Raw genomic sequence first — 56,315 nt, 5'->3', positions numbered from 1 at the left:
CCCGTCCATCGTGGCGGCGGAGGTGCCGCACGCCTTGAACGCGCCCAGCACGACCTGGAAGCACGCCTCGGCGATGTCGCCCTTGGCGATCCGCCACTGGCGGTACACCTCGGGCTTGGGCCGCAGCGGCGGCTCGGAGGTCTCCAGCTCCAGCTGGCGGCGGATCCACAGGTGGGCCGTCTCCAGCCGCTCGGTCATGTCACCGATGATCACCTGGTGCATCGGCGAGGACGCGATGGGCCGTCCGGAGTCGGCGAACGTCCTGCGGGTGAGCCGCTCGACGGCGAAGTCGTAGACGTTCTGCGCCGCGCCCAGATAGCAGGCCGAGATCGCGAGCTGGTTGCCGACGAAGCTGCCGCGGCTCATCCGCAGCATCCGCACGAACGCGCCGGGCACCGTCAGCGCCTCCTCCGCGGGGACGAACACGTCGGTGAGGGTCACGCCGTGGTTGTTGGACGCCCGCATCCCGAGCCCGTTCCACGGCTGCCGGGAGGCGACGCCCGGGGCCTCGCGCGGCACCAGGAACAGCGCCAGCCCGTCGGCGTCGGAGGTGCCGTCGAGCCGGGCGGTCACCAGGTAGGTGTCGGCGACGCCGGTCGCGCAGCCGAACGACTTCACGCCGGTGAGCCGCCAGCCGCCCTCGGTCGGGGACGCGGTGGTGGCGATCGCGATGTTCGCGCCGGAGGACTTGACCTCCTCGCTGGCGAAGTTCGCCATCCACGTTCCGGCGGCCATCCTGCTCAGCACCTTCTCGGCGAACGCCCGCACGGGCTTCACCTCGTCGTCCCCGGTGAACAGACCGGCCTCGACCGCCTCCAGCGGCAGCAGGCCGCGCGAGGCGCTGGTGTTGTGGAAGAAGTACGACAGCGCCGTGGACGGGCAGGCGGTGCCCATGGCGTAGGTGGCGGCGGCCAGGTCGCGCAGTCCGCCCCCGAGGCCCCCGTACTCGGCGGGCACCACCAGGCCGAGCAGCCCGGCCTCGCGCAGCAGCGCGACGTGCCCGTCCGGGAACTCGGCGTCGGCGTCGGCCGCCGCGGCGGCCTCGCGCAGCCGCGGCAGCACCGCCTCCACGCGCCCGGCCCGCTCCCGCTCGGCATCGGTCATCGTCTCGACGAGCCGTTCGCCGGTCAGCGTCGTCGGCTGGGTCATCGGCTGGATCCCTTCAGGCTGGTCAGGAGGCGGTCCGGTAGGTACGGCCGGGAAGAGCCGAACCCCAGACGGCCTCCAGGTCCGCTGCGGCGGCCACCAGGGCGGCCCGGTCGGTCGGGGTGGCGACGTCGAGCCGGGCGGCGAGGAAGAGCACATCCTCCGCGCACAGGCCGCCGTCGATGCCGCCGAGCGTCGCGTCGAAGCTGCGCACGCCGCTCTTCATCGCGGTCAGCGCGTTCGCCAGGCCCAGCCCGCAGGCCTCGCGCAGCCGCACCCGCACGGGCACCGGCCGGGCCCGCGCCACGGCCTCCTGCAGCACGTTGCGGACGACCAGCGGGGAGGCCGCCGCGGGGCCCTCGTCGAGCGCGATCTCGGTGCAGCCGGCGGTGAGCAGCCGGTCGACGGCGGCGAGCACGGCGGCCTGCCGCGCGGGATCGAAGACGTCACCCACCCGGCCCACCACGGGCAGCCCCCGCGCCCGGGCCGCGGCGATGAGGCGCGGCGCGTCCGGCCCGTCCACGATCTCGGCCGTCACCGGGGAGCCGGGCGGTACCCGCGCCAGGCACGCCGCGTCCTCGACCAGCGCCGACCACGGCGTCCCCGGCGGGCCGCCGGGGCCCGGCACGGGCGGGAGCGGCAACCGGACCCGGACGCCCGCCGCGCTGACCGCGTCCAGCAGCCGGGCGGCGCCGGCCCGGGTGACGCGGGCGGGCGCGGTGCCCGATGCGGTGAGCCTGCGGTGCAGGGCGGCGGCGAGCCCGGTGTCGGCGATCGTCACCTCGTCGGGCAGCGGGTCGGCGAGCTGGCCCCAGGCACGGGAGTGGAACAGCAGCGGCGCGGTGCGGCGGGGCGTCTCGGCCGTCAGGACCTCGCCCACGAAGATGGTGTGGTCGCCGCCCGGGTAGGCGTGCGCGACCCGGCAGTCGAGCCAGGCCAGCGACTCCTCCAGCACCGGCGCCCCGGAGGGCGCGGCGGTCCAGGTGCCGCGCGCGAACCGGTCGCCCGGCTCGCGCCCGGCGAACCGGTGCCCGATGGCCGCGTGGTCCTTGCCGAGGAAGCTCACCGCGAACACGCCGCTGCGCTCGATCAGCCCGTGCGTGTGGATGCCGCGGGCCAGGCAGACCAGGACGAGGGGCGGATCGAGGCTGACGCTGCAGAACGAGCCCGCGGTCATACCGTGCCAGCCGCCCCCGGCGGTCGTGGTGACCACCGCGACGCCCGTCGGCCACTGGCCCAGCACCGCGCGGAAGGTCTGTCCGTCGACCGTCACGGCATCGCGCCCTTCGTTTCGCTTCAGGAAACACTGTAACGCTCACGGTAACGAGCCTCCGGAGCGGGTGTCAACGCCCCGAATCGGTGACGAGCGTTTCCGTAAGGGAAACGCGATGGCCTAGACTTCGGTTGAGCCCGGTCCGTCGGAAGGAACCGCCGTGTCGCGTAGTGCGACCTCCCAGAACGCCCCCGCGTCCCCCGCCGAGGAGGGCGAGGGGCAGAGCCGGTCGATCGCCGCCGTGGAGCGCGCGATGGACGTCCTGCTGCTGTTCGGCCGCAGCGGCCGGCCCGACCTCGGGGTGACCGAGATCGCCACGGAGCTGGGGCTGACCAAGGCCGCCGTGCACCGCGTCCTGACCGCGCTGCGCAGCCGGGACCTGATCACCGTCGACGCGGTGACCCGCAGGTACGCCCTGGGGCACGCCGCGATCGCGCTCGGCCGGGCCTACCTCGCCCGGATGGACCTGCGCGCGCTGGCAGCCCCCGAGCTCCGCCGCCTCGCCCAGCAACTGGGCGAGACCGCCACGCTGTCGATCCGCCGCGGCGACACCCGGCTGTACGTCGACCAGGTCGTCCCGCCGCACGAGCTGCGGGTGGAGGTCAGCCTCGGCATCCCGTACCCGCTGCACGCCGGCAGCTCGTCCAAGGCGATCCTGGCCTTCCTCGACGAGGCCGAGGTCGACGGGCTGGTCGGCCGGCACGGGCTGGAGGCGCTGACCGACCGGACGATCGTGGACGAGGCGCGGCTGCGCAAGGAGCTGGCGGCGATCCGCAAGCGCGGCTACGCCGCCTCCCAGGGGGAGCGGCAGGAGGGGACGGCCTCGATCGCCGCGCCGGTCTTCGACCATGACGGCCGGGTGATCGCGGCGCTGAGCGTGGCCGGCCCGCTGTCCCGGTTCAAGCCGCGCACGGCCGAGTGCGCGCCCACGCTGGTGGAGTCCGCGGCGCGCCTGTCCGGTGCGCTCGGCCACAGCGGGTGACCCGGCCGCGGCGGGTGCCGCCGGATCCACGGGTCACAGGTCGGCGCCGGGCTTGAACACCCCCAGCGCGGCGGCGCCCAGGACCGCCGCCCAGATGCCGAACACGTACGGCAGGCAGCCGTCCACCGAACGCCTGAGCGTGCGCTCGACCTCCGGTGTGGAGCCGCCGCCCGTCAGCGCGCCGAACGCCGGCCCGAAGGGGCGCAGCGTGAGCCGGATGCCGAGCCCGCAGGCGATGGCCGCGGTGTAGAGCGCGACCTTGCCGCCCAGCCAGCGCGGCTCGGTGGTGACGCCGAACGGCCGGTCGGCGAGCAGGGTGTAGGCGGCCACGGCCGCGAGCGCGGCGATCAGCGCGATCCGGATCGTCCAGTCGGCGCGCCGCACCCACGGGAAGCGGCCGTGCGTGCGGTGGTCGGCGATGGTGGCGGCGAGCCAGGCGAGCGCGAACGCCCACACGAGCGCGACCCGCCACCGGTCGAGGGCCGGTGCGCCGAACAGTTCCGCGCCGTGCGGGTCAAGCGCCATGAGCGTCACCCCGCTCGGCAGGAACAGCACCAGGCAGATCTTCGGGCCGAGGTCGAGCCCGCTCATCACGTTGAGCGCGGTGGCGCGCGCTGCCGGGGTCAGGTCCGGCTTGAGGACGTACCGGCTGGAGTAGAAGACCCCGAGGTCGCCGCCCAGCCAGAAGACGAAGAGCACCAGGTGCAGCAGGATCCACCAGCCGTGCGCGTGCGCTCCCACGACCGCCTCCTCATTTGGAAACCCTGTTCCGGTGGGGGAGACGGTAACACGCGACTCAGGTTCCCGCGGCGCGCGGCCGCCGCCCCGCCAGCTCAGCGAACACGACCAGCCGGTAGGCGGCGGAGAACTTCGGATGGCAGGTGGTGAGCGTGAGCATCGCCTTGCGGGGCCGGGCCCCGGGATGCCCCGGCACGGGTGCTGCCACGTCCGTGCGGTCCGGCCGCACAACGGTGCGGCTCGTCACGCTGTAGACGAACGTCGTGGTGGCGGTGTCGATGAGGATCTCGTCGCCCCGCGCCAGTTCGTCGTTGCGCCGGAACGGGGCGCCGTAGGTGGTGCGGTGGCCGGCGACCGCCACGTTGCCGACCTCGCCTGGGTCCGCCGTGTCCGGGTAGTGCCCCGGGCCCTTGCGCAGGTCTGCCGTGCCGGTGCCCTGCACCACCGTGTACTCGTAGGACGACCCGAACTTCGGGATGCGCAGCAGCGCGTACGCCTGCCCGTCGGCGGGCACGGGAGCGGGCGCTGGAGCGGTGGTGCTCTTCTCCCGGCGCGGCCCGGTCACCGCGACCCTGTGCGCCCGCGCCGCGTTCCAGCGCCGTTCCAGTTCGTCGTGCATATCGCCCTGCTGTCGATGGGTGTACTCGCCGGTTCCCCAGTACAGGTAGGCGACGAAGAGGCCGAGGACGAGGCCGGCCGTCATCGACAGCTCGGCCAGGCTTCGCAGCACCGTGCGCATGGTGGGGAACGTAACCCTTCGGTAGGGAAACGGCGATCCCCTGAGTGAAACGATTCTGCCGTCACTCGCGCCCGCCTCTTGACAGCGCCGCTCCGAAGCGGTTTCGCTATGTCCACGTTGCGAAACTTCGTTTCTCTGTGGGAAACGAACCTCGCGCAGCGGTCGGCGGAAGGAGCAGCGACGCACGATGAGACGCACACGCACGACCCTGCGCGGAGCGGCCGCGGTCATCACCGCGGCGGGCGCCGTCACGGTGCCGGCGGCGGCCGCGGGCACCGCCCACGCCGCCACGGGACAGGTCCCCTACCAGTGCACGATCTTCAGCACGGTGTTCGACTACGACGCGACCGTGACCGTCACCGCCCCGGCCTCGGCGAGTGCCGGTGACACGGTCACCGTCCGGGCCGACTTCTCCGACCTGCCCGGGGTCGCGCCACTGCCGATCGAGTCGTGGACCACCTCCGGCACGCTCACCGTCTCCGGGGCGCAGTCCGGGTCGGTGCCGGTCAGTGCGCCGAAGCGGACCGGGCCGATCCCCGCGCACGGCGCGGTCCCGATCGGCGAGGTCACCGGGAAGCTCACCCTGAGCGGCGGCGGCGAGGTGAGACTCGCCCCCGGCGGCCTCACGATCGTCGCCGACGCCGGCGCGCAGGCCACCATCTCCTGCACCCCCAAGCAGACTCCCGCGAGCCTCGCCACGATCAGTGTCGGCGAGGGCGGGCCGGCGGCGTCCGTCAGCCCGTCCAGCGTCGTCCAGGGCGGAGCCGTCAGCGTCACCGGCTCGGGCTGGCGGCCGGGCGCCGCCGACATCGCCCTGTGCGACGCGAACGGTGCCGCGTGCAAGGCCGACGACCTGGCCGGCGTGACCGCCTCGGTGAACGCCGCGGGCGAGCTCACCGCGTCGGCGACCATCGCCGAGTCCGCCTCCGTCGGCGCCCGCGCCATCGTGGTCGGCCAGGGCACGGTGCGCAGGGCCGTGCCCCTGACCGTGACCGCGAAGTCGCAGCCGCCCACCGGCCAGTGCGCCGGCAGGGCCGCGGACGAGTGCGGCGAACAGAAGATCAACCTGACCGTCGACGGCGGGCCGCTGACCATGTCCCGGGAACCGGGGGAGGTGGACCTCACGCCCGTCACACTCGACGGAACCGAGCAGACCGCCACCGGCTCGCTCAGGAGGGTCGAGGTCATCGACGCGCGTGGCGGCACCGCCGGATGGTCCCTCACCGGCACGCTGACCGACTTCACCTCCTCCGGCGGGACGAGGATCCCCGCCGGGAACCTCACCTGGACGCCCGCCTGCACGGCCGCGCCCGGCTCCAGCGCCGTCACCCCTGGCAGCGCCGGCCCGCTCGACACCACCACCGCCGCGACGCTGTGCAACGCGCCCGACGGCTCCGGGCGGATCGTCGGCGGCACGTTCGGCGCCGACGCGGGCGTCAGCCTGAAGGTCCCGGCGACGACGGGCGCCGGCCGCTACACCGCCGTCCTCACCCTCACGCTGTCCTGACCGTCCCGAACCCCGCGGCCGGGCGGCCGGTCCCGCCGCCCGGCCGGCCCCCGAGGTGATCGATGAGCCCCCGACACCGGATCGCCGCCGCGGCCGCCGCGGTGGGCCTGGCCGCGGCCGTGCCCGGACCCGCCGGCGCGGCGGACGCCGGACCCGCGGCGGCGCCCGGCCGCGCGACCGGGAACGGGGCCTGGTCGGTGGAGCCCGCGAACCGCAGCGGCGCCCCGGCCGCCCGCCCCTCCTTCGCGTTCGACGCGCCGCCCGGCACGACCGTCCGCGACGCCGTCCGCATCACCAACCTGACCGGCGCACCCATCGCCTTCCGCGTCTACGGGGCCGACGCCTACAACACCCCCCGCGACGCCGGGTTCGCCCTGCGCCCGCCCGAGGAGAAGCCGCAGGACGTCGGCGCCTGGATCGCCCTGGAGTCCTCGTCCCAGAAGATCCCCGCGCACGGCGCGAAGGAGATCCCTTTCACGCTGAAGGTCCCCGGCGACGCGACGCCCGGCGAGCACATCGGCGGGATCGTCGCGCTGAACACCGCCGTCGAGAACGTGCAGCGCAGCGGCGGCGCCCGCGTCGGGATCCGGCGGGCCGTCGGCGCCCGCGTCTACCTGCGCGTCGCCGGGCCGCTGACGCCCGGCCTGCGCGCCGACGGCCTCGGCGTCGCCCGCACCGAGCCCCTCGTCCCGTTCGTCCGGCACGGGCGGGGGACGATCCGCTACACCGTCGTCAACACCGGTAACCAGCGGATCTCGCCGACCGCCCGCGTCCGCGCGACGGGCGTGTTCGGCCACGAGATCAGGCAGTGGCCCGACCGGCGCCTCCCGGAGATCCTGCCGGGCGGGCGCACCGAGATCACGCTGCCCTGGGACGACCCGCCGGAGCTGGACGCCGTCACCGTGCGGGTGGAGCTGGTCGCCGCCGGCGGCATCGACGTCCGCGCGCAGACCCACTTCACGGCGGTGCCCTGGCCGGCGCTGCTCACCCTCGCCGGCATCGTCTTCGTGCTGTGGTCCGTGCTGCCCCGGCTGATCCGGCGCTGGCGGGAGCGGGCGGGCCTGGCCCCACGCGAGACGGGGGTCTTCCTGTGAGACTCCGGTCGATCGCCGTGCTCCTCGCCGCGGCGGCCCTGTGCGCCCAGCCGCTTCCGGCGGTCGCGGCCCCGCCCGCGCGGACGGCGAGACCCGGTGTGAGCGTCCAGCCCGGCAAGGCCGCCGCGGGCACGACCGCATGGGCGCGCGGCAGCGCATGGACGCCGGGCACGACCGTCCAGGTCCAGATCTGCGGCGCCGGCGCGGTGCACGGCTCGGCGGACTGCGACACCGGACACGGCATCACCGCGATGGTCGCCCCCGCCGGGACGTTCGAGGCCGGCCTCACCGTGGGGGAGCCGCCCTCCCCGTGCCCGTGCGTCGTCCGCGCCGGCACCCTCCCGGGCACGACCGGCGCGCCGGTCACCGTCACCGCGCCGTTCACCGTCGCAGGGCACCCGACCGCGCGGATCGACCGCGGCGTCGCACCCGTCCGCGCGGACGTGGTCGGCCTGGAGATCGTGGGGAGCCCGGACCGCGGCGAGCTGTTCGGCGGCCGGCCGCGGCGGACGCTGGTGCTGCGGATCCGCAACTCCGGCGCCGACCCCATCCGGGACGCCCCGCTGGTGATCGGCTGGGGAGCCGGCAGCACCCCGGACAGCCCGCTGGACGCGCCGAAGACCGGCACGCTGGGGCCCGGCCAGACCGCCACGTACCGGATCCCGGTGGTGCTGCCCCCGGCCGCATTCGGCCACTTCGTGGTCGGCGGCAGGTACGCGGGGTCGGTCCCGTTCAAGACCGGCCTCAACGCCTATCCCTGGGGGCTTCTCGGGGTGAACGCGATGGCCGCGCTGCTGCTGCTGATCGGCATCCGGCTGACGCTCGGCCGCTGGGCCAGGGCGCGGCGCCGCCGCCGGAACCGTGCGGCCGGCCTCCCCGCGCACGCCACCGCGGACGCGGCTCACCCGCAGGTCGTCCCGCGCACCACGCCGACGGTGGAACTCGCCGACGTCATCGGCTACCTGGACTCGGTGGCGCCCGCGCCGTCCGGGGCGTACGTGGTCGATCGTGACGAGTTGATCGGCTACCTGGAGCGCCGGAGCGGCGAGACCCTGCAGCCCGTCGACGTCGAGGCGCTGGACCGGTTCCTCGCCCTGCCCGGGGGAGAGGCTCGATGACCGCTTTCCTCCCGCGCGAACCCCGCCGCTCCGCCGCCGGCACGGCGGGCCGGTTCGCGATGGCCGCGGCCGGGCCGCTGGCGGGCGGCACCGTGCTGTTCTCGTCGGACGCCCTCGGCGGCGTCGTGCGGGTTCCCGGCGATGTCGTGACCTACATGGCGCTCACCGGGCTGGTCCTCGCCTGCGCGGCACTGGTGCCGGCACTGTGGCTGGCCGGACGGCTGCGCCCGCACCGCTCCGCCGCCCTCGGCGGTGCCCTTGCCGGGACCGGCGTCGCGCTGGCCGGGCTGGTCCCGGCCGTCCCCGTCTTCGCCTCCGCCCTGATGGCCGCCGGAATCCTGGCGGCCCCCCTGCTCGCCGCGCCGAGGGCGAGTGCGCTCCGGACGGCCGGCAGTCCGGCCGGCGGCCAGGCCGCCGCGCTCGCCGGCCTGGCCGCCGCGGCCTGGATCGCGACGCTCTGGTCCGCCCATCCGGGGAAGGCGCTGCTCGTCGCGGGGGCCACGGCCGCGGTTCTGGCCGTGGTCGCCGCCGGTCCGCACGGCCCGCCCGCCGAGCCGGGCCGTCCCGTCGCCCGGGTGCGGGACGTGCTCGCCGTCCGCGACGTCCGGGCGGCCCTCCCCGCCTACCTGCTCGCCGGATGGGCCGCGGGCGCCCCGCTCATGGGCGGTCTGCACCTGCTCACGTTCCGGTGGAACCTGATAGGCGCGGAACCCGTTCGGTACCTGGCCTGGGCGCTGCTTCCGGCGGTCGCGCTGGTCGTCGCCGGGCGCCGGGCGACCGGCGCCGCGCGGACCGGCCCGTGGCTGCTGCTCGCGGGCGCGGCGGCGCCGATGCTGATGGCGAGCGCCCCGGGACCGGTCCTGCTCGCGGCCGGTTTCACGATCGCCCTGGCCGCGGCCTGCCTCACCGCCGCCGCCCTCGACACCGCCGTTCTCCGGCCGCTGCCAGATTCGCGCCGTCTGGCGGCGGCCGGTCTCACGGGCGTCGCCGCCGCGGCCGGCGGGCTGGCCGGTCTCGGATGCGCCGCGGTGCTGCGCGGGATCCTCGCCGAGGGATCCGCGCTGACGCTGACCGCGCTGCCGCCGATCCTCGGCGCGCTGCTGGCGCTGCGCGTGCACGGTCCACAGGCCGAGAGGCCACCGGCCTTCCTTGCTGTCCGGGCGCTGTCGGTCCCGCGCGGCGCGGTCCGGCTGCACCGGGTCGCCATGCGGGTGGAGGCGGGGGAGACCGTCGTGCTGTCCGGCAGCGGCGCGAGCGTGCTGCTGGCCGCACTGGCCGGCCGGACGCCGTGCAGGGGCGGTATCTCGCTCGGCGGCGCCGACCTGACCGCGCTCGACGCCGCGCAGCGGACGAGCCTCGGCCTGTGCCATCTCGCCGGCCCCGAACCCCGCGCGCCCGGCGGACGGCCGGTCGCGGCCGGGCTGGGGGCGCACGCCCGCGCGCTGGGGCACGCCGACCCCGAGGCCGCCGTGCGCTCTGTCCTGGACGTCTTCCCCCAGCTGCGCGGGCTTGCCGGCGCGCCCGCCGGAACGCTGACCGCCGCGCAACGCGGCCTGCTCTCGCTGGCCGAGGCACTGCTCACCCGGCCCAGGCTCCTGCTGGTGGACGGCCTCGCGGGCGGCCCGTGCGCCGCGGCCGTCCCACCGGTGCTGCGCCGGCTCGCCGCCACCGGCACCGCCGTGGTGATCGCCGGACCGGCCGCGCCGGAGACGCTCGCGCTCGCGCGCCGTGCCTACACCGTCGAACCCGGCGGCGTCACCGAAGTCCCCGTCCCGGCGTCCGGCGGGGCCCACCGGCCGCCGGCGGTCCGCAGCACCGGAGGTCCCGCCCTGTGATCGCGATCGCGCTCGCCGCGCTGGCGCTGTCCCCGCTCGCCCCGCCCGCGACGGCGGCGGCCATGGCGCAGCTCCAGGTCAGCCGCTCCACCGACCTCGCCGATGGCGAGACGATCATCGTGACCGGGAGCGGGTTCAGCCCCGGGCTGAAGTCGGTCGCGGTCGGGATGTGCCGGGAGGGCTACACCAACGGGCTCAAGGACTGCGACCTCGGCGGCGGCGCCACCTTCGTCAACATCGACTCCAAGGGCGCACTCCCCGAGGTCAGGCTGAAGGCCCGCCCCGGGTTCAAGGGCATCGACTGCACGGCCCGGCAGTGCGTCATCGGCGCGGGCCCGCTGCCGGGCACCGTTCCGCCCGCCGTGGTCGCCGCCAACAGCGCGATCGTCCGTGTCGGCTTCCAGGGCTCGCCGTTCAAGGGCGGCGCCGCCGTCCGGACGTCCGCGGCGCCCGCCGCCGGCGCGGGTCCCCGCACGGGCGGCCCCTCGACGCCCCTCTGGGCCGCCACCGCCGGCCTGCTCGTGCTCGCCGGGGCCGCCGTCACCGTCGTCCAACGCCGCAGCAGATGACCGAAGGAGCAACGCCCGTGTCCCGAATGAGAAGACGCGCAGGCGCCGTCGCCGCACTCGCCGGCGCCTGCGTGCTCGCGCTGGCACCGCCCGCCCTCGCCGCACCGAAGATCACTGCGAGCAGGACCACCGGGGTGAAGGCCGGCGACACGATCACCGTCCAGGTGACCGGCCTGACCCCCAACGAGACCTTCGTGACGCTCGGCGAGTGCAAGCCCGGCCCGAAGCTCCCCACCGACTGCGCCGCGCAGGACACCGGCGGGGCGATCGTCGGGGCGTCCGACGCGCAGGGCAACTTCGTGACGAAGGCGAAGTCCAGGAACGCCGAGATCAAGCTCGTGGCGAAGGCCGGCGGCGCCACCTGTACGGCCAAGGCGGGCGCCTGTGTCATCGCCGTCACCGCACCGGGCAACCAGGGACCGAACTCCGCCGAGATCCCCCTCACCTTCGCCGGAGGCGGGGGCTCCGGCGGCGGCGGTGGCTCGGGCGGCAATCCGGGCGGCGGGAAACCCGGCGGCGACGGGGACCTGCCGTACACCGGCAGCCCCGACGGCCTGCCCACCTACGCGCTCGTCGCCTCGGCGCTGGTCATGGCCGGTGGCGCCGCACTGCTGATCCTTCCGCGCCGCCGCAAGGGCCGCCCGTGAGGCCGATCCGCGCCACGACGGCCGCGGCCGCCGCATTCGCACTGGTCACTTCCGTCCTGCCCACCTCCTGGGCGGCGGCCGACGAGGACTCGCCCGTCGCTTTCGCGACCACCGTGAACGGCGACCCGGCGGACGTGTACGCGCCCGCCGCCTCCGACGTCAGCGCCGCCCTCCCGGTGGCGCTACTGCTGCAGGGCGCCAATGTGGGCAGATCCGCCTACTCCGCCTACGCTCGCGCCGTCGCCGGGTACGGGTTCGTGGTCGTCGTGCCCGACCACCGGCGCACCATCTACGGGCAGAGCGGCCTGTTCCCCGAAGAGGCCCAGGCGTCGTGGACCCTCTCCTGGGCACGCGACGAGGACACGCGCGCCGCCTCACCGCTCAAGGGCAGGATCGACACCGGCTCCCTGGTCCTGCTCGGCCACTCCTTCGGCGGCGCGGCAGGGCTCGCCCTCACCACGGGCGCCTGCGCTCCGCCGTTCTGCGCCACGCCCGCCGTCAAACCTGCCGAACTGAAGGGCGCGGCGTTCTTCGGCACCAACAACAGCCCGCCCGGCGGTTCCGGCAACCCGCCCGTCCCCAACACCGTCCCGGTCGCCCTCGTGCAGGGGACCGCGGACGGCATCGCGGCGCCCGCCGCGGCCCAAGGGACCTACGAGGCGATCCAGGCGCCACCGAAGATGCTGGTGTCCGTCACAGGCGCCAACCACTACGGGATCACCGACACCCAGGCCCCGGCCGGGGCCGCTCCCGACCCGTCCGCTCAGACGGTGCCCCAGGAGACCGGCATCAGGGCGTCCGCGCGGTGGAGCGCCATGTTCCTGCGCACCGTCCTCGGCGACGTGTGGTCAGGTGTCTGGCTCTGGGGCGTCGGCGATGCCGTCGACCCGGCCGTGACGGTCCGGTACGTCCGCTAGGAAGGGAGCGGGGAGCCTCCGCCGGCCGGGGCTCCCCGCGAGCCTGCCTGCGGGCCCTCGACGGCGCCCACTCAGTGCATGAACGTGAAGCCGGCCGCCCGCAGCCTGGCGGACGTCACCGGCACCGCCGGGGTCCTGATCTCTGCGCGGTAGGTCAGCTCGGGCAGGCCCTCGGCCTTGCAGATCTCCCCGAACACCGCCGCGTTCGTCGGCGGTACCTCCGCGTCCGGGAAGGCGTTGTAGACGCCGGTCAGCCCCTCGCTCACGACGAAGTCGAGGGCCGCGGCCGCGTCCCGGTAGTCGATCCGGTAGAGCAGCGCGTCGGCCGCGAACGGGACGCTCCCGCCGAGGTGGTCGTGGGCGAACCTCACCCGCGCCGGATAGTCGATGTCGCGGGGGTGCCCGTACACGTCCGGGATGCGCACCACGGCGCCGCGCGGCGACGCCAGCACGGCCCGCTCCGCCGCGATGAAGTTGCGCGGCGAGGCGTCCTGGTCCGAGGTCGTCGGGCCGGTCTCGTCGATCACCGTGCCGCCGCCCGCCCCGTAGACCGAGGCCGAGCTGGTGAACACGGTGCGCGGATGGGCGGCGGCGGCGGCCCGGGCGCTGCCGGCGAGCGTGTCGGCGTACTCGGCGACCCGCCGGCCGGCATCGAAGGAACGCGACAGCCGCGGGCTCACGGTCAGCACCACCGCGTCGGCTCCGCGCACCGCCTCGACCAGGGCGGCCTCGTCCGAGCCGCGGAGGACGGCGACGTCCGAGCAGATCTCCGCCAGCTCGCCGACCCGTCCGGGGGACGTGGTCGTCCCGGTGACCGCGTGCCCGCGGGCCGTCCACCGGCGCGCCAGCTCCATCCCGACGTTCCCGCACCCGACGATCACGTAGCGCACGGCGACCTCCAAAAAGGAAACAGCGTTTCCCTAACATGCCACAGGGGGAGCGAGAAGGGGAGAGGTCGGCGCCAGGCCGCTCGGGGACGCGACGGCCGATGCGCTCAGCCGGTCCACCGGGCCAGGACCTCGGCGGTGTCGTGCACGTCGGCGTACTTGGCGCCGAGGTCGAACAGCGCGGCCTCGTGCGGCCGCGGGTCGCGGTCGGCGACCGCGTCGGCGACGACGGTCGGCCGCAGCCCGTGGCACAGCGCGTCCACGGCGGACGCCCGGACGCAGCCGCTGGTGCTCACCCCGGTGATCACGACCGAGTCGGTCCCCAGCGCGACGAGGGTGCTCGCGAGCGAGGTGCCGAAGAAGGCGCTCGGATACTGCTTGCGCACCGTCAGGTCGCCCGGCTCGGGGACGAGCTCGTCCGGGGGCAGGCCCCAGGGCGAGCCCTCGTCGAACAGCCGCAGGGCGGGCACCTTGCGGTAGAACAGGCCGCCGTCCGCTCCGCCGGGCGCGAACACGACATAGGTGAACACCACGGGATGGCCGTGCTCGCGGGCGCTGCGGGCGAGCCGCGCGACGCGCCCGACGATGTCCGGCGCCGGCGCCGCGTACAGGGGGCTCTCCGGGGAGAGATAGGCGCGCACGAGGTCGACGACGAGCAGCGCGGGCCTCCTGCCGGGTCCCAGGCGCCCGCCGAAGCCGGCCGAGCGGTAGTCCTCGGCGAGGTCCACCGCCGGGGGCTCGGGCATCGGACCGGACCGGCGTTCGGATCGAGGGTCGAAGCGTCGAGGCATGGTGACGTCCCTTCGGGTTCGGGCGCCGGCCGGTCTCGGGGGTCAGCCGCCATCCGCGGCGTGCGGGTCTCCGGTTTCTCCCTGAGCGGCCAGCCGGCGGCCGAGGAGGCGGCCGAAGGTGAGGGCCGGGGTGACGAGCATGCCGCCGCAGAAGCTGTTCCCGCAGGTCGCGGCGGCACCGATCAGTTCCCCGATGGCGTAGACCCCCTCCGCCGCGGTCCCGTCTGTGCGGCGCACGCGCAGCCCCCCGTCCACGTCCACGCCCGCGAAGGTGATCAGCGTGATGCCGTGGTTCTCCATCGCGAAGAACGGGGGCTCGGCGATGGGGGCGGGCAGGTGGGTACGGCCGAACTCGGCGTCGTACCCGGCCGCGGCCGCCGCGTTGTAGCGCTCGACGGTGGCCGCCAGGCCGTCCGGGGCGATGCCGGCGAGCGCGGCGAGTTCGGCGAGCGTGCCGGCCTTGTGCACGCCGGCCCGGAGCCCGGCCTTCGCCAGCACGTCCTCGGGGCTCCAGCCGATGACCATCGGAACGGACTCGAGCCGCGCCCGGTCGTCGAAGACCGTCCAGAAGGCGCCGTCGGTGGACGCGGCGAGGGCGCGCTCCTTGCGGTCGATGCTCGGCTCGTCCTCGGCGACGAAGCGGCGCCCGGCGCGGTCGACGTAGATCTCCCAGGGGAGCCGCTCGGCGGCGATCAGCAGCGGCCGCTCGCCGTGGTAGGCCTTGCCCGGCGTCGTGGGATGGGGGAGCCCGCCGAAGGTCGGCAGGTACCGGCCGCGGCCGGCGATGCGCGCGCCCGCCTCGCGCGCGATGACCAGGCCGTCTCCGGTGGACGTGGGGTGCGCGGCGCTGACCAGGGCCGCCCCCTCGATCTCTTCGAACAGCGCCTTGTCGGAGGCGAAGCCGCCGGTGGCGAGAACGACCGCGGGGGCGGTCACCTCGATGTCGTGGACACCGTCGCGCAGGACCGTGACGCCCGGGGGCCCGCCGGGCGGCGCGGTGAGGCCGATGGCGGTGCTGCCGAGCCACAGCTCGACCCGTCCGGCGGCGAGCTGCTCGTCCAGGAGGCGCTGGAGCACGGCCAGGATGGACAGGCCGGCGTCCCTGCCGTAATGGGTGCGGGGTGCGCCGTACGGTTCGTGGCCGTAGACGATCCGGGGCGACTCGGGCGCGAACTCGAAGCCCTGGTCGTCCAGCCAGTCGATGGTCTCGGGCGCGTGCCGCGCGGCGAGCTCGACCAGGTCGGAGCGTGCGGTGCCGCCGCTGATCCGTTCGATGTCGGCCAGATGCGCCTGCACGGAGTCCTCGATGCCGCGCTCGCGCTGGCGGCGGGTCCCGGCGGCGGACATGTGCCCGCCGGTGGTGTGCAGGGTGCCGCCGATCCGCGCGTCCTTCTCGACCAGCAGGACCCGGGCGCCGCCCGCCGCGGCCTCGACGGCGCAGGGGATGCCGCCGGTGCCGGCTCCGACGATGACGAGGTCGTACTGGTGGTCCGCGGGCACGTTCGTCCTCCGTTCCGCTTTCCGGAATGCCGTTTCAAGTTGTGTCTTCATGGTGCCCGGATCGCCGGGTCAGCGCAAGATCTCGCATCGACGATCCCGGTGGCCTCGACCCATGTTGCGGGCAAATTGAAACGCGATTCCGTTGAAGAGTCCTTCATGTCACTCGGCGTCCGGCGGTACCGCCCGCGACGCGAGCATGGTGCGGGGCCCGGCCGGCATCGGGATCGAACTTCGCCGTGCCCCGGCCCGACCCTCACGCGAACCACCAGGGCGCCCTGTCCTCGGGGGAGCGGATCAGGAAGGAGCGCTGCCGCAGGAAGCGGCGGATGGAGGCGGGGCCCATCCGCGAGCCCCCGAGGCCCGAGAACTTGAACGCGTTCTTCTCGCCGTCCTGCACGAACGCGGTCAGCGAGGCGTCGTTGATGCTGATGCCGCCCGCCTCCAGCCGGGCGCCGACCGCGAGGGCCGTCTCGGTGGTGGCCGCGAACACGGCGGCGGACAGCCCGAACTCGCTGTCGTTGGCCAGCGCGACCGCCTCGTCGGCGTCCGCGAACGGCATGACCGGCAGCACCGGCCCGAACGTCTCCTCCCGCATGACCTTCATCGTGTGGTCGACGCCGGTGAGGACGGTGGGCTCCAGGTAGGCGCCGCCGCCGAGTTCGCGGATCTCGCCGCCGCAGCGGACGGACGCGCCGCGCTCCACCGCGTCCGCGAGCTGGTCCCGGATGATCCCGACCTGCGCGGCGGAGATCACCGGGCCGAGTTCGCCGTCGGTCGCCTCCGGGTAGGCCAGGCCGACCTTGCGGGCGCGCTCGACCAGCAGCCCGGTGAACTCCTCGAACACGGGCTCGGCGACGTAGACCCGCTCGATCGACATGCACGAGTGGCCGGTGTTGACCGTCCCGCCGTACAGGACCGCCTGCGCGGCGCGGTCCAGGTCGGCGTCCGCGCAGACGATGGCCGGGTCCTTGCCGCCCAGTTCGAGGAACGCGGGGATGAAACGCGCCGCCGCGGCGGCGCCGACCGCGCGGCCGGTCCGCACGCTGCCGGTGAAGCAGACCAGGTCGGCGGCTTCGACGACGGCCGCGCCGGTGACGCCGTCGCCGTCGATGACGGTCAGCACATCGTGCAGTTCGGGGACGTCGGCGACGCACTCGCGCAGCACGGCGGCGAAGCGCGGGGTGACCTCGCTGGGCTTGAGCAGCACGGCGGAGCCGGCGAGCAGCGCCGGAACGGCGTCGATCATCGCGAGCAGCAGCGGGAAGTTCCACGGGCTGATCACGCCGGTCACCGGGTAGGGCAGCGGGTCCTGGCGCAGGGCGATCCCCGGCATCGAGGTCGGGAGGGTGCCGGGATCGGCGAGCAGGCCCGGCGCCCGGTCGCACCAGCGGTCCAGGGACGCCAGGACGCCGTCGACCTCCAGGCGCGAGACCGGCAGCCGGCCGGTGTCGCGGACGAGCGCCGCGACCATCGCGTCCGCGCGCCCGGCGAGGGCGGCGCGCAGCCCGCGCAGGACGGCCGCCCGGCCGGGTGCGCCGAGGGCGAGCCATCCCCGCTGCGCGGCGCGCGACCGCACGACCGCCGAGCCGACCGCCTCCGGGTCGGCGCAGGTGAGGGTGCCGTCCGCGCGCCCGGTGCGGGGATCGCGCACGCCGATCCGTCGTGCCATCGGAACCTCCCGAGAAGTTGTTCCGATGACTGTAACGGTGTTCCGCTCAGCTTCGAAGGGTGGTACGAATAACAGTCTGACGTTTACCCCCGGAGGACCCGTGACCGGCACCCACGGCTGGACCCTGCACAGCTGGGCGATCCTGCTGCACATCGTCCTGTTCGCCTACTGGCTCGGCGGCGACCTCGGCGTCTTCTACTCCAGCCGGTTCATCCTGAAACCCGAGCTGTCCGCGGAGGCCCGCGGCGTCGCGGTGAAGATCATGCACGTCGTCGACATGTCGCCGCGGATCTGCCTGGTCCTGTTCCTGCCGAGCGGCATCACGCTGATGGCGTCCGACGACCTCGGCCGCGACGTCTTCGGCGGCTGGAGGCTCGCGGCGGTCTGGGCGCTCGCGCTGGTCTGGCTCTGGCTCGTCATCGCCGACTACCGGCGCGGCCCCGGCCGGTTCGGCGACCTCGTGCACCGGGCCGACCTCGCCGTGCGCGGCGCCCTCATCGTCGTCCTGCTCGGCGCCGCCGCCTACACCTTCGCGGCCGACGAGCCGTTCGGCGCCACGTCCAACCCGGCATGGCTGGCCGGAAAGGCCGCCGCCTACGCGCTGTGCATCGCCGCCGGCCTCATGATCAGGGTGAGGCTCAAGCCGTTCGGCGCCGCGTGGGGAACGCTGCTCGCCACGGGCGGCGACCCCCGGGTCGAACGCGACATCCGCGGTTCCGTGCAGGGCAGCATCCCCTACGTCCTCGCCATCTGGACGCTCGTCGTCGTCGCGGCGCTGCTGGGCGTGGTCAAGCCCGGCAGCACGGCGTGGTGAGGTCAGGCGGGACGGTGGCCGAACCGCTCGGACAGCCGGCGCACCGTCTGCAGCAGCGCCGCGACGCAGGAGTCGGCCTCCTCGGTGAACCGCTCGACCGGGCCGCTGACGCTGATCACCGCGATCGGCCGGTCGTGCTGGTCGAGGATCGGCGCGGCGGCCGACGCCGCTCCCGACTGCCGCTCCGCCGTCGAGCGGGCGTACCCGCGGGCGCGGATCTCCTCGATCTCGCGGCGCAGCCGGGGAGCGCTGGTGACCGTCGCCGGGGTGAGCTGCTCCAGCGCCGGCTGCGCGAGGTAGTGGTCGATCTCGTCGTCGGACAGGAAGGCCAGGAACGCCTTGGACGACGCGCCCGCGTGCAGCGGGTACGGGACGCCGAGCGTCACCGACATGATCAGCTCTCGGCGCGGCGTCACCTGGTCGATGTAGGAGCGCGTCCAGCCGGACCGCACCGACAGCGTCACGGTCTCCGTCGTCCGCTCCGACAGCGCGACGAGTTCGGGGCGCGCGACCGTCCGCGCGTCGAGCCGCTCCAGGTAGGCCATGCCCAGCTTCATCGCGCCGAGCCCGAGCGCGTAGCGCCGCGTCGCCTCGTCCAGCTCGATCAGCCCGTGCCCGCGCAGCGAGGTGAGGATGCGGTGCACCGCCGCCTTGGACAGCCCGAGCGCGGTCGCCACCTCCGTGACGCCGAGGGTCGCCGACCGCTGCTCGGCGAAGTACATCAGGACGTCGGCGGCCCGTTCCACCGTGGCGATGGTCTGGCCGGTGCCGCCGCGCTCCTCGGTGCGCGGGGCGGGCTCGCTGGGGCGAGCGGTGCTGCTCATGGACGTGGTTCCTTCCCGAACCTGTGGCCGGACTCCGGACGGAGATGGAGGTGAGCCGTTTCGACCAGTGTAAAGCCGTTCCGCTACGCGGATGTCCTGGCAACTCCCGGGAACCCTAGCCCACTCCGTGAGAAGTCACACGAACGAAAAGGAATCAGCAGTGACGGACACTCCGCTCGGCGCCGCCGAGACCATGCTGCGCGCGGTCGTCGACCGTGACCTGGACGCCGTCCTCGACGCCTTCTCCAGTGAGCCCGACGCCTACGTCTTCCCCGAGGGGCCGCGGTGGACCACGCGCGGCGGCGATCGCATCGAGCAGGGCTGGCGGGCGTACTTCGCCGCCCCGATCAGGATCGACGCCTACCACTGGGTCGAGGGCCCGCACCTGTTCGAGTCCGGCTCCCTCGGACAGGTCACCGGCGTCCTCGACTACGACGTCCACGCGGACGGGCGCGAGGGCCGGCTCCGGATGCGGATGACGTGGCTGCTGCGCGACGAGGGCGACCGCTGGCGCATCGTCCACGAGCACGGGTCCCATCCCCTCGCCGACCCGTACGGCACGGGCGACTGGTGGCCCGACGGCGCCCGCCCACTCGGCACCCACGACTGACCGCCCTGTCGGCTCCGCACCTGAGCGTCAGCGTCGGCCGGTCCAGCATTCGAGGTGCACGCCGTCGGGAGAGATGGCGGTGAAGGCACGGCCGCCGCGCAGCGCGCTTTCGGTGATGGCGCCGGTGATGGCGCCGGCGCCGGTGAGCAGGGCGTGGGCGGCGTCCAGGTCGGGGACGGGGAACACGCCCCCGCGCATGCCGGAGGCGAACGCGGCGTCGCCCGCCGGCAGGTCGAGGGCGGGGAAGCTGATCAGCTCGACGCGGGCGCCCCGGCCGTCCCAGAACAGGTCCAGGACGATCTCGGCGTCCGGGTCGCCGATGCCGATCAGCGCGGCCACCGCCGGGTTCACCAGCCGCTGCGAGTAGAGCGGTTCGAGGCCGACCTCGGACCAGAAGCCCGCGTCGCCGCCGTAGGCGAGGTGGACCGCGGCCTGCAGTTCGGAATGCCGCCGCGCTTCGTCGCCGTCGAGGAGGCTGGCGCGGCGGGACCTGCTCTCGACCAGGACGACCCTGATGCCGCCGGGGCCGATGACCCCGCATTCGGCGAACGGCCGCCCGTCGAGCTCCCAGCGGGCGAGCGGGGACGCGGTGCCGCCGGCGGCGACCAGGGCGGCGACGCTCGCCTCGACGTCGCGGGTGTAGAAGTCGACGCCGTAGCCGCCGGAGGCGATCGCGGTGCCGCCCTCCGGCGCCGCGACCAGGAGGAGGCCGCCCGCTTCGGCGCCCTCAGGCAGGTACAGAACCTCTTCGGCCGGGCCGGCGAGGCCGTAGAGGGCCTCGGCGGCACCGGCTTCCAGGGTGCCGCGGTGTCGTTCGGTGAGGCCGAGCACCCGCAGGAACGCGGCCGCCGCGGGGAGGTCGTGGCATCCGAGGACGGCGTACCGGGGGCTGCTGAGCATGGGGGCTCTCCGGAGATCGGTGGCCGGGGGTGGATGCGGCGCATGCTAGCTGAAACGATGTTCCAAATAAAGAAACACTCATCGGGATGTGCCTCGTGACCGTGTATCTCGCCGACGTCGCACCGCTCCGGCCGGACCTGCCGTGGAAGCCGTTGACGATCCCCGGGTCCGGCCCGCCCGTGGAGCTGGTCCGGCTGGAGATCGACCCGGCGGACGGGTCCTCGACGTCGCTCGTACGCTTCCCGCCCGGATGGCGCCGGCCCGGCGCGGGGCACTACCTCTGCGGTGAGGAGTTCGTCGTCCTGGAGGGCCGGCTCACCGTCTCCGGGGTGGCCTACGGGCCGGGCGAGCGCGGCTGGATCCGGTCCGCCGTCACCCGCCGTGATTCCCGCTCGGAGGCCGGTGCACTGGCTCTGGCCTGGTTCTCCGGGGTTCCGGCGTGGGTCGACGGCGACACGGGCACGCCGCCGGAGCCGTCCGGCGGACGGACGCGGTTGCTCACCGTCCCCGTGCCCGACGCAGGACTGCTCCTGCGGTCGGGGAGCGCGGGGGAGACCCGGCTGTACGAGCAGGCGCCCGCATCGTTCGCGGCGGCGGCCCGCGTCCTGTGGCCGGCCGGTCCGGGCGGGCCGCGCTGGACGGCCCTGCGGCCGGGCGAACCGGTCCCCTCCGGGCGGACCGGCCGCGCCTTCGTTCGGATCGGGCATTCCCATGAGCGGGAAGCTGTTGCAGGATGTCCTCCGGAACCCATCACGTGACGTTGTTTCGTCCAGCGGAACACTTGGAGGACATCGCATGATCTACCTCGTCTACCGGATGAAGCTGAGCGAGCGCTCCCGGCGCAACCAGAAGCAGTTCTGGGCCTGGCTGGAGGACCGCGAGCGCTGGTTCTACCGGGACCTGCCGATGGTGAAGGAGGTCCGCTGGTACTACAGCGTGATCGGCGACGTCTACACCCTCGAGAACTGGGCGGCCTTCGAGGACGAGGCCGCGTGGGGCGCCTACCGGGCCGCGCTCGGCGGCCTGAAGGGCGACGCGGAATGGGAGGGCGAGCGCGTCACCCAGGACGACTGGTGGGAGTTCCTCGACACCCGGATCGTCACCGAGCCGCCCGTGCCCGTCGGTCTGCGGCGGGACTGAGAAGGAGCCCCTCGCCTCCTCGCGCAGTCGCCGCCTGTCCAGGTCGGTCGCGCTAGCCGCTGCTCCTCGTGACGGGTCGGCTTTCCGCTCTCATGGGTCATGTCACCGAAACGGGCCCGACGGCGCGCCGACGCCTCCGCCGTGCCTGTCCCGGCGGGCGCGGCCCGATCCTGACATTCTCCCAGTTCAGCCCCTGACAAAAACGTCAGACCTTGAAAAAGTCAGACCTATTGACACTGTGAGCGGGCCCTCTATACCGTCCATCACTACGAAACCGCGTTCCGATAACAGGAACACTCTGCCGGAGGTGCAGATGCGCAGATCAGTTGTCACGGCCACCGCGGGACTCGCGGCGCTCGCCGTGGCCGCGAGCGGATGCTCGGGCAAGAGCGCGGGCGGCAAGCCGGAGATCCAGATCGGCCTCATCTCCCCGATGAGCGGCCCCTTCGCGGTTCTCGGCATCTCCCAGCAGAACTCGATGAACGTCGAGATCGAGCGGATCAACGCCTCCGGCGGGCTGGACGGGTCCAAGCTGAAGCTCGTCGTCCGCGACTCCGGCCTCGACCCGGGCAAAGCCGTCCAGGCCGCCAACGAGCTCGCCGGGAACGACGCGGTCAAACTGGTCGTCGGCCCCTCGCTGACCGCCTTCTACGACGCGGCCAAGGGCACCTACGAGAAGAACGAGAAGCTCAACTGCCAGCCCGCCGTCTCCACCGGCAGCTTCGCCGGTCTCAACTACGGCTTCCGCTCGCAGGACCCCTTCGACCTCGACGGCAAGACCGTCGTCGACTGGCTGAAGCAGGAGGGCGTGAAGTCGCTCGGCCTCGTCTACGAGGGCGACGACACCGGCAAGAACACCGACGCCCTCATGAAGAGGCTGCTGCCGCAGGCCGGTATCGAGTACCTCGGCTGGCAGACGAGCCGGGCCGACGACCAGAGCCACCGCGCCTACGTCGAGAAGTTCAGGAACGGCGGCGCGATCATGGTGTCCAGCAGCTCCAGCGGGGCGAAGACCATGGCCGCCGCCGCGGAGATCGGCTACAAGGGCAAGCTCGTCGGCGCGGGCTCCGGCATGCAGAACATCTCCTTCGTCGAGGCGGCCGGCGACGCCGCCAGGGGCGCGGTCTTCCCCGCGGCGCTCTACCAGTACCCCCAGCGCATCGACCGGTCGCAGTGGCTGCCGGGTTACCGCAAGCACATCGAGGCGATCGAGTCCAAGTACGGCAAGAACGTCGGCCCGAAGACCGGCGCCACCTCGCCGAAGGGCACGGCCATCGCCGCCGACTGCGTCTACGTCTTCGAGCAGGCGGTGAAGTCCACCAAGAGCACCGACGCGACCAAGCTCGCCAAAGCCGTCGAGAACCTGAATCTGACGGCCGAGCAGACGCCGTCCGGCGACGCGATCCAGCCGGGACCGAGCCACGAGTTCTACCACCGGGTGCACCTCTACCAGTGGGAGAAGGACGGCAAGGGCTGGTACACCAGGGAGATCACCCCGTCGTGAGCGCGCAGGTCTGGATCGACGGGCTGTTCGCCGGGTCGGTGTACGCGCTGGTCGCGCTGGCGCTGGCGATCGTCTTCCAGCCGACCCGCGTCATGAACTTCGCCCAGGGCGAGCCGGTCGTGCTCGGCGCGGCGATCAGCTACCAGGTCGTCGCGCTGTGGCACTGGGGATGGCCCGCGGCGCTCGCGGCCACGCTCGTCCTCGGCGCGGTGATGGGCCTGCTGAGCGAACGGATGATCATGCTGCCGGTGCGGTTGTCCGGTTCCCGGTACGCCTGGATCATCGCGACCCTCGCCGCGGCGATGATCTTCCAGGCGCTGTTCATCCTCCGCTACTTCGACGTCGACTCGCTGCGGCCCACCGCGCTCGCCCCCGGCCACCTGGAGGTGCTCGGGCAGCGGCTCGCCTGGCAGCAGCTGCTCACCATCGCCGTCGCGCTCGCCGTGATGGCGGGATACGACCTGTTCCTGCGCCGCACCGCCTACGGGCGCGCGATCCGGGCGGCCTCGCACGACGCCGACGCCGCCGTCGTCATGGGCATCCCCGTCCGCCGGATCGTCCTGCTCAGCTTCGTGATCGCCGCGGTGATCTGCGCCTTCGCGGGCGTGCTGGCCGCGCCCATCCTGTTCATCGGGCCGGCGTCCGGGCTGATGTTCACCATCAAGGGGTTCACCGCCGCGGTGATCGGCGGCGTCGGCTCGCCGCGCGGCGCGCTCGCCGGCGGGCTGATCGTCGGCCTGCTGGACGCCGTCGTCCGCAACCTGGCCGGCGCGACCACCGGCGACTTCGTCGCCTTCGGGCTGCTCGCGCTGATCCTGGTGGCCTTCCCCTCCGGCCTGTTCGGCAAGCCGATGGAGGCGCACTGATGAAAGCACTCGCGAAGGCGCCCGCCGGGGCGTCGCTGCCGGACGTCCTGCTGCGGCGGCTGCCGGCCGCGCTGACCGTGGTGGCCTTGGCCGTGCTGCTGGCCTGGCCCGCGATCACCGGCTTCTACAGCTACAACGCCTCCTACTACGACGGGATCGTCGCGTCCGCCGCGATCAGCGCGACCCTGACGATCTCGCTGAACCTGTCGATGGGGTACGGCGGGCTGCTGTCGATGATGCACACCGGCATGCAGCTGCTCGGCGGCTACGCCGTCGCCTACACCACCGTCACGGCCGGACTGCCGTGGTTCGCCGGGGTCGCCCTGGCGATGGTGCTCGGCGCCGTCTTCTCCGGCCTGGTGCTCGTCATCAGCCTGCGCGCCACCTACCTGTACTTCGGGATGATCACCCTCGCCGCCAACCTCATCGTCGTCGAGGGCGGCACCGCCTGGGACGCGGTCACCGGCGGCGTCAACGGCATCGTCGGGGTCGCCCCCGGCGGCCTCACCAAGATCCAGTTCTACTACGTCACCCTCGCCGCACTCGTGCTGGTCTACATCGTCCAGCGCAACCTGATCCGCAGCGGCGTCGGCCGCGCGGTGATGGCGGTCAAGGAGAGCCCGGACACCGCCGCCGCCATGGGCATCCGGCCCACCCGCACCAAGGCGCTCGTGTTCACCCTCGCCGGCGCGATCGCCGGGCTGTCCGGCGGTCTGTACGCGCTCCAGCTCGGCTTCATCAACCCCGACGTCGGCATCCTCGACAACGGCCTGGTGTTCTTCGTCGGCCTGTTCCTCGGCGGCATCGGCACCCTGGCGGGCCCGGTCATCGGCGTCGCCGTCATCGCCCTCGTCGTCGAACTGATCAAGGACTATGCCCGCTACACGACCCTGTTCCTCGGCTGCACCCTGCTGCTCGCCATGATGCTGGTCCCGAAGGGGATCGTCGGCACCTGGCGGGCCGGCCGGTTCGGCCGCCCCGCCGACGGCGAGGAGCGCGAACCGTCGGGCGGGCTCCCCGGGTCGGTGCTGCCCGGCGCCGTCGACGCGGACGTCCCGGCGCTGGAGGGACGCGGGCTGGTCAAGCACTTCGGCGGCGTCAAGGCCGTCGACGGCGTCGACGTCTCCGTCGCCGCGGGCAGCGTGCACGGCATCATCGGGCCGAACGGATCCGGCAAGTCCACCACCGTCGACTGCCTCACCCGCTTCCACAGGCTCGACGCGGGCGAGGTGCTGATCTGCGGCGAACCGGCCCCGGACCGCCCCTTCGCGGTCGCCGAGCGCGGCGTCACCCGCGTCTTCCAGGTCCCGCACCTGTTCGAGCAGCAGAGCGTCCTCGACAACGTTCTCGCCGGGATGCGCGGGCGCGAGAAGTACGGCCTGCCGTCGGCGGTCCTGCGGCTGCCCGCCTACCGGCGCCGCGAGGCCGCCTCCCGCGCGGAGGCCGCCGCGCTGCTGGCGTTCGCCGGCCTCTCGGGACGGTCCGCCCAGTTCGCGGGCTCCCTGTCGCACGGTCAGAAGCGCCTGCTGGAGGTCGTCCGCGCGGTCGCGTCCGGACCGCGCGTGCTGATCCTGGACGAGCCCGCCACCGGTCTCGTCCCCAACGAGATCGACGCGCTCGCGCGGCTGTGCCGCGCGTTCCGCGACCACGGCCTGGCGGTCGTGCTGATCGAGCACAACATGGACTTCCTCATGGAGGTCTGCGACCGGATCACCGTCATCGACAGCGGCAGGGTGATCGCCTGCGGCCCGCCCGACGAGGTCCGCGCCGACCCCGCGGTCCTGGAGGCGTACCTGGGCCGCCCCGACCTCGTGGAGGACCTGACATGACCGCGCTGCTGGAGATGACCGGGATCAGGGCGGGCTACGGCGGCGTCAAGGTCCTGGACGAGGTCGACGTGACGGTCGGGGAGGGCGAGTTCGTCGTCCTGCTCGGCCCGAACGGCGCCGGCAAGAGCACGACCCTCAAGGTGCTGTCCGGGCTGCTGAAGCCGTCCGCCGGCACGGTGTCGTTCGCCGGGAGGGACATCACCCGCGTCCCCGGGTGGCGCCGCACCGGTCTCGGCATCGGCCACGTCCCCGAAGGGCGACGGATCTTCCCCGACCACAGCGTGCTGGAGAACCTCCAGCTCGGGAACTTCCCGCTGCGGCGCAGCCGCGCCCGCACGCAGAAGCTCATGGGCGAGGTGCTGGAGCTCTTCCCGCGCCTGGCCGAACGCCGCGACCAGGCCGGCGGCACGCTGTCCGGCGGCGAGGCGCAGATGCTCGCCGTCGCGCGGGCGCTGATGAGCGAGCCGAAGCTCCTCGTGCTGGACGAGCCGTCCCTCGGCCTGGCGCCGCTCAAGGCGGCCGAGATGTTCTCCCACGTCAAGCGACTGCACGCCGAGCGCGGCATCTCGGTGCTGCTCGTCGAACAGCTCGCGCTCATCGCGCTGAGGCTGGCCGACCGCGCCTACGTCCTGGAGCGGGGCCGCATCGGCCTGTCCGGGACGGCCGCGGAAGTCCAGGCCGACCCGATGGTCAAGACCCTCTACCTGGGCGGCGAATCCGCGGCCTGACCGGGGGAGCGATCGCGAACACGGCCGCGGCCGGCGCAGTGAGCGCCGCCGCGGCCCATCGGCGACGCCTCGGCCGACGCGGGCGTCGACGGGTCCCGGGCCGCGTCTGAGAGGTCCGGGTCTGCGGGCCATGGCGCGCGGCGCACCGACGACCAGATCCTGTCGGTGCCCCCATGACGAAGACGGCCGCGGTGAGCATCCAGACCTCGAACCGCGGCTTCGCCGGACTGCGGCGTGCCGCCCTCAAGTGACTGCTCTTGGGCGACACGCCGCAGGTCAGCGGAGCGGCCGGGTCACATGCCGTCGCCGTTCCAGCGGCCCGCGGTACGGCTGCGGACGGGACGGCTGGACAGGATCGGCGCGGGGATGGGGTCGCCCCTCTTCCAGACGCGGCCGGCGCCCATGACGTGGGCGAGGTCGTCGGTGCGCTCGTCGGGGTGTTCGAGGGAGCCGGGGTCGGCGCCCCAGTCGGCGTTCACCGGGCCGTGCCCGTGGTCGTGGTCGTGTTCATGGTCGTGGTCGCCGTGCTCTCCGTGGCCGCCCTGGAGGCGGGCGGCGTCCAGGGCCTTGGCGATGGCGAGGAGGCTCCTGTCGGTGCCGGTGCCGTGCTGCACGTAGTCCTCGTCGATCTCGCCCTGCTCGCGCTGGAACTGGACGGAGGCGCGCAGGTCGGCGAGGTCGCGGTCGCTGCGGCCGGGGGAGCCGGCGCCCAGGTCGTGGGAGGACATCGACCAGCGCATGCGGCTCTCGCCGGGGCCGTAGTTGATGGCCTCGCCGCCCCAGCGGACCCATTCGCTCTGGGTGTACCAGTTGAACAGCTCGCCGTCGGAGCGCAGCAGCCAGGTCGCGCCGCCCTCCATGCTGGTGAAGTGGCCGTGCTTCACGCGGGCGGGACGGAAGAAGTAGGTGCCGAGGTCCAGCGTGCCGAAGTTGTACTCCATGTGGCCCTGGACGGTGTAGGCCTCCTCGTAGCACGGGTGGTGCGCGAGGCGGTGATCGGTCCAGCCCTCCTGGGCGTGGACGAGCCGGGTGTAGAAGCCGGTCACCGGATCGACGTGCAGGTACTTGATGAACAGGCCGGGCATCGGTCCCGGGTTGGGGACGGCGTCCCACTTCATCGCCTCGGTGTCGATGACGAGGACGTCCTCGCGGGCGTCCTTCCAGCGCGGCGCCTCGGTGCTCTGCACCGGGTCGAAGCCGGCGTCGCCGTACTCTCGGTAGTGCAGGATGCGGGTGCCCTCGCTGAAGGTGACGGCCTCGGTCGGGACGCCCCTGGGCGCGTAGACGTAGCCGCCCTTGCCGATCTGCCTGCCGTTGTAGGTCATCGACCCTTCGAGCACGTGGTACTCGGTGTCGGCGTGGTGGATTCCGGGGCCGCGGCCCCAGTCGGTGTGGAAGTCGATCCGCAGCGAGCAGGAGCCGTCCTCCTCGTCCACCGACAGCCGGCGCTCACTGGCCCGGCCTTCGCCGCCGACGAGTTCGGCGGCGTGCCAGATGTAGTCACCCTCCTGGATGAGTTCGACGTGGGGTCGCAAAGGGGCACCTCTTTCGGTAGCGGTGATGCGGGTGTCGACGGGCCGCGAGGGGCCGGACGGTGGGTCAACGGTCGCGGAGTTCGCGCTTGAGGACCTTTCCGGCGGCGTTGCGGGGGAGGGCGGGGAGGAACTCGACGCTGCGGGGCACCTTCGGGCCGGACAGCCGCTCGCGGCAGTGCGCCTGCAGCGCCTCGGCGTCGAGGGAGGCGCCGGGGAGGGCGACGACGAACGCGGCGACGCGCTCGCCCCACTGCTCGTCCGGGCGCCCGACGACGGCGCAGTCGGCGACGCCGGGGAAGGCGCCGAGGACGTCCTCGACCTCGCGGGGCGCGATGTTCACCCCGCCCGAAATGATCATGTCCTTCTTGCGGTCCACCACGTAGACGAAGCCGTCCTCGTCGCGGACGACGATGTCGCCGCTGGTGAGGAAGCCGTCCTGCGTCGTGCAGCCGTCGGTGGCGTCGCCGTCGCGCAGGTAGCCGTTCATCAGGAACGGGGAGCGGCTGAACAGCTCGCCGCGCTCGCCCGGCCCGACGGGGACGCCGGCGGCGTCCACGACCCTGACCTCGGTCATGTACCAGGGCAGGCCGACCGAGCCGGTCCTTCCTGCGTCGGACGGACGGCAGTTGGTGACGATGCCGGCCTCGGTGGACCCGTACAGTTCGTGCACGCCGGCGTGCGGGAAGGCGTCCATGACCCAGTCCTTCAGGACGGCGGGCAGGGCCGCGGCGTTGAAGTAGAGCGTGTCGAGGCTGGACGCGTCGTAGCGGCCGAGCGCGTCGGACGCGCGGAGCGTCTGCGCGTGGGTCGGCACGAGGAACACCGACTGGGCGCGGTGCCGTTCGGCGAGGGCGAGCATCTGCTCGGGGTCCCATCTGGGGAGCATGACCACGGTGCCGCCGGTGACGACGGGCGCGTAGTCGAAGACCATCCCGGCGCCGTGGTACATGGGGGCGACGGCGAGGCTGACACGGCGGGCCCCGAGGCCCCATTCCATGGCGGACAGGTAGCACATGAGCGTCCGGGCGCGGTGGCTGCTGAGAACGCCCTTGGGCCTGCCGGTCGTGCCGGAGGTGTAGTAGAGGCAGCAGGGGGCGTTCTCGTCGACCGGCACCATCGGGTCGGCGGCCCTGGCCGATTCGAGGGCCTTGTCGTAGGAGGCGGTGCCCGTACCGCCGATCTGCAGGACGACCTCGACCGGGACGGGCGGCTCGGTGTCGGAGATGTGGGCGCGGGCGCCGGAGTGCTCCAGGACGTAGGTCGTCTCGGCGTCGGTGAGCCTGGTCCCGATGGGGACGAGCACCAGCCCCGCCATGGCGGCGGCGGCGATGATCTCGGGGTACTCCAGCCGGTTGCCGAGCCGGACGGCGACGCGGTCGCCGGGCCGGAGCCCGCCCGCGAGCAGGGCCTGGGCCAGCCGGCCGGCGCGCGCGTCCAGGGCCCGGTAGGTGAGTGTGCGGTCACCGTCGACGACGGCGGTGGTGTCCGGTGTGGAGGCGGCGAACTCGCGCACGCCCCCGGCCATCGTGAGCGGGGCGCCGCCCGGGAGGAGTGCCACGCACCCACCTCCGTGTTCCGCGGTCTGGAATCGAGTTCCGATCTGTGTGTAGGTGAGAGCTTGCCGGGTGCTCGCACGGCGCGTCAATGGCTGATCGCGAGAAAGTCTGACGTTTAGCGGTACGATGCCCGGTGTGACCGCTGAGAGACCTTCCGACCGGCCGCCCGCCCCCGTCCCGGCGTACGCCGAGATCGCGGCCAGTCTGCGCGACCGCATCATCGCCGGTGAGTTCAAGCCCGGTGACCGGCTGCCCATCGAGCCCGACCTGTCGGCCGAGCACGGCGTCAGCCGCAGCACGGTCCGCGAGGCGCTGCGACTGCTGGCCAGCCAGGGGCTCCTCACCACCACGCGCGGCGTCGCCGGGGGCAGCTTCGTGGCCTACCCGCAGCCCGACCAGATCACCGAGTACCTGGCGACCAGCCTCAACCTGCTCACCCTGGACACCCGGATCACGGTCGACCAGCTGCTGGAGATCAGGGAGATGCTGGAGGTGCCCGCCGCGGGCCTGGCCGCCGTGCGCGGGGACGAGGCACTCCGCGCCGAGCTGCGCGGCTCCCTGTTCGACCCGAGCGCGCTCGGCCCGGCGGAACTGTTCGCGCCGAACCGGCACTTCCACACCGTGCTGCTGAAGATGGCCGGCAACCCGTTCCTGGAGGTCGTCACGCAGCCGGTGTTCCGGGTGCTCAACGAGCGGTTCCTGCGCGAGAACGCGCCGGCCCGGTTCTGGTACGGCGTCGATCACGACCACCGCGAGATCCTGTCCCGGATCGAGGCGGCGGACGAGGCGGGCGCGCGGGAGGCGTGCCACGCGCACCTGGAGAACCTGCGCGAGACCTACACGACCATCGACCGTACCCACCAGGCCGGGAACGGGTCGGCCGCCGGCGACTGACCCGCCGCGCCGCGGCTCAGCCGATCCTGGTCTCGTTGATCAGGGTGCGCCTGTAGCAGACGCCGTCACGGATCCACTGCCAGACGCGGGCGCGCTCGTCGCCGTCCTCGCTGAGGTGGATCAGCTCGAACAGCCGCAGGTCCTCGCCCTCCGCCTTGTAGATCCAGTTGAGGTAGATGACCCGGTCGTCCAGTTCCCAGAACTCGCCGCGCAGCCGCTCGGTGTCGAACGTGCAGCGCCCGCCGCCCTGGTAGACGCCGGGGAAGACGCGCCTCTCGGTGCGGCCGTCGTCCCAGGCGTACTCGTTGACCTGGTGGTAGTCGTACTCGCCGTCCATCGGAAGGGTGCAGGTCAGCAGCGATTCGTGCCGGTCGGTGACGGTGCCGGCGGCGTCGAGGTAGGTGTAGGCGCCCTTCCACCTGCCCTCGTGCCGGGCGAGCAGCGGCATGTCCTCGCGGATCGTTCCCATGGGGTCTCCCTTCGGTCGCGGCCGCTCAGCTCGGGCCGGTGAGGCGGTCGATGGACTCCTGCTGGCGGCGGGCGAACCAGGCCCGCTCGGGGGCGCGGCCGTCCAGCCCGTTCGGCCGCTCGACGTCGTGCCGGGCATACTCGTCCGCCCACAGGCCGGGCTTGACGCGCGACGGCAGGTTGCCCATGCCGGGACGGGCCCGGTTGCGCCGCAGGGCGGCGAGGTCGAGTTCGGCGTGGGCGACGAGGCTCTGCCCGCCGGCGGCCTCGGCCAGGACGCGGCCCTCGAAGTCGACGATCTCCGAGCCGCCGGAGGTGGAGTCGCCGGGGATGGGGAGGCCGCGCAGGCCGCCGCTGTTGGCGGACACGACGTAGGCGAGGTTCTCCACGGCGCGGGCGCGGCGGCCGATCTCCTTCGGGGTGAGCGCGGGGCTGGTCGCCTCGGACGTGGAGTGGCAGAACACCTCGGCGCCGCGCAGCGCGAGGGCGCGTGCCAGCTCGGGATAGAGGATCTCCTCGGAGGCGATGCAGGCCAGGTTCCCGATTCCGGTCCGGGCGACGGGCAGCACCGCGTCCATGCCGTAGAGGTCGAGGTAGCGGTCCCACACGTCGTAGGGGGACGGCGAGTACAGCGAGTGCAGCCGGCGGTAGCGCAGCACGGTCTCGCCGGTCGGGCCGATCACGAAGGACGCCTGGAAGTACAGTTCCGGGAAGTTCGGGTCGCTCTCGTAGGCGTTGCCGGACAGGTACAGCCCTTCGCGGGCGGCGACGGCGGCCAGCGCCTCGTACTCGGGGCCGCCGGGGGCGAGTGCGGCCATGTGGCGCCAGAGCCCGACGGGCTCGCCCATCGGGAAGCCGCTGAGCACGTACTCGGGCAGCACGACCAGCCGCAGGTCGGGGCCGACCCAGCGCTTCGCGGCGGCGACCTCGCCGCCGATCCGGGCGATGGACGCGGCCATGGTCTCGCGCGCCTCGGCGGGGGACAGGCCGTTGACGACGCGCGTCCGGGTCTGCAGCGCGAGGGCCCGGTAGGCGGTCTCGGTGGCGGCCGGGGTCTGATCCACGGTCCTGCACCCTCCCCACGTCGTCGGAACGCCGTTACGCTAAGCGGAATAATGTTGGCCGCGCAAGGGGTCCGAGGTCTTGACGTAGGAAAAGTCTGACCTTTAAGTTCGGTGCAACCCCTCCTGCAGGGGGGATCCGGAGGAGGCGCGGGATGACCGTCCACGAAGCCCAGATCGGCCGGTACTACGAGGACTTCGCCGTCGGCGACGTGTTCCAGCACCCGTTCGGCCGCACCATCGGCGAGAGTGACAACACCTGGTTCACCCTGCTGACGCTGAACACCAACCAGAACCACTACAACGCCGACTTCGCCGGCCGTTCCCCCACCGGCAAGATCATCGTGAACTCGGGCCTGACGGTCGCGCTCGTCCTCGGCCTGTCGGTGATCGACATCAGCCAGACCGCCCTGCTGAACCTCGGCTGGACCGACATCCGGCTGACCCACCCGGTGTTCGTCGGCGACACCGTCTACGCCGAGTCGCTGATCACCGACATGCGGGAGTCGGCGTCGCGGCCCTACGCGGGCATCATCACCGCCCGCACCCGCGGCCTGAACCAGGACGGCGACGAGGTCGTCTCGTGGACGCGCACCGTCATGGTCTACAAGCGGGACGCCCCCAACGACAAGAAGTACTTCCCCGAGGCCAAGACCGGGCCGATGACGGCATGAGGATCACCTACGGGCCGTGGGGCGAGACCCTCGCGGAACTGGTCGAGGCCGCGCGGGCCGCCGAGGACGCCGGCGCCGAGGCCCTGTGGCTTCCCGAACTGCACCGCAGCGCCACCGTCCCGGCCGCCGCGGTCGCCGCGGGCACCCGCCGCGCCCAGGTCGGCACGGCGATCGCGCTCGCCTTCACCCGCAGCCCGATGACCACCGCTCTGGAGGCCCTCGACCTCGCCGAACTGTCCGGCGGGCGGTTCGTCCTCGGCCTCGGCACCGGCGTCAGGCGGCTCAACGAGGACTGGCACGGCGTGCGCTGGGAGCGCCCGGCCGCGCGGCTCCGCGAGACCGTCGCGATCATCCGGCACTTCGCCGCGCACGCCGCGTCCGGCGAGCCGATGATCGTCGAAGGGGAGCTGGAGAGCCTGCGGGTGCGCGGCTACCAGCGCCCCTGCCCCTCCACCGGATTTCCCATCTACCTCGCGGGGATGGGGCCGGTGATGACGAAGCTGGCCGGGGAGATCGCCGACGGCTGGATCTCGCACGAGCTGTGCTCGCCCGCGTGGCTGCGCGAGCGCGCCCTGCCGCTGCTGCGCCCCGGCGTCGACGCCGTCGTGTCGGCCGCCTGCTCCATCGACGACGACCCCGCGCTGGCGCGCCGCCGCGCCGCCGGGCTCGCCGGGTTCTACGCCTCGGTCCGCACCTACGCCGACTTCTTCGCCTTCCATGACCTCGCCCGCGAGCAGGACAAGGTGATCGCGGCGTTCCGCGCCGGAGCCCGCGCCGACGACCTCGGCGCCGCCGTCCCCGACCGGATGGTCGACGCGCTCACCCTCACCGGCACCGCCGCCCAGGTCGCCGAGCGCGTCGCGGCCTACGCCGGGCACGCCACCACGATCAAGCTGACGCCCCCCGTCCACGGGCTCGCGCCCGCGCAGATCCGGCTCGCGCAGGCCCGGATCATCGACCTGATCAAGGAGCTCACATGAGGCCGCTGGAGGACGTGCGGATCGTCTCCCTGGAGCAGTACGGCGCGGGCCCGTTCGGCTCCCTGCACCTGGCCGACCTCGGCGCCGAGATCATCAAGATCGAGGACCCGCGGACCGGCGGCGACATCGGCCGCTACGTCCCCCCGTACGCCGAGGGGGAGGACTCGCTGTTCCACGAGGCGTTCAACCGCAACAAGCGGTCGGTGTCGGTCGACCTGTCCACCGAGGCCGGCCGGACGGTGTTCGAGGGGCTCGTCCGGGCCTCCGACGCGGTCTACTCCAACCTGCGCGGCGACGTGCCCGCCAAGCTGCGCATCACCTACGACGACCTCAAGCACCTCAACCCGCGGATCGTGTGCTGCTCGCTCACCGGCTTCGGGATGACCGGCCCGCGGTCCAGGGAGCCCGGCTACGACTACATCCTGCAGGGCCTCGCCGGCTGGATGGACCTGACCGGCGAACCGGACGGCCCGCCCGCCAAGTCCGGGCTGTCCCTCGTCGACTACTCCGGCGGATACGTGGCCGTGCTGTCGCTGCTGGCCGCCCTGCACGCCGCCCGCCGCGACGGCGTCGGGATGGACTGCGACGTCTCGCTGTACGACACGGCGATCTCGATGCTCACCTACCCGGGCGTCTGGCACCTCAACGCCGGGTTCGCCCCGTCCCGCACCCGGCACTCCGCGCACCCGTCGCTGGTGCCGTTCCAGAACTTCCGCGCCGAGGACGGCTGGCTCGTCGTCGGTTGCGCGAAGGAGAAGTTCTGGCAGCGGCTCACCGCCGTCCTCGGCCGCGCCGACCTGGCCCGCGACCCGCGCTTCGCCACGTTCGCCGACCGGCAGCGCAACGCCCGCGACCTGCTCGACGTCCTCGAACCGCTGTTCCTGACCCGGACCGTCGCGCAATGGCTGGAGCCGCTGTACGCCGCGTCCATCCCGTGCGGTCCGGTCAACGACGTGACCGCCGCGCTCACCGAGCCGCACACCGCCGCCCGCAACCTCGTCGTCGAGACCGACCATCCCCGCTACGGGAAGGTGAAGAACCTCGCCTCGCCGGTCCGGGCCGGAGACCAGCCGCCCGCCTACCGGCGCGCCCCGCGGCGCGGCGAGGACCTCGCCCACGTCACCACCGAGGTTCTCGGCTACACCGCGCAGCGCGTCGCCGAACTCGCCGCCGCCGGCGCCTTCGGCCCGCGCGCGGAACGCCCATGACCGCGGCACGCGCATTGGCGGAATGGGCGCTCGGGCTCACCCTCGGGGACGTTCCGGACGCCGCGCGGCGCGCCGCGCTCCGGCACGTCCTGGACGGTCTCGGCTGCGCGGTCGCCGCGTCCCGCCGGGGCGCCGCCGACGCCGCCGTCCTGACCGCGCTGGAGCTGGGCGGCGGACGCCCCGAGGCGAGCATCATCGGGCAGCCCACCGCTACCGGCCGACAGAGCGGCGGACGCGTGACGCGCGCCGAGGCGGCGTTCGCCAACGGCGTCCTGATGCACGCGCTCGACTTCGACGACACCCACGCGGGCGGGCTCGTGCACGCCTCCGCGCCCGTCCTCCCGGTGGCGCTCGCCGAGGCGGAGGCGCTCGGGCTCGGCGGCCCCGACCTGCTGCTCGGCGCCATCGCCGGGCTGGAAACGATCTGCCGGCTCGGCGCCGCGGTCCCGCACGGCTTCCACGCCCGCGGCCTGCACGCCACCGCCGCCTGCGGAGTGCTCGCCGCCGCGCTCACCGCGTCCCGGATGCGCCGGCTGACCGTGGACGAGACCGTCCACGCGCTCGGCATCGCCGGGAGCCAGGCCGGCGGGCTGCTGGAGTTCCTCAACACCGGCGCGTCCACCAAGCAGCTGCACCCCGGCTTCGCGGCCCGCGGGGGGGTGCTCGCCGCGACCCTCGCATCCCACGGCGCGACCGGTCCCGACACCGTGGTGGAGGGCGAGTACGGCCTGTACGGGGCGCTGCTCGGCCGCCGCGTCGAACCGGCCGCGGTCCTGGACGGGCTCGGCGAGCGCTGGGAGCTGACCCGGATCACCGTCAAGCCCTATCCCGCCTGCCAGCTCATGCACGCCCAGCTCGACGCCGCCCGCGACCTGCACGGCGCCGGGGTCGAGAGCATCACCGCCGAGGTGCACCCGGATGCCGCGCCCATCGTCTGCGCGCCCGGCAAGGAACGCCCCCGCACCCCCTACGACGCCAAGTTCAGCCTGCCGTGGAGCGTCGCCGCCATGGTGGTCGACGGCGCCGTGACCACCGCGACCTACGACACGATCGACCGTCCCGAGGTGCTCGGCCTCGCCGGACGCGTCCGCACCGAGGTCGTCGACTTCGGCGGCGCGGCGGCCGACCAGCCGGGACGGCTCCGCGCCGTCACCCGCGACGGGCGCCGGGTCCTCGCCGAGGTCCCGCGCAGCGGCGGCGGCCCCGGCGATCCCGACATCGACCGCACCGTCAGGGACAAGGCCCTCGCCAACCTGGGCGACCCCGCGCACCTGACCGAGATCCTCGCCCTGCCCGACCGCACCTCGGTGCGGCCGCTGCTCGCGGCCCTGGGGGCACGGTGATGGAGGAGACGAGCAATGGAGGCATGGTGACCGTACGGCTGTCCGCCTGCGCCGGGACGATCCGGGGCGCCTACGAGCGGGCCTTCACGGAGCTGGCGAGGGCCGGCGCGGGACCGGGCGACGTCGTCCACGTCGTCGAGTACGCGACCGGCGCCGTGCTCGGAACGTACGCCGAAGTCGAGGCGGCCCGCCGGAACGCGCTCGGCGCGCATCGGGTCCCGGTCGCGACGGTGGCGGTGGAGGCGCTGCCCGGCGGCGAGGATCTCGCTGTCGAGCTGACCGCCTTCCCCGGCGGCGGCGAGCTGATCGAGGCGGCGCCCGACGACGGCATGCACCGCGGCACGCTCCGCGTCGCCGGCGGCATCGTCTACCTGCCGAGCATCCACCCGCGCGGCGGCGACTTCCGCTCCCAGTACCGGCAATGCCTCGAACAGGCCGCCGACCTGCTGAAAGCCGCCGGGCTCGGGCTCGGGTCGCTTGTCCAGACCACGGACTACACGGCGAACGCGACCCGGTCGGAGTACCCGCGCTGCGGCCGCCCCCGCAGGGAACTCCTCGGCAGGGAGAACGGCGTGTTCCCCGGCGCCGCCGGCATCATCGTCGACCAGCCGGTCGTCCCCGGCGCCATGGTGTCGCTCGACGCGATCGCGTCCACCGCGCCCCTCACGACCGTCAACCCCGGCTGGAGGCGGTACGACACGCTCACCTACGCCCCGGGCGTCGCGGCGGGCGACACCCTGTTCATGTCGGGGTTCGGGGCACTCGAACCCGCCACCCAGAAAGGCATCTTCGACGGCGACCTGCTCGCCCAGGCCGAGTACACCTACGCCTCGATCGCCGCGACGCTCCGCGAGGCCGGCCTCGGCGACCGTCCGCCCTACGGCGGCGTCGTCCGGCTCGTGGAGTACCTCACCCCGGACGCCGTCGCCCGCTACGGCGAGGTCGCCGAGATCCGCCGCGACTACTTCGGTGACTCCCCGGCGCTGTCGTCGGTGGTGTGCTCGGCGCTGCTGCGCCCCGACTTCATGATCGAGGTCGTTCCGACGGCGGTGCTGGCCCCGGCGGGGGAGAGGCCGTGAGCCTGCTGACCGAGGAGATGAGGGCGCTCATCGGAAGCGAGGCCGTCTACACGGCGCCGGAGGAGCTCGGGCGCGCCTCGATCCGGTACTTCGCCCAGGCCGTCGGCGACGACAACCCGCTCTACACCGACGACACCTACGCGCGCGAGCACGGGTACGGCGGCGTCATCGCACCCCCGACGCTCATCATGGAAACGAACCAGTACACCGGCCTGCCGCGCGGCGAGGACGGATTCGCCGGACACATGTGGCACCTCGACGTCCCCGGCACGCGACTGGTGCGCGGCGGCAACTCCTACACCTTCCACCGCGCCGTCCGCCCGGACGACGTCATCACCGCGACCTGGCGGATCCACGACATCACCGAGCGGGTCAACGGCAGGGGACAGGCGATGCTCATCGTGACCTCGACCGCCGCCTACACCGACCAGCGCGGCGAACCGCTCGCGACCAACGAGGAGACCCTGATCTACGTGGAGATCGCATGACGGCCGTCGCGGTGGGGGACGCGGTCCCCGAACTGGTGCGCCGCATCGAACTCGCCGACATGGTCGCCTACGCGGGCGCGACCTGGGACTGGCAGCGCATGCACTACGACCCCGCCTACCTCGAACCACGCGGACTGCCCGCCCCCGTCGTGGACGGCCAGGTGTTCGGCGCGCTGCTCGCCGAGCAGGCGCAGGACTGGCTCGGCCCCTCCGCGCGCCTGGCGACGCTGCGGTTCCGATTCAAGAATCTGGTGTTCGCGAACGAGACCGTCCGCTGCACCGGCACCGTGACGGCGGTGCGCGGCGACCTGGTGACCATCGAGCAGAAGATCGAGGTGGTCGAGGACGGGCGCGTCGCCGTCGCCCCCGCCGGCTGCGAGGTCCGCGTTCCCGGAGGGGCACGGTGACGGTCGCGATCGCCGGCGCCGCCGAGTCCGATCTCGGCGTCACCGGCGCATCCGTCCTCGGACTCCAGGCGCAGGCGGTCACCCGCGCGCTGGAGGACGCCGGACTCGCGCTCTCCGACGTCGACGGCATCGCCACCACCGGCCTCTCCCGGTTCTCCGCCACCCAGCTGTCCGACTACCTCGGGGTCCAGCCGTCCTGGACGGACTCGACGTCCGCCGGGGGATCCGCGTTCGAGATGTTCGTCGCCCGCGCCGCCCAGGCCATCGAAGCCGGGCAGTGCGGCACCGTCCTCATCACGTTCGCGTCCAACCAGCGGTCCGCGCGGTCACGGTCGCTCGGCGGCGCCACCGAACCCCACACCCCCGAAGCGATCTTCGAATCGCCGTACGCGCCGCTGTACCCGATCTCGTACTACGCGATGGCCGCGCAGCGCTACCTGCACGCCCACAAGGCCGACCGCGAGCAACTCGCCGAGGTCGCCGTCGCGGCCCGGGAGTGGGCGCTGCGCAACCCGAAGGCGTTCCGGTACGGCAAGGGGCCGCTCACCGCCGCCGCGGTCCTCGACGCGCCCATGATCTCGACCCCGCTGACGTCCGCCGACTGCTGCCTGGTCACCGACGGCGGCGGCGCCGTCGTCCTCACCTCGCTGCAACGCGCCCGCGACCTGCGACGACCACCCGTCCTCGTCCTCGGCTACGGGGAGTCGACCACCAACACCAGCATGACTTCGGCGGACGACCTGCTGCGGCCCGGCTCCTTCGACTCGGGACGCCGCGCGTTCACGATGGCCGGGCTGGAACCGTCCGACGTGGACGTCGCCGAGATCTACGACTCCTTCACCATCACCGTCCTGCTGACGCTGGAGGGCCTCGGCTTCTGCGCACCCGGCGAGGCCGCCGGATTCGTCGCCGGCGGCCGGATCCGCCCCGGCGGCGGCTTCCCCCTCAACACCAACGGCGGCGGCCTGTCCTACTGCCATCCCGGACAGTACGGGCTCCTGCTGCTCATCGAGGCCGTCCGCCAGCTGCGCGGCGAATGCGGCGCCCGGCAGGTCGACGGCGCGGAGATCGCGCTCGCCCACGGCACCGGCGGCATCCTGTCCAGCCACGCCACCGTCCTGCTGGGAGCCGACCGATGATCGAGGACCGGTGGTGGAACGCCACGCGGGACCGGCGCCTGGTCGTCCAGCGCTGCGCCTGCGGGCACGCCCAGCACTACCCGCGCGAACTGTGCACCCGCTGCGGCGGCACCGACCTGGAGTTCGCCGACGCCTCCGGACGCGGCACCGTCGACTCCTACACCGTCGTGCACCGCCCCCCGTCGCCCGACGTGGAGACCCCCTACGTCGTCGCGCGGGTCCGGCTCGCCGAAGGACCGATCATCCTCACCCACCTCGACGGCCCCGGCCCCTGGACCTGCGACGAACCCGTCCGCCTCGGCTGGCGCCCCCTGCCGGACGGCCGCCACCTGCCCATCTTCACCAAGGACGCCTGATGGACTTCGAACTGACCGAAGAGCAGCGCCTCTTCCGCGACACCCTCCGCGACTTCGTGGACCGCGAGATCCGGCCCGTCGTCCAGGAATGGGAGGCCGCCGACCGGTACCCCACCGAGATCGTCGAGACGATGAAGGACCTCGGCCTGTTCGGGCTGACCGTCCCCGAGGAATACGGCGGCCTCGACGCCGACATGGTCTCCTTCGCCCTCGTCTTCGAGGAGATCTCCAAAGGCTGGATGGGCATCGCCGGCATCCTCGGCAGCCACTCGCTGTCCTGCTGGATGATCGCCCGGCACGGCACGCCCGAGCAGAAGACCCGCTTCCTGCCCGACCTCGCCACCGGCCGCCGCCGCACCGGCATCGGCCTCACCGAGCCCGGCGCCGGCACCGACCTGCAGGGCATCGCCACCACCGCGCGCCGCGACGGCGACCACTACGTGGTCGACGGACGCAAGACCTGGATCACCAACGCCCGGCACGCCAGCCCGCTGCCCATCCTGGCCAAGACCGACCCGTCCGCCTCGCCCCCGCACCGCGGAATGTCCGTCCTCCTCGTCGAGGACGGCTTCGAGGTGCTGCGCGACCTGCCCAAGCTCGGCTACAGGGGCACCGAATCGTGCGAGATCGTGTTCGACGAGGTCCGCGTCCCCGCCGCGAACCTGCTCGGCGGCGTGGAAGGGCGCGGCCTGCAACAAGTGCTGTCCGGGCTGGAGACCGGCCGCATCAACGTCGCCGCCCGATCCCTCGGCATCGCGCAGGCCGCCTACGACGAGGCGCTCGGCTACGCGGCGCAGCGCGAGGCGTTCGGCCGCCCCATCCAGGACTTCCAGGCGATCCAGCTGAAGATCGCCGACATGGCGGTCAAGGTGCAGGCCGCCCGCCTGCTGGTCTACTGGGCCGCGTCGCGCGCCGACGCCGGCGACCGCGTCGACATGCAGGCCGGCATGGCCAAGACCTTCGCCAGCGAGGCCGCCATCGAGTGCGCCCTCACCTCCATGCAGGTCCACGGCGGCTACGGCTACTCCAAGGAGTTCGCCGTCGAACGCCTCTACCGGGACGCACCGCTGATGAGCATCGGCGAGGGCACCAACGACATCATGCGCACCGTCATCGCCAAGGCGCTGACCTCCGGCAAGGAGACCGTGGGGTGAGAAAGACCGCGCTCTACGTCCCCGGCGACCGCCCGGACCGCCTGGCCAAGGCCCTCACCCTCGGCGCCGACGAACTGATCGTCGACCTGGAGGACGCGGTGCCCCTCACCGCGAAGGAGCACACCCGCGCCGCCGTCGCCGCCTGGCTCCGCTCGTTGCCTACGGACCGGCCGCGGATCACCGTCCGCATCAACCCCGGCGAGCTCGGCCACGCCGACGCCCGCGTGGTCGCCGGCCCCGGCCTCGACTGCCTGTGCGCCGCCAAGGTCGACGACGTGGACGACCTGCACGCCCTCGACGCCGTCCTCGCCGACGCGCCCGGCCTCCCCGTCGTCCCGCTGCTGGAGTCCGCCGCGGCGATCCTCGCGGCACCCGAGATCGCCGCCGCGCCACGGGTCGCCGGCCTCCAGCTCGGCGAGGCCGACCTGGCCGCCGACCTCGGCGTCACCCCCGGCCCCGACGAATCCGAGCTGCTCTGGGCCAGGTCCCAGGTGACGGCGGCGTCGGCCGCCGCCGGCCTGCCCCCGCCGCTCGGCCCGGTCTCCACCCAGTTCCGCGACCTTGAGACGTTCCGCACGACCACACTGCGCCTCAAGCGGCTCGGATTCCGCGGCCGCGCCTGCGTCCACCCGGCACAGCTCCCGGTCGTCACGGAGGTCTTCACCCCGACACCGGCCGAGCTGGACCGGGCCCGCTCTCTGCTGGCCCGCTACGAAGCGGCTCTGGCCTCGGGCTCCGCCGTCTTCGTCGGCGACGACGGCCGCCTCGTCGACCAGGCCGTCATCCGCGCCGCCCGCGCCCTGCTCGCCTGACCACCGAGCACTTCTCGGGCGCGCGGGTTGACGCCCTCGCCGCCATGCGTTCCTGTTCGGTCGACGCCTCCGCTGGACGAAGGCGGTGCTTATCTCGACCAATGTGATGCAGTCTGTGTCCCGGCCGTGAGTTCGTAGGCATTGGCCGCCACGGACTGCCGAGATGTCCTCAGTAGTCCAAGAAAAATTTGGAACGATCCTGAGCGCTCTGACCCGGGTAAACATTGTCGAGACGCCGGGATCTGCACCCACGATCCCATGTCTCCCGGATCGGCAGGGCGGAGGTCTCCGCAGCTCAGCCCCGTGATTCGGACTCGGATGCCGACGGCTGTGCGCCCGAGATCGTTTCGGCCATCAATGGTCGTGGCCGCCTTGCCTTCTCTGATCCTCCGTGGACGGTCAGGAGGTAGGGGCGTCTCACTATGAGCGTTCTGCGGGGTGCCTCATCAGAGCCACACCTCGACAAAAACCAGATGAAAGGAGTCGGGCTTTTGCGCGGCTACCTGAACACCTTCCTCCAGTTCACCGCCGCCGCTCTCGTCGTGCTCGTGCTGGGCAAGATCGGGTTCGGTGAGGTCTGGGAGGCTGCCATGGGCATCTTCCCGTCCTGGGGGAGTTTCTTCGCCTTCGCTCTGGTCATGGCGGGCCTCTCCGGCCTCCTCTTTGCCTGGTCGAAGAACAGCTGATCGCACCGCAGGAGTGACTCCTGCATGCGCAGCAACACGGAATGGGGTCCGCGCACTGAGGTGCGCGGGCCCCGTTCTCTTGTCCCAAGCAGCTCACAAGCGAGCCCCGCCGGTCGATGGGACGCCTGTGTCAGGCGAAGGGCGGCGGACCACTTCCGACCAGCGTGATGACGTCGGACCAGACTGCCGAGCCGCCGAGCGTGACCTGTGCTTCGCGGCCGTCTGGAAGTCTCAGCGTCTGGTCGTGAGCGCCGCTGGCGTCGAAGTCGCCGATGGTCGCGGTTCCGGACCACTCCCGCTGCTTGGCGCGCAGATCGACGTAGACCTCGATCTCGGCTCCGTTGCTGCCGATCAGGGTGGCGGGCCCCCGGTAGCGGCTCACGCGTGGATCTTCTCGTCAAGGCCGACGTGGTTCGTCTTCATGAAGACGCACCATAGCGTTCAGGTGGGACGTTCCCGCCCGCACTGCTTCTCAGGGCTCAACGTGGTCCGAGCGGGTTTGTGTATGCCGTCATCCCGGCCGTTAGACTTCAACGTGCGGAAGGTTCGCCCGTGCCTGCGTGGTAGGGGCGTCGTAAGAGGGAACCCGGTGGGAATCCGGGACTGCCCCGCAGCGGTGAGCGGGAACGACCGCCGTCATCGAGCACTGGGCCGCCGGGCCTGGGAAGCGACGGCCAGTAGGACGCACCTACTCAGGTAGGAGCGGTGCCCGCGAGTCCGAAGACCTGCCTTCGCCCGTGCGCCGTCTGGCGTGCGGTGGTCTGCGGCCTCGCGGGAGGGCCGGCGGGCGGCACAGGCGGTTTTCGGCGCCGTGCCGTGCACGTCCCTCCCCGGCTGGCCGCCTTTGGCTCAGCGAGGGAAGCTGCCATGAAAACCACGATCCTCGGTTACCCCCGGATCGGGACGCGCCGCGAGCTCAAGTTCGCCACCGAAGACTTCTGGGCGGGACGCATCGACGCGGCCGCGCTGGAGAAGGCCGGCGCGGACCTGCGCGGCGCCGTCTGGACAGGGCTGCGCGACGCCGGTCTGGACGCAATGCCGTCGAACACCTTCTCCTTCTACGACCAGGTGCTGGACACCAGCGTCCTGGTGGACGCCGTGCCCGAGCGCTATCGGGGCCTGGACGGGCTCGACCGGTACTTCGCCATGGCGCGCGGTGTCCAAGACATCCCGGCGATGGAGATGACCAAGTGGTTCGATACCAACTACCACTACATCGTGCCGGAGCTGGGGCCGGACATGCGGTTCCGACTGCCCGGAGGGGTCACGTCGAAGCCGGTCGCGGAGTACCTGGAGGCCAGAGCCCTCGGTATCGAGACGCGGCCCGTGCTCGTCGGACCGCTGACCTACCTGCTGCTGGCCAAACCCGCGGCGGACGCCCCCGCCGGCTTCCGCCCGCTGGACCTGCTCGACGGGCTGGTGGAGGTGTACGCCGAGTTGCTGGAGCGGCTGGCGGGGGCGGGCACCGAATGGGTGCAGCTGGACGAGCCCGCCCTGGTGGCCGATCGGACCGACGGGGAGGTGGCCGCACTGGCCCGCGCGTACGCGCGCCTCGGTGAGCTCTCCAGCCGGCCGCGCCTGCTGGTGGCGACCTACTTCGGCACGATCGGAGCCGAAGCGCTGCGCGCCCTTGCGTCCTCCCGTGTGGAGGCCGTCGGGCTGGACTTCGTCGCCGGTCCCGGCAATCTGGACGTGCTCGCTTCCGTGGGCGGGCTGCTGCGCAAGACCGTCGTGGCGGGCGTGGTCGACGGCCGCAACATCTGGCGCGCTGACCGGCAGCGGGCCGAGGCCGCCTGCGCCACGCTGCTCGGTCTGGCCGACCAGGTGGTCGTGAGCACCTCCTGCTCACTGCTGCATGTCCCGATCGACCTGGACGCCGAGGACGCGCTCGATCCGGCGGTGCGGGGGCGGTTGGCGTTCGCCCGGCAGAAGGTCGGCGAGGTCGTCGCGCTCGGCGAGGCGCTGGGCGAGGACGCGGCCGGTCCCGCCGCGCAGGTTCCGGCGTCCACCGCCGGGATCGACCACGAGGTCCGGGCTCGCCTGGACACGCTCGGCGGTTCCTCCCGCGGGGACCGCGAAACCCGGTTCGCCGCGCAGCGCGCCTCGCTCGGGCTGCCCGACCTTGCCACCACCACGATCGGCTCCTTCCCCCAGACTCCGGAGGTGCGCAGGGTCCGCGCGGACCGCCGGGCCGGACGCATCTCCGAGGACGACTACAGCCAGGCGATGCAGCAGGAGATCGCCCGCGTCGTCGCGCTGCAAGAGGAACTCGGTCTGGACGTGCTCGTGCACGGCGAGCCCGAACGCAACGACATGGTCCAGTACTTCGCCGAGCAGCTGGACGGCTACGCCGCCACCGAGCACGGATGGGTGCAGTCCTACGGGTCCAGGTACGTGCGGCCGCCGATCCTGCACAGCGACGTCGCTCGTCCCCGTCCGATGACCGTCGCGTGGACCACCTACGCCCAGGGGCTGACGAGCAAGCCGGTCAAGGGCATGCTCACCGGGCCGGTCACCATGCTGGCCTGGTCGTTCGTCCGCGACGACCAGCCCCTGGCCGAGACGGCCCGCCAGGTCGCCCTCGCGCTGCGGGACGAGATCGGCGACCTGGAGTCGGCCGGTATCCGCATCGTCCAGGTCGACGAGCCCGCATTGCGCGAACTGCTTCCCCTGCGTGCGGCCGGCCACGCCGCCTACCTGGACTGGGCCGTCGGAGCCTTCCGCCTGGCGACCTCCGGGGTGGCGGACACCACGCAGATCCACACCCACATGTGCTACTCCGAGTTCGGTGAGATCATCGATGCGATCGGGGCGCTGGACGCCGACGTCACCAGCGTCGAGGCGGCCCGTTCGCACATGGAGCTGGTCGGCGACCTCCGTGCCGCCGGTTACGAGAACGGCATCGGCCCTGGCGTCTACGACATCCACTCGCCCCGCGTCCCCTCGGCCGACGAGATCGAGGAGAACCTGCGGCGCGCGCTGCAGGCCGTCGAGCCCGCCAAGCTCTGGGTCAATCCCGACTGCGGGCTCAAGACCCGCGCTTACCCGGAGACCGAAGCGGCGCTGCGCAACCTGGTGACCGCCGCACGGCGAGTCCGCGAGGACGCCGCCGCGCGCTGAGCCGCGGCCGAACGGCGGCGCACGCCCGGTCAGAAGCCGGCGTGCGCCGCTCCCACCTGTGCCTGACCTGACGCCTCGCGGCGGATCCACTGGAGCAAGGTGGGGTTGTCGACAGTGGTGATGACACTGATCGTGCTGCGGAGGTGGCGGTCGTGGTCCAGCAGGGCCAGAAGGCTCGCGGCCAGGTCCGCGCGGGCGGTGTATCTGCCCTCGGCGTGGCCTTCGACAATGGTGTAGTCGGTGACCGACGGCAGGTGGTAGAGCCCGCTCGGGCGCACGATCGTCCAGTCCAGATCGCTTTCCCGGACGAGCGTCTCCATCCGCCGCATGTCGTCGTACAGCGTCTTGCCGAGGACCCGGGTCACGTAGGGCAGAAGTACCCGGTTGAACAGGATCCCTGCATCGGCGTAGGGCCGCGGGTCGACCCCGGTCGAGCTGACAACGGCGAGCCGGCGCACCCCGTGCTTCCGCATCGCGGCGATGATGTTGGCCACGCCCTGCGAATAGGTGCTGATCGGCTTCTTCCCGGCCGGCACCCCCAGCGTCGACAGGACCGCGTCCTGCTTCTCCACGGAGGCGTGGACGGCATCTCGGTCGAGCACGTCCGCACCGACCACCTCGAGCCGCTCATGGCGCAGGGGGAAGGAGTCCGGCCGCCGGGTGACCGCGGCGACCCGATGCCCGGCGGCGAGGGCCTGGCCGGTGAGCAGGCGGCCGGTGGGGCCGTTGGCTCCGAAGATCGTGACACGCAAGACGACTTGTCCTTTTCGCGGTTGCTAGGAGTGCCGTCGCTCGTCCGGCCGGGCGGGATCCTGGCGAGCCCGCTGTGCCTCGCGCAGGATCGCCCAGGCATCCGCGACCGGGCCCACGTGGGCGAGCTTGTCGGGGTTGCTCATCGTGCTGATCGTCTGGATCCGACCGTCGAGGATGTCGAGGGTCCAGGTGTTGACGACCTTGCCGTCGCGATCGCGGAAGACGGCGCCCGGCTGGCCGTTCACCTGGCGCGGCTCCACGACACCGCCGATCTGGACGAATGACGGGACGAGCACGCCGAGCGCCCGGGCGACGTTGCCCGCACCGAAGATCCCCCTCGCCCACTGCGGGGCCTTGCCGCCGCTGTCGGCGATGATCTGAACGTCGGCGGCGAGCAGGTTCCTGAGCCCGTCGAGGTCGCCCTCGGCGAACGCGTCGAAGAACCGCGTCGCGAGTTCCTCGCGCTCCCCCCGGTCGGCCTCGAACCGGGGCCGCCCCTCGTCCATGTGGCGGCGTGCCCGAACCGCGAGCTGGCGGCATGCGGCCTCCGACCGGCCGACCGCCGAGGCGACCTCGGGGAAGCCGAACCCGAACACCTCGCGCAGCACGAAGACGGCGCGTTCCAGCGGGCTGAGCCGTTCCAGCAGCAGCAGAGCCGCCATCGATACCGAGTCGGCGAGTTCGGCCGAGCGTTCCGGGTCCTGGTAGGGGTCGGTGAGCAGCGGCTCGGGGAACCACGGGCCGACGTACTCCTCCCGCCGGACGCGGGCCGAGCGCAACACGTTGATCGAGAGCCGGGTGACCACGGCCGACAGGAACGCCTTGGCCGACGTGGGCCGGGTCGGCGTGGCGGCATAGCGAATCCAGGTCTCCTGGACGGTGTCCTCGGCCTCGGTCACGGTGCCCAGGATCCGGTAGGAGATCGAGAACAGCAGCGGACGCAGCTCTTCGAACTCCTCGGCCCGGGTCACGCCAGCTCTTCCTTGAAGCCCTGCCGCCAGGACGGGTAGCGCGGCTCCCAGCCGAGTTCCCGCTTGGCCTTGGCGCTTGAGAAGCCCCGCCCCTCGGTCATCATCACCACCGCCTGGTCGCCGGCGAGCAGCCGGGCCAGCCACACCGGGACCCGCCTCGGTCGCTTCGCGCCGGCGCACTCCGCCAGGTAGGGGAGCCACTCGCTCGCCGGGGCCGGGTCGTCGTCGACGATGTTGTACACCCCGCGCGCCTTCTGTTCCACGGCCAGGACCGTGGCACTGGCCGCGTCGTCCAGATGAACCCATGAGCTGTAGCCGGTACCACGCCCCACCAGCGGGTACTGCCGCTTGCGCAGCAGCTCGACCTGGTCGTCGATGGCGCCCGGCCCGTAGAACGCGCCGTACCGCAGGACCGCGCCGCCCGCCTTGAGGACCACGTCCTCCACCCGGCTCAACGCCTTCAAGCCCACGTTCGCGGCCGTCCCCTCGAGCAGGTCCAACGGATCCTCCTCGGTCTTCACCCATCCGCCCTCGCGGATGCCGTTCCACGAGGCGTACCCCTGCGCGACGAAATGGGGCACGCCGGTCGCCTCTGCGGCGGCCAGCAGGTGGTCGGTTCCCTCCGTGCGCAGCCGATTGGTCTTGGCGAACCATCGGTCCGGATGCTTGATGTCGGGCTTGCCGGCGTGCGCCATCGAGATCGCGGTCATCTGGTGCACGACCACGTCCGGCCGTGCGGCCGCCACCGCCTCCCCGACCGCAGCCGCGTCCAGCCCGTCCATCACCACACCGTCCGCGCCCAACCGCTCCAGCAGGTCCAGCTTCGCCCGGCTCGTGGTCGTCGCCGTCACCTGATGGCCCCGTGCCACCAACCGCGGTACCAACCGCTGCCCCAGGACCCCGCTCCCACCAGCCACGAACACTCGCATGACCATCACCTTCCGACGAGATCTCCTGCCTTCGCTACCCGAGACAAATCAGCCCGACTTTCTGTGACATGACGGGCTGACCCATTCTGGGAGCCGGGCCGGCCGTGACGTCGTGAGCGGCTCGATAGCCTCGATCCGGTAGTTGCCGCAGTGCTGGTCGCCGAGGTCCGGCGGTAGCCGATGCGGTCGTGGACGTTCCAGCGCGACCGGTCGTAGCGGTTCCGGTCGCCGCCGACCCCCTAGACGGGGGCGGGGACCTGGTGGATCGGAAACTCGTCGAGCGGGACGACGCCAGGCATCCCGGGCACAGTGGGACCTCCGGGCCGCTTCACGCGCTGGTGGGAGAGGACGGGACCGAAGTGCGGTCCAGCCGCGTCACGGTGCCGCGGTCCCCGTCGACCCGGACCCGGTCGCCGGTGCAGAGCACGCGGGTGGCGCCCTGGGTGTTGACCACGCAGGGCAGGCCGTACTCGCGGGCGACGACCGCGCCATGGGAGACCGAACTGCCGATGTCGGTGACGAGCGCGGCGATCAGGGTGAAGTAGGGCGTCCACCCGACGTCCGTCACGGGGGCGACCAGGACCTCACCGGGCTGCAGTTCCCGAGCCTGCGCGATCGTGGTCGCGACCCGGACGGTCCCCTCGACGACACCGCCGCACGCGGAACGACCGACGATCACACCGCCCTCGACTGGTTCCGGGGGCTTCGGCCGCGTCGGAACGGGCTTGCCGACGCTGACGTCCGGGAAGTCGAGCCGGGCCTGGTACGGAAGCGCCGCCCGGCGCGCCTCGGCGCGGTCGATCAGGTCCCCGGCGTCGTCGGTGCTCAGCAGGTCCGGCAGCTCCGACCGGTCGAAGAAGAACACCAGGTCCGCGTCGGGCAGCCGCCCCGTCGCGGCCAGCTGCTCGCCCAGGAGGCGATAGCCGAGGCCGAGCCGGTGGGCGACCAGGACCATCCGCGACTTGGTGGCCTCGCGTCCGCGTGCCCCGGCCCGCGCGAGCCGGGCCATCACCCGCACCGCCCGGGAAACGCCTTCCGGTGCAGGTGGGACCGTGCGGACGGCGTCGCCGGTGAGAAGGCGGGCCCGGAGCATGGCCTGCATGATCGTGCCGAGCCCTTCCGGGTCGTCCCCCCACGACGGTTCGCGCAGGCACAACTCCCGGTAGCCCCGATGGCCGTGGCGCCGCAGAAACCCGTTGAACGCGCGGCTGGTCGGACCACCGCCTCCGGTCAGCCGGACCACGGCCTCGGCGGCGTCCGGTTCGAGGAACGCCTTGGCTTCCGTCCCGTCCGCGGCCAGCCGGGCCACCACGCCGTCCAACTGCTCCAGCATGACGGCGCTCTCGACGTTGGTGGCGCCGGCCAGCAGTACGGCGGTCCGGGAGCGGCCCTCGTCCTCGCTTCGGCCCGCGCGGATCGCTTCGCGCACCACCGTCTGCTCCAGCACGTTCGCGGCGACGGCGGAGCGCGCGGAGGACCGGACGTGGGTGAGGGTGGCCTCGTTGTAGAGCTCGATCGCAGTGTCCAGCTCGGTGAGCAGGGCTGCCGGCTCCGCCGCGGACGGCGTCTCGGAGCGCGCCAGGTCGCGGTCGAGGCGGCGGATCGCCCGTCCCGCCGAGAGCGTGAACGTGGTCAGCCGGACGGTGTTGACCAGGCGGAGCAGGAACGGCTTCGGCGGCACCGGCACCAGTTCGTCCACCACCCTGCCCGCGATCGAGAGCGAGTACTGCTCCAGCGAGTTGCCCAGGATCCCCGAGCTCAGGGCCGTGCCCTCGGTCATGTTGAGGAACAGGTGACCTGAGAAGTAGCCCAGCTGCAGCCAGTGGTCCTCCCGGTAGGAGTCCTGGAAACCGGCGGTGACCTGGACCATCTGCATCGCGTACTCGATCGCCCGCCCGCTCACGGACGCCGTGAGCGGGCAGAAGGCGCCGGGCATCATCTCGCCGATGTTGCACCGGGTGTAGACGTGGTCCTCGCCGGCCACCGTGCTGTCCATCTCGCTCAGGTCCCCGGGCAGGGTGGTGATCGGCCGCGCCTGGAGCCAGCGGATCTCGCCGGTCCGGTCGATCGCCCATTCGAGGTCCAGCGGCATTCCCCACCGCGCCTCCGCGGCCCGGGCGCCTGCCGCGACGGCCATGACCTCGTCGTCGTCGAGCGCCGGACGGGACGCGATCTGACGGTCCACGATCCGCCCGGGCCGGTCGACCTCGTAATGGTCGGGGCTCGCGGAGCCGTCGACCAACGACTCCGCCAGGCCGAGAACCGCGTCGACCACGCAAAGGTCGCGCCGGCCGCTCGCCGGATCCGCGGTGAACACGACACCGGCGGCCCGCGCGTCGACCATCTCCTGGACCACCAGGTGCATCGCGCCGGAGATGCCGGCGGCCGACCGGTAGGCGGTCGCACGCTCCGAAGACGCGGAGGCCGCGCAATGCCCGATCGCGGCGAGGAGCTCGTCGTATCCGCCGACCCCCAGAACCGACTCGTACTGACCGGCGAAGGAGCTCTCGACACCGTCCTCGCCCGAAGCCGAGGAACGCACCGCGACCGCCTTCCCCGAGCCGGTCATCAGGGCGTAGCGCGCTTCGAGCCCGGAGGGAAGGTCGGCGGCGTCGGCGTTCGCGATGACGAACGCGGCCGGCACCGAGAACCCGGCGGCGGCGAGCGTCGCGAGGCCGAGGGCCTTGCCGCCGTACCTCGCGTCGATGACGTCCGACAACTCGACGAGCTCGCTCCGGGGGTGCTGCACGGCAGTTACGTTACACTGTGCTCGAAAATGAACAACCCCTCAGGAAGACCCCGTGACGCTCGCATCGACGACGCCGTTCTGACGGCCGCCGCCGAGCTGCTGGCAGAGGTGGGCTACGCCGAACTGACCGTGGCCGCCATCGCCGACCGCGCCGGAACATCCCGGCCCGCGGTCTATCGGCGCTGGCCCAGCAAAGCCCACCTCGTCCACGAGGCGACCTTCCGGGACGGCGTCACGGCCGGCGCACCCCGGACAGGCTCGTTCGCCGAAGATCTGCACGAACTGGTGAGACGGACCGCGGAACTCCTGACCACTCCCATGGCCCGGATCGCCGTACCCGGCCTGATAGCCGAAGCCGCGACCGACCCGGTCATCCACCAACGCCTCCTCGAACGATTCTCCGCCGGGGGATGGCGCGGGCTCGACGCCACCCTCGCCGCGGCCGTCACGAGCGGAGAGCTCGACGCCGAGGTCGACGCACTCGTGCTGCTGGAGATGATCATCGGCCCCGCCCTGGCCGCGATGCTGACCAGGGGCCCCGACGGCCTCACACCGGACTGGGTCGCCAAGACGGCCCGCATCCTTCTCAACGGCGTGAGGCCTGCGAACCACAGGCGAAATCCAGACGACTCCTGATCTGGGCATCGCAACGCGGAGACCGGAACCAGGTCGTCCAATGCGGCGGGACGCGGTGCCCTCAACGCGGGCGCGTACTGCGTGCCTGGGGTGGGGCGCCCAAGCTCGGAGGTCAAGCTCAGATCGGTGCGGGAGTCACGTGGTCGGTCCCGCCGGTCTCCCCAGTTCAGTCGCCAGGGCGGCGATCGTCTCTTCCGGATGCGTCGATCCGGGGAAGTAGGCGCAGACCCGTTCGGCCACGTCGCCGAACCGGGCTTTCATCTCGCCGGCGCACTCGGCCGGCGTTCCGACGACCGCCAGCGTCCGCATCATCGTGTCGTCGATCAGGCCGATCATCGTCATGATGTCGCCGGTCTTCGACAGCGCGTTCAACTCGGGCTGCAGATCCCCCCAGCCCTCGATGTCCAGGACCGGCCTGTACGCCGGGGTCGAGCCGTAGAACGCCAGCAGCGCCTTCACTCCGAAGGCCGCGGCCTCGATCTCCTCGGGGGTGTCGCCCATCGCGACGATCGCCTGCGGGTACAGGTCGATCCGTTCGCGACCCGCCAGTTCCAGGCCTTCGGCCACGGCGGGAAGAGTGCGCTCGCGGAAATGCCGATGGCTGTGGAAAGGCATCACCAGCAGTCCATCGGCGACCTCGGCCGCGGTCCGGGTCATCACCGGGCCCAGCGCACCGAGCAGGACCGGCGGCACGCCGTACGGGTTCGGTCCGGGGACGAACGTGGCGGGCATCAGGGTGTGCTTGGTGAACTCGCCGCGGAAATCCAGCGGGGTGCCGTCCTGCCAGGAGTTCAGGATCGCCTTCACCGCGAGGACCGTCTCGCGCATCCGGGCTGCCGGTCTGCTCCAGGTCGAGCCGTACCGGTTCTCGATGTGCGGCCTGATCTGCGAGCCCAGTCCGAGCCGGAAGCGGCCCTTGCTGAGCAGTTGCAGGTCGTAGGCCATGTTGGCCAGGTTCATCGGGCTGCGGGGGATCGCGATCGCGACGTTGGTCATCAGGTCGGTCGGCGGTACGTCCGAGGAGCCGGCCGCGACGATCAGGGGCAGGAACACGTCGTGCGGGCCCTCGAACGTGAACAGGCCGTCCACCCCGGCGGCGATCAGTGCGCGGGCACGCTGCGCCGCCTCGTCCGGCCGGCCGTCCAGTTGCACATCCAGCTTCACTGGCCGATCTCCATTCCGCGCAGAGCCGAGTGTTCGCCGGCGAGGCTCGAGGACGCCGCAACGAGCTTCGCATCTCAGGCAAGCCCGCGGGAACATTCTGAGCCCCGGCGACCTACGGAGAACGGGGAGGGTGGGGCTCGGAAAGCATCGATGCTCGCTGAAGGGGGCGGCCGGAACCGTGGGCGTGCTACCGGGTGGGTGTGGTGGATGGGGCGAGGCCGGTGAATGCGAGGTCAACGATGGCGTTGACATGGTCGGTGTCGGCTATGCGCGGGGTGAGCAGCCGGCGGTAGTAGGCGGCGCCGTAGAGCAGTTCGGTGACGAGGACCGGGTCGGCGTCGGCGCGGACCTGGCCTTCGCGCTGCGCCGTCCTTATGCGTTCGGCGGCGGCGCCAGCCAAGTGACCGATGAAGCTGTCCCACAGGGCCCTGTGGAGGTCGGGGTCGTGCTGGGCTTCGCCGATCAGTGCGCGGTAGTGCGGAAAGACGTCCGGGTCGCCGAGGATGCGAGAGGCCGCCGCCATCTGCGCCTTGATGTCGGCGATGAAGTCCCCGGTATCGGGGAAGGACGCGTCCATCTTCCACGTGGACAGTAGGCCGTCCAGCAGCACGGCGCCCTTGGACGGCCACCACCGGTAGATCGTGTTCTTGCCGACGCCGGCGCGGGCGGCGATGCCCTCGATGCTGAGTTTGCGGTACCCGACCTCCTGGCACAGGTCCATGGCGGCCTTGATGACGGCGTTGGCGGCCTCTTCACTGCGGCGCTCGGGACGTCTAGGTGACATGCGGACAGCATATCCCTCAGACGGCACGGAACGTTCCGTATTGACTATGTGCAGGGCGGCGGGCATGCTGAGGCGGCACGGAACGATCCGTACCGCCAGTGAGGGACGAGTCCCATGAAAGTTGAGTTCACCCACGACATCGCCTGCGTCTGGTCGGCGCTCGGCTACGCCCGCTTCCAGCGGGCCGCCGAGGAGCACCGGGCAGGTGGCGGCGAACTGGAAGTCGTCTTCAGGCCGTACCGGACCGCGGGCTCGTCGGCGGGAACGTCGCCGGGCAGCGGCCACTTCCAGCTCGTCCCCCCCGCGCGGGCCGAGCAGATCGCGCGGGCAGCTGCGGCCGACGGCCTGGTGGTGAAGCTCGACCGGATCGTGCCCGCCCGCACCGCCCACGCCCACCGGCTCATCGCGCTGGCGGCCGACCACGGCGCCGCCGAGGACATGGCCGCCCGCCTGTACCGTGCCTACTTCACCGACGGTCTGGACATCGCCGACGCGAACGTGCTGCGGGGCCTGGCGCACACGATCGGCGTCCGCTGGGACAGCGAGAAGAACTGCGAGCGGCCCCACGCGGAACCCGCGCGGTCCGCAGATGCGCCCGGCCCGCGAGTGCCGGTCTTCCGGTTCCCGGACGAGACCGTCCTCGTTGGAGCCGTGTCACTCGCCGCGCTGCGGAGTGAGCTGAGGCGGACCGACCTGACGCACCGACGCGGTCGGCCATCGCCCGACCGCTTGCCAACCGCAGGATCAGTGCTCTGACCAACGCCACGCGCCGGGACGAGAAGCGCAACCGCGGTCGCCGAAGCCGACGGTGGCCAGTCCAGCGAATCCGGCGAACACTGCGCCGGCCGGAACTACGTCCGTGCAGGTGAGGCCATAGTGTCCGGCGGCCCCACGGAATAACGCTGACGCGGTGCCCGCTGTAATCATTGCCAAAGGACGAGGGAGACGACATGGCAACCGAAAGGGCACTGCTCGCGGGTGGTTGTTTCTGGGGGATGGAAGAGCTGTTCCGCCGGCAGCCCGGAGTGATCTCGACGCGGGTCGGCTACAGCGGCGGCGACGTGCCCGACGCCACCTACCGCAACCACGGGACCCACGCCGAGGCCATCGAGGTCGTCTACGACCCCGACGAGACCGACTTCCGGGCGCTGCTGGAATTCTTCTTCCAGATCCACGACCCCACGACCGTGAACCGGCAGGGCAACGACGTCGGCACCAGCTACCGCTCCGCGATCTTCTACACCTCGGACGAGCAGCGGAAGGTCGCCGAGGACACCATCGCCGACGTCGACGCCTCCGGCCTGTGGCCGGGCAAGGTCGTCACCGAGGTGACCGCCGCCGGCGACTTCTGGGAAGCAGAGCCGGAGCACCAGGACTACCTGCAGAAGTACCCGAACGGCTACACGTGCCACTTCCCCCGCCCCGGCTGGAGGCTGCCCAAGCGGACCGCCGGAGCCTGACGGGGACGGCGCGGGTGTCAGCGTGCGCAGTTTCCGCGATGCGGCGGGTGCATGGAGGGTCATGCCCCGCCGCATCCGGGTTCTGAGCACATGAATCTGGACGACGCGGGATGCCGGGCACGGCCGGCATCATCACGACCTGAACCGCGATATCCGTTCGTACCGGCCGAACTCCGCGTCCGGTGAGCGGAGCGCCGGAGTTTCGGGGTGGTCGGTCAGGCGGCTGTCCGGGGGCCGAGATGCTGGAGGAAGAACTCGGTCATGAGGGCGAGCGTGTTCTTGAACTCCTGGTTGTAGACGACGAAGTGGCCGCCGGACAAGGTGATGAGCTGCTTGGGGTGCAGGGCCCGTTCGTAGGCGGCGAAGGCCAGGTCGCTGTGAGTGAGGATGTCGTGCTGGGCGACGACGAGCATGAGCGGCGTAGGGGAGATGCGGGCGATGTAGTCGCCCGGCTCGTAGCCGGCGATCGCCTCCACCGACCGGAGCGTGACCTCGTTGCGCCACGTCGCCAGACGCTCCGGTTCGATCGTCTGGTACCACTCGTAGGTTTCCCGGTCGGCCATCGCGGCGGGCTCCCCGGGGGTGGCGGTGACGAGGGGGAGCATCGTCGGCGCCTCGCCGTTGAACCGGGCGAGCCGGTCGGCGTCGAAGCTCTTGCGGACCTCGGCGAGCGCCTCGCTGGGGATGAACCGCGACAGGGTCGTCCCGCCGCTGACGACCGGCACCTGCGAGTAGACGGCCTTGACCCGCCGGTCGACGGCCCCGACGACGAGCACGTGCCCGCCTGAGAAGCTCGACCCGAACACCCCGATGCGCTCGGCGTCCACCTCGGGACGTGTGCACAGGAAGGTGATGGCGTCCCGGTATCCCTGGATCTGCGTCCAGGGGTCGACCTCCTGACGCGGTTCACCGTCGCTCGCGCCGAACGAGGCGTGGTCGTACAGGACGACCGCCAGCCCGGCCGCGGCGAGTGCTTCGGCGATGTCGTCGGTGTACTGCTCCTTGACCGCCCCGAGTCCGTGGGTGACGACCACGGCCGGGTGCGGGCCAGAGGTGCCGTCGGGGGTGTAGAGCCATCCGCGGAGGGTCGTTCCGGCCGAGATGAACTCGATGTCCTGGCGCATGTGCGGGTCCTTTCGCTGGTGCGGCGGGTGTACGCCGCGGCCTAGGGAGGGCCGGGGGAGTCGCCGGGGGTGAAGGCGCCGCCGAGGGCGGCGGCGTGCGCGGCCGCGGCGGCGATCTCGGCGATCTCGTCGTCCACCGGCCCGCGGGCGACGAGCAG

General features: G+C 72.7%; 55 protein-coding genes and 1 riboswitch (1 of these 56 running past the window's edge). Of the genes, 33 read left to right on the top strand and 22 right to left on the bottom strand.

Annotation, left to right across the window (positions count from 1 at the left end; translation table 11 throughout):
- Nucleotides 1–1,149: the 5' portion of an acyl-CoA dehydrogenase family protein gene (locus AB0H37_RS08950; RefSeq protein ID WP_360612030.1), read on the bottom strand. The gene continues 135 nt to the left of window position 1, outside the view; the window shows 1,149 of its 1,284 coding nt (coding positions 1–1,149); its start codon is at nt 1,147–1,149; its stop codon lies beyond the left edge, outside the window.
- 22 nt (nt 1,150–1,171) lie between these two features.
- Nucleotides 1,172–2,419, bottom strand: coding sequence for a flavin reductase (locus AB0H37_RS08945; RefSeq protein WP_329092361.1), 1,248 nt, complete (start codon nt 2,417–2,419; stop codon nt 1,172–1,174).
- 160 nt (nt 2,420–2,579) lie between these two features.
- Between AB0H37_RS08945 and AB0H37_RS08940 the strand changes: the two genes are divergently transcribed.
- On the top strand, nt 2,580–3,401 hold the full coding sequence (locus tag AB0H37_RS08940) for an IclR family transcriptional regulator (RefSeq protein WP_329092360.1): 822 nt from the start codon (nt 2,580–2,582) through the stop codon (nt 3,399–3,401).
- Between the two features lie 33 nt (nt 3,402–3,434).
- Here AB0H37_RS08940 and AB0H37_RS08935 read toward each other — a convergent pair whose 3' ends face one another.
- Both AB0H37_RS08935 and AB0H37_RS08930 read right to left on the bottom strand, forming a co-directional pair.
- The gene (locus AB0H37_RS08935) at nt 3,435–4,142 is read right to left on the bottom strand and encodes a hypothetical protein (RefSeq protein ID WP_360612029.1); all 708 of its coding nucleotides are present in this window, start codon (nt 4,140–4,142) and stop codon (nt 3,435–3,437) included.
- Between the two features lie 55 nt (nt 4,143–4,197).
- Nucleotides 4,198–4,878, bottom strand: a complete 681-nt coding sequence (locus AB0H37_RS08930; RefSeq protein ID WP_360612028.1) for a class E sortase — start codon at nt 4,876–4,878, stop codon at nt 4,198–4,200.
- Between the two features lie 187 nt (nt 4,879–5,065).
- Here AB0H37_RS08930 and AB0H37_RS08925 point away from each other — a divergent pair, with 187 nt between their 5' ends.
- The 7 genes from AB0H37_RS08925 to AB0H37_RS08895 all read left to right on the top strand — a co-directional run bounded on the left by AB0H37_RS08925 (nt 5,066) and on the right by AB0H37_RS08895 (nt 12,565).
- Nucleotides 5,066–6,385, top strand: coding sequence for a WxL domain-containing protein (locus AB0H37_RS08925; RefSeq protein ID WP_360612027.1), 1,320 nt, complete (start codon nt 5,066–5,068; stop codon nt 6,383–6,385).
- Nucleotides 6,386–6,447: 62 nt separating this feature from the next.
- Nucleotides 6,448–7,479 (top strand): hypothetical protein, encoded by a 1,032-nt coding sequence (locus AB0H37_RS08920; protein ID WP_360612026.1) that lies wholly within the window; start codon nt 6,448–6,450, stop codon nt 7,477–7,479.
- Nucleotides 7,476–8,597 carry a hypothetical protein gene (locus AB0H37_RS08915; RefSeq protein WP_360612025.1) on the top strand — a complete coding sequence of 374 codons (1,122 nt, stop codon included), beginning with the start codon at nt 7,476–7,478 and terminating at the stop codon, nt 8,595–8,597. Before AB0H37_RS08920 ends, AB0H37_RS08915 begins: the two co-directional genes overlap by 4 nt.
- Nucleotides 8,594–10,432, top strand: a complete 1,839-nt coding sequence (locus AB0H37_RS08910) for an ATP-binding cassette domain-containing protein (RefSeq protein WP_360612024.1) — start codon at nt 8,594–8,596, stop codon at nt 10,430–10,432. Before AB0H37_RS08915 ends, AB0H37_RS08910 begins: the two co-directional genes overlap by 4 nt.
- Nucleotides 10,429–11,001: a neocarzinostatin apoprotein domain-containing protein gene (locus AB0H37_RS08905; RefSeq protein ID WP_360612023.1), complete on the top strand. Its 573-nt coding sequence runs from the start codon at nt 10,429–10,431 to the stop codon at nt 10,999–11,001. Before AB0H37_RS08910 ends, AB0H37_RS08905 begins: the two co-directional genes overlap by 4 nt.
- 26 nt (nt 11,002–11,027) lie before the next feature.
- Nucleotides 11,028–11,648, top strand: coding sequence for a neocarzinostatin apoprotein domain-containing protein (locus AB0H37_RS08900; protein ID WP_329092341.1), 621 nt, complete (start codon nt 11,028–11,030; stop codon nt 11,646–11,648).
- Nucleotides 11,645–12,565, top strand: a complete 921-nt coding sequence (locus AB0H37_RS08895; RefSeq protein WP_360612022.1) for a hypothetical protein — start codon at nt 11,645–11,647, stop codon at nt 12,563–12,565. Before AB0H37_RS08900 ends, AB0H37_RS08895 begins: the two co-directional genes overlap by 4 nt.
- Nucleotides 12,566–12,636: 71 nt before the next feature.
- On the opposite strand, the gene AB0H37_RS08890 is transcribed toward AB0H37_RS08895, so the two are convergent.
- The 4 genes from AB0H37_RS08890 to AB0H37_RS08875 form a co-directional block, all read right to left on the bottom strand.
- Nucleotides 12,637–13,455 (bottom strand): NAD(P)-binding domain-containing protein, encoded by an 819-nt coding sequence (locus AB0H37_RS08890; protein WP_360612021.1) that lies wholly within the window; start codon nt 13,453–13,455, stop codon nt 12,637–12,639.
- Between the two features lie 104 nt (nt 13,456–13,559).
- Nucleotides 13,560–14,198, bottom strand: coding sequence for an isochorismatase family protein (locus AB0H37_RS08885; RefSeq protein ID WP_360612020.1), 639 nt, complete (start codon nt 14,196–14,198; stop codon nt 13,560–13,562).
- A gap of 87 nt (nt 14,199–14,285) precedes the next feature.
- Nucleotides 14,286–15,743: an FAD-dependent oxidoreductase gene (locus AB0H37_RS08880; protein WP_360612019.1), complete on the bottom strand. Its 1,458-nt coding sequence runs from the start codon at nt 15,741–15,743 to the stop codon at nt 14,286–14,288.
- A 253-nt stretch (nt 15,744–15,996) separates the two neighbouring features.
- A complete protein-coding gene (locus AB0H37_RS08875; RefSeq protein ID WP_360612018.1) occupies nt 15,997–17,412 on the bottom strand; it encodes an aldehyde dehydrogenase family protein in 1,416 nt (471 codons plus the stop codon).
- Between the two features lie 100 nt (nt 17,413–17,512).
- On the opposite strand from AB0H37_RS08875, the gene AB0H37_RS08870 reads away from it, so the two are divergent.
- Nucleotides 17,513–18,226 carry a hypothetical protein gene (locus tag AB0H37_RS08870; protein ID WP_329092331.1) on the top strand — a complete coding sequence of 238 codons (714 nt, stop codon included), beginning with the start codon at nt 17,513–17,515 and terminating at the stop codon, nt 18,224–18,226.
- Between the two features lie 2 nt (nt 18,227–18,228).
- On the opposite strand, the gene AB0H37_RS08865 is transcribed toward AB0H37_RS08870, so the two are convergent.
- Entirely contained in the window at nt 18,229–19,050 is an 822-nt protein-coding gene (locus tag AB0H37_RS08865; RefSeq protein WP_329092329.1) for an IclR family transcriptional regulator, read from the bottom strand.
- Between the two features lie 160 nt (nt 19,051–19,210).
- Between AB0H37_RS08865 and AB0H37_RS08860 the strand changes: the two genes are divergently transcribed.
- Nucleotides 19,211–19,660: a nuclear transport factor 2 family protein gene (locus tag AB0H37_RS08860; RefSeq protein WP_360612017.1), complete on the top strand. Its 450-nt coding sequence runs from the start codon at nt 19,211–19,213 to the stop codon at nt 19,658–19,660.
- 27 nt (nt 19,661–19,687) lie between these two features.
- On the opposite strand, the gene AB0H37_RS08855 is transcribed toward AB0H37_RS08860, so the two are convergent.
- Nucleotides 19,688–20,560, bottom strand: a complete 873-nt coding sequence (locus AB0H37_RS08855) for a VOC family protein (RefSeq protein ID WP_360612016.1) — start codon at nt 20,558–20,560, stop codon at nt 19,688–19,690.
- A gap of 86 nt (nt 20,561–20,646) precedes the next feature.
- On the opposite strand from AB0H37_RS08855, the gene AB0H37_RS08850 reads away from it, so the two are divergent.
- From AB0H37_RS08850 to AB0H37_RS08825, 6 genes are all read left to right on the top strand, one after another.
- Nucleotides 20,647–21,318 carry a hypothetical protein gene (locus tag AB0H37_RS08850; protein ID WP_360612015.1) on the top strand — a complete coding sequence of 224 codons (672 nt, stop codon included), beginning with the start codon at nt 20,647–20,649 and terminating at the stop codon, nt 21,316–21,318.
- 37 nt (nt 21,319–21,355) lie between these two features.
- A complete protein-coding gene (locus AB0H37_RS08845; protein ID WP_329092321.1) occupies nt 21,356–21,700 on the top strand; it encodes a hypothetical protein in 345 nt (114 codons plus the stop codon).
- Nucleotides 21,701–22,013: 313 nt separating this feature from the next.
- On the top strand, nt 22,014–23,204 hold the full coding sequence (locus AB0H37_RS08840) for an ABC transporter substrate-binding protein (RefSeq protein ID WP_360612014.1): 1,191 nt from the start codon (nt 22,014–22,016) through the stop codon (nt 23,202–23,204).
- A complete protein-coding gene (locus tag AB0H37_RS08835; RefSeq protein WP_360612013.1) occupies nt 23,201–24,070 on the top strand; it encodes a branched-chain amino acid ABC transporter permease in 870 nt (289 codons plus the stop codon). The genes AB0H37_RS08840 and AB0H37_RS08835 overlap by 4 nt, the downstream gene beginning before the upstream one ends.
- On the top strand, nt 24,070–25,899 hold the full coding sequence (locus AB0H37_RS08830) for a branched-chain amino acid ABC transporter ATP-binding protein/permease (protein ID WP_360612012.1): 1,830 nt from the start codon (nt 24,070–24,072) through the stop codon (nt 25,897–25,899). Before AB0H37_RS08835 ends, AB0H37_RS08830 begins: the two co-directional genes overlap by 1 nt.
- Complete coding sequence (locus AB0H37_RS08825) at nt 25,896–26,627, top strand: ABC transporter ATP-binding protein (protein ID WP_329092312.1); 732 nt, start codon at nt 25,896–25,898, stop codon at nt 26,625–26,627. Before AB0H37_RS08830 ends, AB0H37_RS08825 begins: the two co-directional genes overlap by 4 nt.
- A 293-nt stretch (nt 26,628–26,920) precedes the next feature.
- Here AB0H37_RS08825 and AB0H37_RS08820 read toward each other — a convergent pair whose 3' ends face one another.
- Nucleotides 26,921–28,162 carry a DUF4437 domain-containing protein gene (locus AB0H37_RS08820; RefSeq protein WP_360612011.1) on the bottom strand — a complete coding sequence of 414 codons (1,242 nt, stop codon included), beginning with the start codon at nt 28,160–28,162 and terminating at the stop codon, nt 26,921–26,923.
- Nucleotides 28,163–28,226: 64 nt separating this feature from the next.
- Nucleotides 28,227–29,720 carry an AMP-binding protein gene (locus AB0H37_RS08815; RefSeq protein ID WP_360612010.1) on the bottom strand — a complete coding sequence of 498 codons (1,494 nt, stop codon included), beginning with the start codon at nt 29,718–29,720 and terminating at the stop codon, nt 28,227–28,229.
- A 133-nt stretch (nt 29,721–29,853) separates the two neighbouring features.
- Between AB0H37_RS08815 and AB0H37_RS08810 the strand changes: the two genes are divergently transcribed.
- Nucleotides 29,854–30,612, top strand: a complete 759-nt coding sequence (locus AB0H37_RS08810) for a GntR family transcriptional regulator (RefSeq protein WP_360612009.1) — start codon at nt 29,854–29,856, stop codon at nt 30,610–30,612.
- Between the two features lie 16 nt (nt 30,613–30,628).
- On the opposite strand, the gene AB0H37_RS08805 is transcribed toward AB0H37_RS08810, so the two are convergent.
- Together AB0H37_RS08805 and AB0H37_RS08800 are read right to left on the bottom strand one after the other, a co-directional pair.
- Nucleotides 30,629–31,081, bottom strand: coding sequence for a DUF3598 family protein (locus AB0H37_RS08805; RefSeq protein ID WP_360612008.1), 453 nt, complete (start codon nt 31,079–31,081; stop codon nt 30,629–30,631).
- A 25-nt stretch (nt 31,082–31,106) separates the two neighbouring features.
- Nucleotides 31,107–32,144, bottom strand: a complete 1,038-nt coding sequence (locus tag AB0H37_RS08800) for a nitrilase-related carbon-nitrogen hydrolase (protein WP_360612007.1) — start codon at nt 32,142–32,144, stop codon at nt 31,107–31,109.
- A 152-nt stretch (nt 32,145–32,296) separates the two neighbouring features.
- On the opposite strand from AB0H37_RS08800, the gene AB0H37_RS08795 reads away from it, so the two are divergent.
- From AB0H37_RS08795 to AB0H37_RS08740, 12 genes are all read left to right on the top strand, one after another.
- Nucleotides 32,297–32,815, top strand: coding sequence for a MaoC family dehydratase (locus AB0H37_RS08795; protein WP_329092301.1), 519 nt, complete (start codon nt 32,297–32,299; stop codon nt 32,813–32,815).
- A complete protein-coding gene (locus AB0H37_RS08790; RefSeq protein ID WP_360612006.1) occupies nt 32,812–33,795 on the top strand; it encodes an LLM class flavin-dependent oxidoreductase in 984 nt (327 codons plus the stop codon). Before AB0H37_RS08795 ends, AB0H37_RS08790 begins: the two co-directional genes overlap by 4 nt.
- A complete protein-coding gene (locus AB0H37_RS08785) occupies nt 33,792–35,003 on the top strand; it encodes a CoA transferase (protein WP_360612005.1) in 1,212 nt (403 codons plus the stop codon). Before AB0H37_RS08790 ends, AB0H37_RS08785 begins: the two co-directional genes overlap by 4 nt.
- Nucleotides 35,000–36,346, top strand: a complete 1,347-nt coding sequence (locus tag AB0H37_RS08780) for an MmgE/PrpD family protein (protein WP_360612004.1) — start codon at nt 35,000–35,002, stop codon at nt 36,344–36,346. The genes AB0H37_RS08785 and AB0H37_RS08780 overlap by 4 nt, the downstream gene beginning before the upstream one ends.
- A gap of 23 nt (nt 36,347–36,369) precedes the next feature.
- Nucleotides 36,370–37,425, top strand: coding sequence for a RidA family protein (locus AB0H37_RS08775; protein WP_329092292.1), 1,056 nt, complete (start codon nt 36,370–36,372; stop codon nt 37,423–37,425).
- Nucleotides 37,422–37,913, top strand: coding sequence for a MaoC family dehydratase N-terminal domain-containing protein (locus AB0H37_RS08770; protein ID WP_329092290.1), 492 nt, complete (start codon nt 37,422–37,424; stop codon nt 37,911–37,913). Before AB0H37_RS08775 ends, AB0H37_RS08770 begins: the two co-directional genes overlap by 4 nt.
- Nucleotides 37,910–38,320: a MaoC/PaaZ C-terminal domain-containing protein gene (locus AB0H37_RS08765; RefSeq protein WP_329092288.1), complete on the top strand. Its 411-nt coding sequence runs from the start codon at nt 37,910–37,912 to the stop codon at nt 38,318–38,320. The genes AB0H37_RS08770 and AB0H37_RS08765 overlap by 4 nt, the downstream gene beginning before the upstream one ends.
- Nucleotides 38,317–39,459: an acetyl-CoA acetyltransferase gene (locus tag AB0H37_RS08760; RefSeq protein ID WP_360612003.1), complete on the top strand. Its 1,143-nt coding sequence runs from the start codon at nt 38,317–38,319 to the stop codon at nt 39,457–39,459. Before AB0H37_RS08765 ends, AB0H37_RS08760 begins: the two co-directional genes overlap by 4 nt.
- Nucleotides 39,456–39,815: an OB-fold domain-containing protein gene (locus tag AB0H37_RS08755; protein WP_329092284.1), complete on the top strand. Its 360-nt coding sequence runs from the start codon at nt 39,456–39,458 to the stop codon at nt 39,813–39,815. The genes AB0H37_RS08760 and AB0H37_RS08755 overlap by 4 nt, the downstream gene beginning before the upstream one ends.
- Nucleotides 39,815–40,969: an acyl-CoA dehydrogenase family protein gene (locus AB0H37_RS08750; RefSeq protein WP_360612002.1), complete on the top strand. Its 1,155-nt coding sequence runs from the start codon at nt 39,815–39,817 to the stop codon at nt 40,967–40,969. Before AB0H37_RS08755 ends, AB0H37_RS08750 begins: the two co-directional genes overlap by 1 nt.
- Nucleotides 40,966–41,781 carry a CoA ester lyase gene (locus tag AB0H37_RS08745; RefSeq protein ID WP_360612001.1) on the top strand — a complete coding sequence of 272 codons (816 nt, stop codon included), beginning with the start codon at nt 40,966–40,968 and terminating at the stop codon, nt 41,779–41,781. The genes AB0H37_RS08750 and AB0H37_RS08745 overlap by 4 nt, the downstream gene beginning before the upstream one ends.
- A gap of 491 nt (nt 41,782–42,272) precedes the next feature.
- Complete coding sequence (locus tag AB0H37_RS08740; RefSeq protein WP_360612000.1) at nt 42,273–42,467, top strand: hypothetical protein; 195 nt, start codon at nt 42,273–42,275, stop codon at nt 42,465–42,467.
- A gap of 130 nt (nt 42,468–42,597) precedes the next feature.
- On the opposite strand, the gene AB0H37_RS08735 is transcribed toward AB0H37_RS08740, so the two are convergent.
- Nucleotides 42,598–42,849 carry a DUF4873 domain-containing protein gene (locus AB0H37_RS08735; protein ID WP_360611999.1) on the bottom strand — a complete coding sequence of 84 codons (252 nt, stop codon included), beginning with the start codon at nt 42,847–42,849 and terminating at the stop codon, nt 42,598–42,600.
- A gap of 143 nt (nt 42,850–42,992) precedes the next feature.
- Nucleotides 42,993–43,215: riboswitch (cobalamin riboswitch) on the top strand.
- 119 nt (nt 43,216–43,334) lie between these two features.
- Here AB0H37_RS08735 and metE point away from each other — a divergent pair.
- Entirely contained in the window at nt 43,335–45,587 is a 2,253-nt protein-coding gene (gene metE / locus AB0H37_RS08730; protein ID WP_360611998.1) for a 5-methyltetrahydropteroyltriglutamate--homocysteine S-methyltransferase, read from the top strand.
- 29 nt (nt 45,588–45,616) lie between these two features.
- Here the strand turns inward: metE and AB0H37_RS08725 are convergent, their stop codons facing one another.
- The 4 genes from AB0H37_RS08725 to AB0H37_RS08710 all read right to left on the bottom strand — a co-directional run bounded on the left by AB0H37_RS08725 (nt 45,617) and on the right by AB0H37_RS08710 (nt 50,989).
- Entirely contained in the window at nt 45,617–46,339 is a 723-nt protein-coding gene (locus tag AB0H37_RS08725; protein WP_360611997.1) for an NAD(P)H-binding protein, read from the bottom strand.
- Between the two features lie 24 nt (nt 46,340–46,363).
- Nucleotides 46,364–47,311: an RNA polymerase sigma-70 factor gene (locus AB0H37_RS08720; RefSeq protein WP_360611996.1), complete on the bottom strand. Its 948-nt coding sequence runs from the start codon at nt 47,309–47,311 to the stop codon at nt 46,364–46,366.
- The gene (locus AB0H37_RS08715; protein ID WP_360611995.1) at nt 47,308–48,240 is read right to left on the bottom strand and encodes an NAD(P)-dependent oxidoreductase; all 933 of its coding nucleotides are present in this window, start codon (nt 48,238–48,240) and stop codon (nt 47,308–47,310) included. Before AB0H37_RS08715 ends, AB0H37_RS08720 begins: the two co-directional genes overlap by 4 nt.
- Nucleotides 48,241–48,568: 328 nt before the next feature.
- The gene (locus tag AB0H37_RS08710; RefSeq protein ID WP_360611994.1) at nt 48,569–50,989 is read right to left on the bottom strand and encodes a PEP/pyruvate-binding domain-containing protein; all 2,421 of its coding nucleotides are present in this window, start codon (nt 50,987–50,989) and stop codon (nt 48,569–48,571) included.
- 27 nt (nt 50,990–51,016) lie between these two features.
- Between AB0H37_RS08710 and AB0H37_RS08705 the strand changes: the two genes are divergently transcribed.
- Complete coding sequence (locus AB0H37_RS08705; protein ID WP_360611993.1) at nt 51,017–51,625, top strand: TetR/AcrR family transcriptional regulator; 609 nt, start codon at nt 51,017–51,019, stop codon at nt 51,623–51,625.
- 135 nt (nt 51,626–51,760) lie between these two features.
- On the opposite strand, the gene AB0H37_RS08700 is transcribed toward AB0H37_RS08705, so the two are convergent.
- Both AB0H37_RS08700 and AB0H37_RS08695 read right to left on the bottom strand, forming a co-directional pair.
- On the bottom strand, nt 51,761–52,789 hold the full coding sequence (locus tag AB0H37_RS08700; RefSeq protein WP_360611992.1) for a TIGR03617 family F420-dependent LLM class oxidoreductase: 1,029 nt from the start codon (nt 52,787–52,789) through the stop codon (nt 51,761–51,763).
- A 187-nt stretch (nt 52,790–52,976) separates the two neighbouring features.
- Complete coding sequence (locus tag AB0H37_RS08695; protein WP_360611991.1) at nt 52,977–53,573, bottom strand: TetR/AcrR family transcriptional regulator; 597 nt, start codon at nt 53,571–53,573, stop codon at nt 52,977–52,979.
- Between the two features lie 114 nt (nt 53,574–53,687).
- On the opposite strand from AB0H37_RS08695, the gene AB0H37_RS08690 reads away from it, so the two are divergent.
- Both AB0H37_RS08690 and msrA read left to right on the top strand, forming a co-directional pair.
- Nucleotides 53,688–54,329: a DsbA family protein gene (locus AB0H37_RS08690; protein ID WP_360611990.1), complete on the top strand. Its 642-nt coding sequence runs from the start codon at nt 53,688–53,690 to the stop codon at nt 54,327–54,329.
- 194 nt (nt 54,330–54,523) lie between these two features.
- Nucleotides 54,524–55,033 (top strand): peptide-methionine (S)-S-oxide reductase MsrA, encoded by a 510-nt coding sequence (msrA, locus tag AB0H37_RS08685; protein WP_329092261.1) that lies wholly within the window; start codon nt 54,524–54,526, stop codon nt 55,031–55,033.
- Between the two features lie 215 nt (nt 55,034–55,248).
- Here the strand turns inward: msrA and AB0H37_RS08680 are convergent, their stop codons facing one another.
- Nucleotides 55,249–56,157, bottom strand: coding sequence for an alpha/beta hydrolase (locus tag AB0H37_RS08680; protein WP_329092258.1), 909 nt, complete (start codon nt 56,155–56,157; stop codon nt 55,249–55,251).
- Nucleotides 56,158–56,315: the final 158 nt, after the last annotated feature.

Source organism: Actinomadura sp. NPDC023710, assembly GCF_040639875.1.
Lineage (GTDB): Bacteria > Actinomycetota > Actinomycetes > Streptosporangiales > Streptosporangiaceae > Spirillospora > Spirillospora citrea.
Note: the sequence above shows the minus strand (reverse complement) of the source record. Positions and strands in the feature narration are given on the sequence as shown.

Coding starts and splice junctions, on each gene's coding strand:
- AB0H37_RS08805 (WP_360612008.1), bottom strand. CDS start 31,081: ATGGGAACGATCCGCGAGGACATGCCGCTGCTCGCCCGGCACGAGGGC.
- AB0H37_RS08780 (WP_360612004.1), top strand. CDS start 35,000: ATGACCGCGGCACGCGCATTGGCGGAATGGGCGCTCGGGCTCACCCTC.
- AB0H37_RS08705 (WP_360611993.1), top strand. CDS start 51,017: ATGAACAACCCCTCAGGAAGACCCCGTGACGCTCGCATCGACGACGCC.
- AB0H37_RS08690 (WP_360611990.1), top strand. CDS start 53,688: ATGAAAGTTGAGTTCACCCACGACATCGCCTGCGTCTGGTCGGCGCTC.
- AB0H37_RS08885 (WP_360612020.1), bottom strand. CDS start 14,198: ATGCCCGAGCCCCCGGCGGTGGACCTCGCCGAGGACTACCGCTCGGCC.
- AB0H37_RS08930 (WP_360612028.1), bottom strand. CDS start 4,878: ATGCGCACGGTGCTGCGAAGCCTGGCCGAGCTGTCGATGACGGCCGGC.
- AB0H37_RS08830 (WP_360612012.1), top strand. CDS start 24,070: ATGAAAGCACTCGCGAAGGCGCCCGCCGGGGCGTCGCTGCCGGACGTC.
- AB0H37_RS08850 (WP_360612015.1), top strand. CDS start 20,647: ATGTGCCTCGTGACCGTGTATCTCGCCGACGTCGCACCGCTCCGGCCG.
- AB0H37_RS08910 (WP_360612024.1), top strand. CDS start 8,594: ATGACCGCTTTCCTCCCGCGCGAACCCCGCCGCTCCGCCGCCGGCACG.
- AB0H37_RS08855 (WP_360612016.1), bottom strand. CDS start 20,560: ATGCTCAGCAGCCCCCGGTACGCCGTCCTCGGATGCCACGACCTCCCC.
- AB0H37_RS08900 (WP_329092341.1), top strand. CDS start 11,028: ATGAGAAGACGCGCAGGCGCCGTCGCCGCACTCGCCGGCGCCTGCGTG.
- AB0H37_RS08795 (WP_329092301.1), top strand. CDS start 32,297: ATGACCGTCCACGAAGCCCAGATCGGCCGGTACTACGAGGACTTCGCC.
- AB0H37_RS08775 (WP_329092292.1), top strand. CDS start 36,370: ATGGTGACCGTACGGCTGTCCGCCTGCGCCGGGACGATCCGGGGCGCC.
- AB0H37_RS08845 (WP_329092321.1), top strand. CDS start 21,356: ATGATCTACCTCGTCTACCGGATGAAGCTGAGCGAGCGCTCCCGGCGC.
- AB0H37_RS08875 (WP_360612018.1), bottom strand. CDS start 17,412: ATGGCACGACGGATCGGCGTGCGCGATCCCCGCACCGGGCGCGCGGAC.
- AB0H37_RS08695 (WP_360611991.1), bottom strand. CDS start 53,573: ATGTCACCTAGACGTCCCGAGCGCCGCAGTGAAGAGGCCGCCAACGCC.
- msrA (WP_329092261.1), top strand. CDS start 54,524: ATGGCAACCGAAAGGGCACTGCTCGCGGGTGGTTGTTTCTGGGGGATG.
- metE (WP_360611998.1), top strand. CDS start 43,335: ATGAAAACCACGATCCTCGGTTACCCCCGGATCGGGACGCGCCGCGAG.
- AB0H37_RS08715 (WP_360611995.1), bottom strand. CDS start 48,240: ATGCGAGTGTTCGTGGCTGGTGGGAGCGGGGTCCTGGGGCAGCGGTTG.
- AB0H37_RS08865 (WP_329092329.1), bottom strand. CDS start 19,050: ATGAGCAGCACCGCTCGCCCCAGCGAGCCCGCCCCGCGCACCGAGGAG.
- AB0H37_RS08920 (WP_360612026.1), top strand. CDS start 6,448: ATGAGCCCCCGACACCGGATCGCCGCCGCGGCCGCCGCGGTGGGCCTG.
- AB0H37_RS08790 (WP_360612006.1), top strand. CDS start 32,812: ATGAGGATCACCTACGGGCCGTGGGGCGAGACCCTCGCGGAACTGGTC.
- AB0H37_RS08825 (WP_329092312.1), top strand. CDS start 25,896: ATGACCGCGCTGCTGGAGATGACCGGGATCAGGGCGGGCTACGGCGGC.
- AB0H37_RS08750 (WP_360612002.1), top strand. CDS start 39,815: ATGGACTTCGAACTGACCGAAGAGCAGCGCCTCTTCCGCGACACCCTC.
- AB0H37_RS08840 (WP_360612014.1), top strand. CDS start 22,014: ATGCGCAGATCAGTTGTCACGGCCACCGCGGGACTCGCGGCGCTCGCC.
- AB0H37_RS08680 (WP_329092258.1), bottom strand. CDS start 56,157: ATGCGCCAGGACATCGAGTTCATCTCGGCCGGAACGACCCTCCGCGGA.
- AB0H37_RS08755 (WP_329092284.1), top strand. CDS start 39,456: ATGATCGAGGACCGGTGGTGGAACGCCACGCGGGACCGGCGCCTGGTC.
- AB0H37_RS08765 (WP_329092288.1), top strand. CDS start 37,910: ATGACGGCCGTCGCGGTGGGGGACGCGGTCCCCGAACTGGTGCGCCGC.
- AB0H37_RS08785 (WP_360612005.1), top strand. CDS start 33,792: ATGAGGCCGCTGGAGGACGTGCGGATCGTCTCCCTGGAGCAGTACGGC.
- AB0H37_RS08925 (WP_360612027.1), top strand. CDS start 5,066: ATGAGACGCACACGCACGACCCTGCGCGGAGCGGCCGCGGTCATCACC.